At 50.5% G+C, this 57,197-nt stretch carries 61 protein-coding genes and 1 riboswitch (2 of these 62 running past the window's edge); of the genes, 19 read left to right on the plus strand and 42 right to left on the minus strand.

Going from position 1 to position 57,197, the window contains the following annotated elements:
* Positions 1–838: the 3' portion of a CHAD domain-containing protein gene (locus tag NSU14_RS29050; RefSeq protein ID WP_042133279.1), read on the plus strand. The gene continues 65 nt to the left of window position 1, outside the view; 838 of the gene's 903 nt are visible here — the last part of the coding sequence; the start codon falls outside the window, past its left edge; the stop codon is at positions 836–838.
* A gap of 178 nt (positions 839–1,016) precedes the next feature.
* Here the strand turns inward: NSU14_RS29050 and NSU14_RS29055 are convergent, their stop codons facing one another.
* From NSU14_RS29055 to NSU14_RS29070, 4 genes are all read right to left on the minus strand, one after another.
* A complete protein-coding gene (locus NSU14_RS29055; protein ID WP_042133277.1) occupies positions 1,017–1,358 on the minus strand; it encodes a thioredoxin family protein in 342 nt (113 codons plus the stop codon).
* Positions 1,359–1,551: 193 nt separating this feature from the next.
* Positions 1,552–1,917, minus strand: coding sequence for a MerR family transcriptional regulator (locus tag NSU14_RS29060; RefSeq protein WP_042133275.1), 366 nt, complete (start codon positions 1,915–1,917; stop codon positions 1,552–1,554).
* 136 nt (positions 1,918–2,053) lie between these two features.
* Positions 2,054–2,689: a ThuA domain-containing protein gene (locus NSU14_RS29065; RefSeq protein ID WP_042133274.1), complete on the minus strand. Its 636-nt coding sequence runs from the start codon at positions 2,687–2,689 to the stop codon at positions 2,054–2,056.
* A gap of 76 nt (positions 2,690–2,765) precedes the next feature.
* On the minus strand, positions 2,766–3,488 hold the full coding sequence (locus NSU14_RS29070) for an SDR family NAD(P)-dependent oxidoreductase (RefSeq protein WP_042133272.1): 723 nt from the start codon (positions 3,486–3,488) through the stop codon (positions 2,766–2,768).
* A gap of 232 nt (positions 3,489–3,720) precedes the next feature.
* Between NSU14_RS29070 and ytxJ the strand changes: the two genes are divergently transcribed.
* Both ytxJ and NSU14_RS29080 read left to right on the plus strand, forming a co-directional pair.
* Positions 3,721–4,047, plus strand: coding sequence for a bacillithiol system redox-active protein YtxJ (gene ytxJ, locus NSU14_RS29075; RefSeq protein ID WP_039306673.1), 327 nt, complete (start codon positions 3,721–3,723; stop codon positions 4,045–4,047).
* Entirely contained in the window at positions 4,044–4,286 is a 243-nt protein-coding gene (locus NSU14_RS29080; protein ID WP_042133269.1) for a glutaredoxin family protein, read from the plus strand. Before ytxJ ends, NSU14_RS29080 begins: the two co-directional genes overlap by 4 nt.
* 72 nt (positions 4,287–4,358) lie before the next feature.
* Here NSU14_RS29080 and NSU14_RS29085 read toward each other — a convergent pair whose 3' ends face one another.
* Positions 4,359–5,381, minus strand: coding sequence for an oxidoreductase (locus NSU14_RS29085; RefSeq protein WP_445670101.1), 1,023 nt, complete (start codon positions 5,379–5,381; stop codon positions 4,359–4,361).
* A 32-nt stretch (positions 5,382–5,413) separates the two neighbouring features.
* A complete protein-coding gene (locus NSU14_RS29090) occupies positions 5,414–5,815 on the minus strand; it encodes a MerR family transcriptional regulator (RefSeq protein ID WP_340948134.1) in 402 nt (133 codons plus the stop codon).
* A 603-nt stretch (positions 5,816–6,418) separates the two neighbouring features.
* Positions 6,419–6,586, plus strand: a riboswitch (cyclic di-AMP (ydaO/yuaA leader).
* A gap of 175 nt (positions 6,587–6,761) precedes the next feature.
* Between NSU14_RS29090 and NSU14_RS29095 the strand changes: the two genes are divergently transcribed.
* Positions 6,762–7,208, plus strand: coding sequence for a hypothetical protein (locus NSU14_RS29095; protein WP_340948135.1), 447 nt, complete (start codon positions 6,762–6,764; stop codon positions 7,206–7,208).
* A gap of 346 nt (positions 7,209–7,554) precedes the next feature.
* On the opposite strand, the gene NSU14_RS29100 is transcribed toward NSU14_RS29095, so the two are convergent.
* Together NSU14_RS29100 and NSU14_RS29105 are read right to left on the minus strand one after the other, a co-directional pair.
* Positions 7,555–7,743, minus strand: a complete 189-nt coding sequence (locus NSU14_RS29100; RefSeq protein WP_039306684.1) for a hypothetical protein — start codon at positions 7,741–7,743, stop codon at positions 7,555–7,557.
* 102 nt (positions 7,744–7,845) lie between these two features.
* Positions 7,846–8,142, minus strand: a complete 297-nt coding sequence (locus NSU14_RS29105) for a hypothetical protein (RefSeq protein WP_042133264.1) — start codon at positions 8,140–8,142, stop codon at positions 7,846–7,848.
* Positions 8,143–8,267: 125 nt separating this feature from the next.
* Here NSU14_RS29105 and NSU14_RS29110 point away from each other — a divergent pair, with 125 nt between their 5' ends.
* A complete protein-coding gene (locus tag NSU14_RS29110) occupies positions 8,268–8,897 on the plus strand; it encodes a class I SAM-dependent methyltransferase (RefSeq protein ID WP_336103226.1) in 630 nt (209 codons plus the stop codon).
* A 74-nt stretch (positions 8,898–8,971) separates the two neighbouring features.
* Here the strand turns inward: NSU14_RS29110 and NSU14_RS29115 are convergent, their stop codons facing one another.
* From NSU14_RS29115 to NSU14_RS29150, 8 genes are all read right to left on the minus strand, one after another.
* Positions 8,972–9,094, minus strand: a complete 123-nt coding sequence (locus tag NSU14_RS29115) for a hypothetical protein (RefSeq protein ID WP_256703955.1) — start codon at positions 9,092–9,094, stop codon at positions 8,972–8,974.
* A 245-nt stretch (positions 9,095–9,339) separates the two neighbouring features.
* A complete protein-coding gene (locus NSU14_RS29120) occupies positions 9,340–10,710 on the minus strand; it encodes an ABC transporter substrate-binding protein (protein ID WP_340948137.1) in 1,371 nt (456 codons plus the stop codon).
* A gap of 181 nt (positions 10,711–10,891) precedes the next feature.
* Positions 10,892–12,223: an ABC transporter substrate-binding protein gene (locus NSU14_RS29125; protein ID WP_052421646.1), complete on the minus strand. Its 1,332-nt coding sequence runs from the start codon at positions 12,221–12,223 to the stop codon at positions 10,892–10,894.
* Positions 12,224–12,348: 125 nt separating this feature from the next.
* Positions 12,349–12,816, minus strand: a complete 468-nt coding sequence (locus tag NSU14_RS29130; RefSeq protein WP_042133259.1) for a hypothetical protein — start codon at positions 12,814–12,816, stop codon at positions 12,349–12,351.
* A gap of 10 nt (positions 12,817–12,826) precedes the next feature.
* A complete protein-coding gene (locus NSU14_RS29135) occupies positions 12,827–13,138 on the minus strand; it encodes a hypothetical protein (protein WP_340948140.1) in 312 nt (103 codons plus the stop codon).
* Positions 13,138–13,440, minus strand: coding sequence for a hypothetical protein (locus tag NSU14_RS29140; RefSeq protein ID WP_076246186.1), 303 nt, complete (start codon positions 13,438–13,440; stop codon positions 13,138–13,140). Before NSU14_RS29140 ends, NSU14_RS29135 begins: the two co-directional genes overlap by 1 nt.
* 8 nt (positions 13,441–13,448) lie before the next feature.
* A complete protein-coding gene (locus NSU14_RS29145) occupies positions 13,449–13,907 on the minus strand; it encodes a hypothetical protein (protein WP_179093576.1) in 459 nt (152 codons plus the stop codon).
* Positions 13,867–15,231 carry an ABC transporter substrate-binding protein gene (locus NSU14_RS29150; protein ID WP_340948141.1) on the minus strand — a complete coding sequence of 455 codons (1,365 nt, stop codon included), beginning with the start codon at positions 15,229–15,231 and terminating at the stop codon, positions 13,867–13,869. The genes NSU14_RS29145 and NSU14_RS29150 overlap by 41 nt, the downstream gene beginning before the upstream one ends.
* Positions 15,232–15,421: 190 nt before the next feature.
* Here NSU14_RS29150 and NSU14_RS29155 point away from each other — a divergent pair, with 190 nt between their 5' ends.
* From NSU14_RS29155 to NSU14_RS29185, 7 genes are all read left to right on the plus strand, one after another.
* Positions 15,422–16,135 carry a response regulator transcription factor gene (locus NSU14_RS29155; protein ID WP_076246179.1) on the plus strand — a complete coding sequence of 238 codons (714 nt, stop codon included), beginning with the start codon at positions 15,422–15,424 and terminating at the stop codon, positions 16,133–16,135.
* A 40-nt stretch (positions 16,136–16,175) separates the two neighbouring features.
* Positions 16,176–18,053 carry an ATP-binding protein gene (locus tag NSU14_RS29160; RefSeq protein WP_340948142.1) on the plus strand — a complete coding sequence of 626 codons (1,878 nt, stop codon included), beginning with the start codon at positions 16,176–16,178 and terminating at the stop codon, positions 18,051–18,053.
* Positions 18,054–18,160: 107 nt separating this feature from the next.
* Entirely contained in the window at positions 18,161–18,844 is a 684-nt protein-coding gene (locus NSU14_RS29165) for a response regulator transcription factor (protein ID WP_042133247.1), read from the plus strand.
* A 350-nt stretch (positions 18,845–19,194) separates the two neighbouring features.
* Positions 19,195–19,905, plus strand: coding sequence for a sensor histidine kinase (locus tag NSU14_RS29170; RefSeq protein ID WP_340948144.1), 711 nt, complete (start codon positions 19,195–19,197; stop codon positions 19,903–19,905).
* Between the two features lie 139 nt (positions 19,906–20,044).
* Positions 20,045–20,830 carry an ABC transporter ATP-binding protein gene (locus NSU14_RS29175; RefSeq protein ID WP_042133242.1) on the plus strand — a complete coding sequence of 262 codons (786 nt, stop codon included), beginning with the start codon at positions 20,045–20,047 and terminating at the stop codon, positions 20,828–20,830.
* On the plus strand, positions 20,817–22,748 hold the full coding sequence (locus NSU14_RS29180) for an FtsX-like permease family protein (protein WP_042133241.1): 1,932 nt from the start codon (positions 20,817–20,819) through the stop codon (positions 22,746–22,748). The genes NSU14_RS29175 and NSU14_RS29180 overlap by 14 nt, the downstream gene beginning before the upstream one ends.
* A 25-nt stretch (positions 22,749–22,773) precedes the next feature.
* Complete coding sequence (locus NSU14_RS29185; protein ID WP_340948146.1) at positions 22,774–23,130, plus strand: YxeA family protein; 357 nt, start codon at positions 22,774–22,776, stop codon at positions 23,128–23,130.
* 82 nt (positions 23,131–23,212) lie between these two features.
* Here the strand turns inward: NSU14_RS29185 and NSU14_RS29190 are convergent, their stop codons facing one another.
* The 6 genes from NSU14_RS29190 to NSU14_RS29215 form a co-directional block, all read right to left on the minus strand.
* Positions 23,213–23,407, minus strand: coding sequence for a hypothetical protein (locus NSU14_RS29190; protein ID WP_340948147.1), 195 nt, complete (start codon positions 23,405–23,407; stop codon positions 23,213–23,215).
* Positions 23,408–23,693: 286 nt separating this feature from the next.
* Positions 23,694–24,983: an ABC transporter permease gene (locus NSU14_RS29195; protein WP_340948148.1), complete on the minus strand. Its 1,290-nt coding sequence runs from the start codon at positions 24,981–24,983 to the stop codon at positions 23,694–23,696.
* Positions 24,976–25,878, minus strand: a complete 903-nt coding sequence (locus tag NSU14_RS29200; RefSeq protein ID WP_039306699.1) for an ABC transporter ATP-binding protein — start codon at positions 25,876–25,878, stop codon at positions 24,976–24,978. Before NSU14_RS29200 ends, NSU14_RS29195 begins: the two co-directional genes overlap by 8 nt.
* A gap of 3 nt (positions 25,879–25,881) precedes the next feature.
* Positions 25,882–26,811 carry an ATP-binding cassette domain-containing protein gene (locus NSU14_RS29205; protein ID WP_042140701.1) on the minus strand — a complete coding sequence of 310 codons (930 nt, stop codon included), beginning with the start codon at positions 26,809–26,811 and terminating at the stop codon, positions 25,882–25,884.
* Positions 26,812–26,825: 14 nt separating this feature from the next.
* Complete coding sequence (locus NSU14_RS29210; protein WP_039306744.1) at positions 26,826–27,221, minus strand: GntR family transcriptional regulator; 396 nt, start codon at positions 27,219–27,221, stop codon at positions 26,826–26,828.
* A 54-nt stretch (positions 27,222–27,275) separates the two neighbouring features.
* Entirely contained in the window at positions 27,276–28,004 is a 729-nt protein-coding gene (locus tag NSU14_RS29215) for a hypothetical protein (RefSeq protein ID WP_042133233.1), read from the minus strand.
* 394 nt (positions 28,005–28,398) lie between these two features.
* On the opposite strand from NSU14_RS29215, the gene NSU14_RS29220 reads away from it, so the two are divergent.
* Positions 28,399–29,190, plus strand: coding sequence for an MBL fold metallo-hydrolase (locus NSU14_RS29220; protein WP_144026148.1), 792 nt, complete (start codon positions 28,399–28,401; stop codon positions 29,188–29,190).
* A gap of 96 nt (positions 29,191–29,286) precedes the next feature.
* On the opposite strand, the gene NSU14_RS29225 is transcribed toward NSU14_RS29220, so the two are convergent.
* From NSU14_RS29225 to NSU14_RS29255, 7 genes are all read right to left on the minus strand, one after another.
* Positions 29,287–29,751 carry a DUF420 domain-containing protein gene (locus NSU14_RS29225; protein WP_042133229.1) on the minus strand — a complete coding sequence of 155 codons (465 nt, stop codon included), beginning with the start codon at positions 29,749–29,751 and terminating at the stop codon, positions 29,287–29,289.
* An 18-nt stretch (positions 29,752–29,769) separates the two neighbouring features.
* Positions 29,770–30,696, minus strand: coding sequence for a cytochrome c oxidase assembly factor CtaG (gene ctaG / locus NSU14_RS29230; RefSeq protein WP_340949016.1), 927 nt, complete (start codon positions 30,694–30,696; stop codon positions 29,770–29,772).
* Between the two features lie 28 nt (positions 30,697–30,724).
* The gene (locus NSU14_RS29235) at positions 30,725–31,048 is read right to left on the minus strand and encodes a cytochrome C oxidase subunit IV family protein (RefSeq protein ID WP_039306707.1); all 324 of its coding nucleotides are present in this window, start codon (positions 31,046–31,048) and stop codon (positions 30,725–30,727) included.
* A gap of 4 nt (positions 31,049–31,052) precedes the next feature.
* Positions 31,053–31,679 carry a cytochrome (ubi)quinol oxidase subunit III gene (locus NSU14_RS29240; RefSeq protein WP_340948154.1) on the minus strand — a complete coding sequence of 209 codons (627 nt, stop codon included), beginning with the start codon at positions 31,677–31,679 and terminating at the stop codon, positions 31,053–31,055.
* Positions 31,680–31,685: 6 nt separating this feature from the next.
* The gene (gene ctaD, locus NSU14_RS29245; RefSeq protein ID WP_042140700.1) at positions 31,686–33,524 is read right to left on the minus strand and encodes a cytochrome c oxidase subunit I; all 1,839 of its coding nucleotides are present in this window, start codon (positions 33,522–33,524) and stop codon (positions 31,686–31,688) included.
* Positions 33,525–33,661: 137 nt separating this feature from the next.
* The gene (gene coxB / locus NSU14_RS29250) at positions 33,662–34,711 is read right to left on the minus strand and encodes a cytochrome c oxidase subunit II (protein WP_042133221.1); all 1,050 of its coding nucleotides are present in this window, start codon (positions 34,709–34,711) and stop codon (positions 33,662–33,664) included.
* Between the two features lie 407 nt (positions 34,712–35,118).
* The gene (locus tag NSU14_RS29255; protein ID WP_019913840.1) at positions 35,119–35,307 is read right to left on the minus strand and encodes a hypothetical protein; all 189 of its coding nucleotides are present in this window, start codon (positions 35,305–35,307) and stop codon (positions 35,119–35,121) included.
* 627 nt (positions 35,308–35,934) lie between these two features.
* Here NSU14_RS29255 and NSU14_RS29260 point away from each other — a divergent pair.
* Both NSU14_RS29260 and NSU14_RS29265 read left to right on the plus strand, forming a co-directional pair.
* Positions 35,935–36,273, plus strand: coding sequence for a DUF4870 domain-containing protein (locus NSU14_RS29260; RefSeq protein ID WP_336102511.1), 339 nt, complete (start codon positions 35,935–35,937; stop codon positions 36,271–36,273).
* 86 nt (positions 36,274–36,359) lie between these two features.
* Complete coding sequence (locus NSU14_RS29265; RefSeq protein ID WP_340948155.1) at positions 36,360–37,325, plus strand: diacylglycerol/lipid kinase family protein; 966 nt, start codon at positions 36,360–36,362, stop codon at positions 37,323–37,325.
* 837 nt (positions 37,326–38,162) lie between these two features.
* Here NSU14_RS29265 and NSU14_RS29270 read toward each other — a convergent pair.
* The 4 genes from NSU14_RS29270 to NSU14_RS29285 are packed head-to-tail and all read right to left on the minus strand — an operon-like array spanning position 38,163 to position 40,784.
* Positions 38,163–38,738, minus strand: coding sequence for a xanthine phosphoribosyltransferase (locus tag NSU14_RS29270; RefSeq protein ID WP_042133215.1), 576 nt, complete (start codon positions 38,736–38,738; stop codon positions 38,163–38,165).
* A gap of 42 nt (positions 38,739–38,780) precedes the next feature.
* Positions 38,781–39,086, minus strand: coding sequence for a hypothetical protein (locus NSU14_RS29275; protein ID WP_042133213.1), 306 nt, complete (start codon positions 39,084–39,086; stop codon positions 38,781–38,783).
* A gap of 42 nt (positions 39,087–39,128) precedes the next feature.
* A complete protein-coding gene (locus NSU14_RS29280) occupies positions 39,129–39,947 on the minus strand; it encodes a TrmB family transcriptional regulator (protein ID WP_042133210.1) in 819 nt (272 codons plus the stop codon).
* A gap of 36 nt (positions 39,948–39,983) precedes the next feature.
* Positions 39,984–40,784 (minus strand): zinc ribbon domain-containing protein, encoded by an 801-nt coding sequence (locus NSU14_RS29285; RefSeq protein WP_042133207.1) that lies wholly within the window; start codon positions 40,782–40,784, stop codon positions 39,984–39,986.
* A 190-nt stretch (positions 40,785–40,974) separates the two neighbouring features.
* On the opposite strand from NSU14_RS29285, the gene NSU14_RS29290 reads away from it, so the two are divergent.
* Together NSU14_RS29290 and NSU14_RS29295 are read left to right on the plus strand one after the other, a co-directional pair.
* Positions 40,975–41,349 carry a hypothetical protein gene (locus tag NSU14_RS29290; RefSeq protein WP_336103523.1) on the plus strand — a complete coding sequence of 125 codons (375 nt, stop codon included), beginning with the start codon at positions 40,975–40,977 and terminating at the stop codon, positions 41,347–41,349.
* Between the two features lie 304 nt (positions 41,350–41,653).
* Positions 41,654–42,325, plus strand: a complete 672-nt coding sequence (locus tag NSU14_RS29295) for a GTP pyrophosphokinase (protein WP_042140699.1) — start codon at positions 41,654–41,656, stop codon at positions 42,323–42,325.
* Positions 42,326–42,400: 75 nt separating this feature from the next.
* Here the strand turns inward: NSU14_RS29295 and NSU14_RS29300 are convergent, their stop codons facing one another.
* The 3 genes from NSU14_RS29300 to NSU14_RS29310 all read right to left on the minus strand — a co-directional run bounded on the left by NSU14_RS29300 (position 42,401) and on the right by NSU14_RS29310 (position 50,013).
* Positions 42,401–43,189 (minus strand): hypothetical protein, encoded by a 789-nt coding sequence (locus tag NSU14_RS29300; RefSeq protein ID WP_336103524.1) that lies wholly within the window; start codon positions 43,187–43,189, stop codon positions 42,401–42,403.
* 34 nt (positions 43,190–43,223) lie between these two features.
* Entirely contained in the window at positions 43,224–46,313 is a 3,090-nt protein-coding gene (locus NSU14_RS29305; protein WP_336103525.1) for a DEAD/DEAH box helicase, read from the minus strand.
* Positions 46,314–47,565: 1,252 nt separating this feature from the next.
* Entirely contained in the window at positions 47,566–50,013 is a 2,448-nt protein-coding gene (locus NSU14_RS29310) for a glycoside hydrolase family 31 protein (RefSeq protein ID WP_042133203.1), read from the minus strand.
* A 227-nt stretch (positions 50,014–50,240) separates the two neighbouring features.
* Between NSU14_RS29310 and NSU14_RS29315 the strand changes: the two genes are divergently transcribed.
* Positions 50,241–51,005: a tryptophan-rich sensory protein gene (locus NSU14_RS29315; protein WP_340948156.1), complete on the plus strand. Its 765-nt coding sequence runs from the start codon at positions 50,241–50,243 to the stop codon at positions 51,003–51,005.
* 181 nt (positions 51,006–51,186) lie between these two features.
* Here the strand turns inward: NSU14_RS29315 and NSU14_RS29320 are convergent, their stop codons facing one another.
* The 6 genes from NSU14_RS29320 to NSU14_RS29345 all read right to left on the minus strand — a co-directional run bounded on the left by NSU14_RS29320 (position 51,187) and on the right by NSU14_RS29345 (position 55,849).
* Entirely contained in the window at positions 51,187–51,567 is a 381-nt protein-coding gene (locus NSU14_RS29320) for a RidA family protein (protein ID WP_042133197.1), read from the minus strand.
* 108 nt (positions 51,568–51,675) lie between these two features.
* Positions 51,676–52,338, minus strand: a complete 663-nt coding sequence (locus tag NSU14_RS29325; RefSeq protein WP_340948159.1) for an oxidoreductase — start codon at positions 52,336–52,338, stop codon at positions 51,676–51,678.
* Positions 52,339–52,368: 30 nt separating this feature from the next.
* Entirely contained in the window at positions 52,369–53,643 is a 1,275-nt protein-coding gene (locus NSU14_RS29330) for an MFS transporter (protein ID WP_042133195.1), read from the minus strand.
* 117 nt (positions 53,644–53,760) lie between these two features.
* Complete coding sequence (locus NSU14_RS29335; RefSeq protein WP_042133193.1) at positions 53,761–55,158, minus strand: ATP-binding protein; 1,398 nt, start codon at positions 55,156–55,158, stop codon at positions 53,761–53,763.
* Between the two features lie 159 nt (positions 55,159–55,317).
* Positions 55,318–55,590 carry a hypothetical protein gene (locus NSU14_RS29340; protein ID WP_144026140.1) on the minus strand — a complete coding sequence of 91 codons (273 nt, stop codon included), beginning with the start codon at positions 55,588–55,590 and terminating at the stop codon, positions 55,318–55,320.
* A 55-nt stretch (positions 55,591–55,645) separates the two neighbouring features.
* Positions 55,646–55,849 (minus strand): CsbD family protein, encoded by a 204-nt coding sequence (locus NSU14_RS29345; RefSeq protein ID WP_042133189.1) that lies wholly within the window; start codon positions 55,847–55,849, stop codon positions 55,646–55,648.
* 482 nt (positions 55,850–56,331) lie between these two features.
* Here NSU14_RS29345 and NSU14_RS29350 point away from each other — a divergent pair, with 482 nt between their 5' ends.
* Positions 56,332–57,197 carry the 5' portion of a hypothetical protein gene (locus NSU14_RS29350; protein ID WP_042133188.1) on the plus strand. 55 nt of this gene lie beyond the right edge of the window, so only the first 866 of its 921 coding nucleotides appear in the window; the start codon lies at positions 56,332–56,334; the stop codon falls past the right edge of the window.

Here is a 57,197-nt window from a genome sequence, read left to right on the forward strand (position 1 = left end):
GAACAAGCTGTATATCAACTTCCGGGACTACAGCCAAGATGTGCTGAAGGGCTTCGGAGATGAAGATATTCATCAGGCCAGAGTCAACAGCCGCAAGCTGCTGACGCTCCTGTCCATTCTTGATCCGGGCCATTCGGCTACGGAAGAGTTGTACAGCACATTCAAGCAGGCACAGAAGAAGCTCGGCAAGGTAAGGGACGCAGATGTACTGATCGCATCGTTCAAGGAACGGCGCAAGGCCGCCAAAGAGGCGGGTGATGTCAAAACCGCCGAACTGCTCACAGCAGTAATCAAACACCAGAAGGCCAAGCGGAAGACATTCCGCAAGAAGCTGGAGGATGCGCTTCCCAAGCTGACCGGCAAGGCCCTAGACGCGCAGTGGACCCCTTTTATCGATACACAGCTGGAGCCGCTCGCCGCCAAGAAAGATGCCAATGTGGTCATGCGCGAGCTTGAAGTCGCTTTTGAACAGAAGAAAAAAGCCTGCAAGACCCTGTTCAAGGGGCCTGAGGCTGAATCGAAGGAAGCCTTCGAAGCGCTCCATGAGCTGCGGATTGCCGCCAAGCATCTGCGCTATACCGCTAATGCGGCCGCTTTTGCGCTGAATCAGAAATTCCATGCCCACGAGGCCATCTACAAGGATATTCAAGAGCAGCTCGGGGTGATTAATGATAAGCGCGTGTGGCTCGAAACACTGAATTCCATTGGACGTGAAGAGCTGGATGTCGGTAAAAAAACATGGGCGGCGTTCACCGAAAGTCTGCGCGCAGAGGTACTGGAAGCATTGCACCAGAATGAGGTTGTCCCTGTAGTTCCTGGAGCAGAGAGCACGAAATAGCGGCATTATATATATTCCCGAAAATACAAAGGCAGGACGCTGCATGATCCTCATGCGGCATCCTGCCTTAATTCTTGGGCTGCGAGTGCCAGGAAACGCTGCCTGGGAAGAATCGCGGGCCTGTGCTCCACGATATCCGCGGCAAAGCGGCGCTCCCGCCCCTCCCCGTTACAATACGTTAAAGAGTACCGCGCACCGCTCCGGCAACTTTGTTCAATACACCCTGATATACGGATTTCGGCCGCAGGCCGACCAGCTTCTCCACAGGTTGGCCTCCGCTGTATACGATCACTGTCGGCATGCTCATCACACCGGCTTCCGATGCAAGCTCCGGCAGTTCATCGCAGTCCACCTTAATCATGCTCACGTCATCCCCGTATTCGGAATTCAGTTCTTCCAGAATCGGCAGCAGGGTTCTGCAAGGCGGACACCAGGACGCACCGTAATCCACCAGCACGGTTCCGCCAGCCTTCAGCTGTTCACGCACAGCTCCGGCGTTATCGGCAATTATCATAGCCATCTCAAGCCCTCCTTCAACTCTCAAATGATTAACCTCAATTATATAAGCTGAACTTAAGATACTAACTTAAAGCTTAGTCGTCACTACGGTGAATATTTGGACTTCCGGACGCTATCGCTCCTACAGTTCCAGAATCCCCCTTCGATCCTTCTAGCTTCTTGTTATTTTCTTCTATTCATCTTATCGATCCGCCTTATTCCTCTTCATTCTGCTGCTCATGCAGAATTGAAGCCATCCGGTCCTGCAGGTTCAGCTTGATCTGATTCAGCTCAATCAGCTGGCGTTCAATCTCCTCCAGCTTGCTGCGGTACAGCGGCATTACTTCTGCACAGAACGCCTCTTTATTCTTAAGGACACAGTTCAGGAATCCGGCAATCTCTTCTGTCGACAAGCCAAGATTCAAATACAGCTTAATCGTCTCCACCGTATCCACGGCAAGCGGAGAGTATTCACGATACCCGTTGTCCTGGCGCAGCGGTTTGATCAGTCCCTGACGCTCATAATATCGCAATGAACGGACGCTTACGCCCGTAAGTGTGGCTAATTCACCTATTTTCATGGTATCCTCCCCGGGGTTCATGAGAAATGGTCTACACTCAGTATAAACCCTGACACTAGTGTCAGGGTCAAGGTGTTTTTTCAGAATAAACAAAAAAACCAGCCTAAGCATAACTTAAGCTGGCCTCCACATTATCTTACAGCAGTCCCGCTGCCCATAACCCGCCTCTGCGGATCATCTGCCGGAACGGCTCTACCGAGAAGGAAGGCAGATGATGGCCAGGCATCAGGTAGACTACCCGCCCTTGTCCGAATTCATGGCACCAGGCCGCCTGCCGCATAGCCCCTCCATGGGGATATTCTGCGAGAATGGTTGATTCGAAATATGGCAGCTGCTCAAAATAGTACGGCTCATCCTCAATTACAAAGTCATTGATGCCCTGCATAATCGGATGCTCCCGGCTGGAAATCGTCATATGAAGCGCGGTATAGTCCGGATGGTGGGTGAAATGGGCGCCCAGCATTACGCCGAGCTCCTGATTGCGCTGCAGGGAGATCCCGTTATGCACTACGAGCAGACCGCCGCCCCCAGCCACATAAGACAGCAGTGCACCGCTCTGCGCAGCGGATAATTTCTCATCAGAGAATTCAGTATAGGAGACCACCAGCTTGCAGTCCGACAATTGTTCCTTGTTCATCAGCCCGTAATCCTCAGTCGATACGACCTGAAGCTCCGGCTCCAGCAGCTGCTCGATCTCACGGTCTACTCCCGTGAACGGATGATATTTAACCTCGGTATAGCTGCCAAACGCAAGTGCTTTGAAGGAAGTCATTGCATTCACACCTCTCTTGTGCAAAGTTGATCATCTATTATTGCTTAATCCATTATCCCACAAAAGTCCGCTGCTGTTACCAGGGCCAGAGATTGCCGTCCAGATCGATGTACACCGGTTCCTCGCCCAGATATTTCTTATGATCCTGTACGATATTCATGATCTTATACGCTGATTCCTCCGGGGGAATCGGTGCTTCCATATTCTTCTCTCCGCTCATATAAGACTGCAGCCAGCCGGGATGAAAGACCATCACCTGTCCGCCCAGCTTACGCAGATGATTGTGCATCAGCGAGGACTGCATATTCAGCGCCGCCTTCGACATGCAGTAGCCGTACATATTAATTCTTTTGTTCCGGCTGATACTGCCTGCCTCTGAGGAGATGTTAATAATTAGCCGCTGCTTGCCCTGCAGAAGCAATCCCATCAACGCGTTGCTCACCCGGAGTGCGCCGAGCGTATTCACATTATAGAGCTGCGCCATAGCCTCATCATCCATATCCACGAGCATTGTAGCATTGTCCGCCTGGTGGATAATACCGGCATTGTTGATAATAATATCGATGTGTCCTGTACTGCCGGCAATACTCCGCGCTGCCTCTTTCACGCTCTCTGCGCTGCCGATATCAAGAGGGACCAGCATCAGCGTGTCCTGGTATTGCGCTTTCAAAGCCTCCAGTGCCTCCACTTCCGGTAAATACCGGCCGGCAAACACTGTGTATTTATTCTCAAGAAGAAAGCGTACCAGATAAAACCCGAGCCCGCGGTCGGCACCGGTTACAAAAGCGACCCTTTTCATGAATTGCACACCCCCTCATACCTGCTTATTTATGCGCAGAGCGTTGCTGCATCACTCTCACATTAGCATGGCAATAGGGCTTAATCAACATCCCGTAAGGGAGGGGGATAAGCCTGCTGAACATTCTTTTGCTTTAATTTTGAACTATGTTACAATCAAGAATAATAGTTGTTAACAACACAATTGTTGACAAGATGCTTTCTAAATTCTATTCCAGGAAGGTGATCCTCTGATGTCTATTCAACAAATCCATACACTGGATGAACTGCAACAATACGTAGGGCAACCCGGCAAAAAATTGCTCTTCAAGCACAGCACCACCTGCCCGATCAGTGCCAAAGCAAATGAGGAGTTCCAGGCCTATACACAGAATTCTGACACGCCTGCCGCCATTGTACATGTCATCGAAGACCGTCCGGTCTCCAATCAGATTGCCGAGGATTTCGGGATTAAGCATGAGTCGCCGCAGATTTTCCTGCTGGAGGATGGTGAGGTCCGCTGGAACACTTCCCACTGGAAAATCACCCGTGGCGCCATCAAGGAAGCTGTGGAGCAATGAGCCAGAACGTAATCATCTATTCCACATCCGGCTGCAGCGACTGCAATCAGGTGAAGCAGCTGCTTGAGAGCAAGGGCATTCCCTTCGAAGTCAGAGATGTGATGACCAGTACCGTCTATCAGGAAGAAGTCGAGAAGCTGGGCTTCATGGGTGTTCCAGTCACCGTATCCGGAGACCGGGCTGTCAAGGGCTTCAATCTTCCTGAGCTTCAGGAGCTTATTGAGGCAGCTGTACAGTAAGGATTCAGTCAGTTATGCAAAATGGTGCCGCCCTCTTTACAGGGCCGGCACCATTTTTGTCGTTCAGATCTGTCAGGCCGGGAATGTAACCCCCGTCATAGCTTCACTCAGCTCCCACAGCGTCAGAGCGTTGCCCGGATCAATCGCCCAGTCCTGCACCCCAGGCTGGTGCGAATCCCCGGACTCCGCTACAGGAGCGATGTCAGCATCCTCGCAATACACGCCGCCCTTGCCGTCGAGCAGCGGACTCACCGCGCACCAGACACTGGTCGCGGCTCCCTGCTGGACCGTCTTCATATGACTTGTACGCCCGGCCGGAATGCGGTTGCCCGCTTCATCCAGCGCCCCCATGCCGCGCAGCTCGTCATCCGACAGATGCCGGGCCAGATCGGTCAGGATGCTGCCGGGATGCACGGAGAATGCCCGGACACCATGTGCTTGCCCGCGTTTGTCCAGTTCAAGGGCGAACAGCACATTGGCGGTCTTCGACTGGCCGTAGGCTGTCCATTTCTCATAGGCTCTACGCTCAAAATTCACGTCTGCGAAATCAACACCGGCAATGCGATGGCCGCGTGAAGATACGGAGACTACCCGCGCGCCTCCGCCCTGCACCAGCGCCGGCCAGAGCCGGGCCGCCAGCTGGAAATGCCCCAGATGGTTGGTCGCGAACTGCGCTTCGTACCCGCGGCTGTCGCGGGCCAGCGGCGAGGCCATGATGCCTGCGCTGTGAGTCAGCATATGCAGCGGCCGGCCGGAGTCCAGGAACCGCTGCGCGAAGGCATCCACAGATGCCGGGTCCAGCAAATCCAGCGCCTCCAGCTCGACACCGGGAATCCCGGCAAGGGCAAGCCGGGCCTTCTCCGGTGTCCGAACGGGAACTATCACAGTGGCCCCCGCGGCAGCCAGGACACGTGTGGTCTCCAGGCCCAGGCCGGAGTAGCCGCCGGTCACGACCGCTATTTTACCGCTCAGATTATGGCCTTGGATTACTTGCTCCGCCGTAGTGTCCGGACCCCATCCGGAAGGAATCGGTCGCTGCATAAACTTCGTATTACTCGCCTCATTGTTTGTCTCATTGTTCGACTCTTTACTCATCCCGCTTTTCAGCTCCGTATTCATCCCAATTTTCACACTTCGTTCCTCCTCTGTTCCATTTCCGCGATGAACCTGCCGTCCTTAAGCTCCCGGAAGTTCTTCAGCTTGTATTTCATAAGCTCCAGTGCCGCCGTAAGTTCCGTGAGCTGCTCTTCAATCAACGTTTTATGCCTGTCCAGCACACTGTAGCATTCCTCGTAGTCCTCTTCCGCTGAAGCCCTGATATATTCTTGAATGGTGCGCAGTGGCATATGGGTTCTTTTGAGAATAGCGACGAAATGCACCCGGTCCAGCTCACGCCTGCTGTATGCCCGCTGGCCGTTCTCCTTGCGGCTTGCCGGGGGCAGGAGCTTGATTTTCTCATAATAGCGGATGGTATCCTGGCTGAGTCCTGTCCGCTCTGCTACCTCGGCGATCGTAAAAACAGGCTCCATTGGCTGCTGGCCTCCTTCTTAATCTAGCTTCTTAATCCAGCTTCTTAGTTTGGCTTTCAGTCTTGGTAATTTACTGACCGTCTGCCCTTACAGATTCAAATAATAATCCCTGGAGTAGGGTCCAAGTCAAGCATTCGGGAAGCGGGAATTAGGCCCTCCCGGATGTATGGTTTGTGCGGCTAGAAAGGTACACTTTTCGTAGAATCAGGTTCTAATTCAGGTACAAATTGTAAACCGCCATAATTACTCTAATAACACATTCACGAATCTATTTGCCAGACGGGTAACGCTTACTTCATCTTCAATCTCTCATTATCTCCCGATTACTCACTAATACGCCATTTCACAAAAAATCAATATCGACGGCGTTTCCGGTCTAACGCATTAATATTTCCGGAGTTCCCTCACCGCTACCTCCCAAAAATAAAAAACGGCGATTGAGCGAGATAAACGGATGATAATCGGCCACATATATGGTTTTAGTCTCCAATATTCCTCGCGAAGCAGCAATTTATTGCAAATCCGGCGCAGAAGCACTCTTTTCCATTTTTACAAAGACAATCCTGAAAGGGTATGATTCGTGTTGAAAGTTACCAGCGATAATGTGAATGCACGCTGAATTTCCGCCAAGCGGAAAACGGGGGAACCATCAGGCCGCAGGCCTACTTGGGGTGAATCCGAAGGAGACTTCAATTACGCAGTCTCAAAAGGTAGGGCGACTCTCACCGTCCGAATCCGACAGCTAACCCCGTAAGCGTAAAGAGAGAGATCTTGATCCGCCACGATTTTGCCCCAGGCTTCTTACGCCTGTAACAAAACCGCAGCAGAGGTCCTCCTCTGTCTGCGGTTTTTTGCGCACTTATTCCGGCGGATCAGCATTTCGGCAAACCTATCAACTACATATCCAAACTATAAATCGCCCACATTCAGGAAGGAACGTGTCCACATGCCAGACCCATTATCGTCCAATGCAGTTCCCGCTGCCGGATTCACCAGCTATATTGAGCAATATAGCGGAACCATCTATGCGCTAAGCTGTCTCCTGCTGGAGAAGGGCGCCCGCGCCGATCAAGCCGCAATTGCTACATTCGCGGCACTCTATGAGCCTTGGCTCAAGGGCAGCATCCAAGCAGATGCTTACTCCCTTGCCTCCTACAGGGAATGCATCCGGCAATGCTCGCTGGTTGCTCAAGACCGCGGCCGCTGCTCTTCTGCCCTGCTCACCTGGGAGGATCAGATCGCCAGCGCCTTATGGTACGGCATCCAGCTGCCGCTGCCCGAGATCAGCCTCATCCTGCAGCGAAGCGTTCCTGAGCTGAAAGCGCAGCTCAGAGGGATTCGCGAACAGATGGCTGCTGCGCGGCCAGCTGTCCCGCGTCCGTCGGCGGGATAGGGAGCTGGGTGGGGCCTGCAACAATAGACTCAAGCATGCTGCTGCGATCCATGCGGACTGTAGATCCGTTATTTCGCCCAATCAGTCGAATCAGCGATCCATGCGGACTCAGAGGACCTTAACTAACCAGTTTCGCCTCATTTTGAGCTCCTTCGAACAATATAAGCGCGCCTGAGTCCGCAACGGGCAAAAAAGCAGGCTTTTTCACAAAATAAGGTCCTCTCAGTCCGCGTAGCAAGCGCTGCATAGAGTAAATCCGCTGACGTCGTACATATTAATAAAAGCCGCAGCATCCGCCACGGCTCTCCATTTGCTAATGCTATGCTATCTGTTCCAGTGCCAGAAATCAGCGCTTGCCCTTGCCGCCCTTGGCGAACCGCCAAAAAGCCATGCAGCATCCGAGCAGCCCGACGCCCAGCAAGATGGTCTGCAGTGCTCCCAGCCAGGTTGATTTGTCCGACGGGATCAGGCTGCTGATAATGATCAGCAGGATGGAGACCACGACCAGCACGGGGGTTTGTCTACTTTTTTTCACAAAAAATCACCACTCCTAATTACTAATATTACTAAGGTACACTATCTGCGGGGGTTTAACCAGTTTAGGGTGGTTTGTGATCACTCTATAGAACAGCATTATTTATAAGCCCGTTTCATCACTACAGGTCATCCACCTTCCATATCCCATCATTTTAATCATTGAATAGACAGCGGTATCATCACTCCCGTTATCCCAGGACCTGTCCACTACCACTTCGTATTCATCAGCGTTTATTTTATTCATTTCATTAATTTCGTAATCTGTTATATTTGCCGTCTCCTTGCTGATTTCAGCATACAGAGCCTTCCTTTCATCTATCGTCTTACTTTCTGAGGTATCTCCGGAACACCACATGTGCACTTTCGCGATGAAATCATCCAGATAGCTCACTACCACACTGTTCAACTCCGGATCATCACTTAGCTAAAATACGAAGATTAACAATAACATTGCAAATTGGTTCTATCGTAGATATAATATGTCTGTAATAACTATTTAGTGTAATTAAAGGAGATCGGGCTATGACGGAGTTCTGGGAAGCAAGCTTCATAGAAAAACAAACGATGTGGGGATTTGAACCTTCTGACTCGGCCATCTTAACCAAGGATTTTTTCCTTGAAAAGAATGTTAAAGACATCCTGATTCCCGGCATTGGATATGGCAGAAATGCAAAGGTTTTTATGGACAATGGTATAGATGTTACTGGTATTGAAATTTCGCAAACAGCGATTGATCTGGCGAGGCAGCGCGGGCTGGATATGAATGTTTACCACGGCTCGGTAACCGATATGCCATTTGACAACAAACTCTATGACGGTATTTTCTGCTATGCACTGATTCACTTATTGGATCAGCGTGAGCGGGAGAAGTTCATTCAGGATTGTTATAATCAGCTGAAGCCGGGAGGATATATGGTCTTTACAACGGTATCCAAAAAAGCACCAATGTACGGTAAGGGCGTCCAACTGGATACAGACTATTTCGAAATTATGGACCGAGTGAAAATGTTTTTTTATGATGCTGACTCCATTCAACAAGACTTTGCCAACTATGGCCTGGTCGAGATATCAGAAATAGATGAGCCCGGTAAGAATATGAAAAACAAACCTTCCATAAACTTCTTAATTGTAAAATGTAAAAAGGAAGGATAGCGCTCCAAGCGCACTGTCTGCATAAGTAAAAAAAGCCCACCCGCCTCCCCCGGCGAATGGGCTTTGATCTATGTTTACTGGCTGCGCTTCTGATATCTGCCAAAGGCTATGATGGTCACCACCATACTCACAATGCCTATACCCGTTAGCATCCCTTGCGTGAAATCTATCAGGTTGCTTCCGTTAGAAACTAACATTCGGCCCGCCTTTAGTGAAAGAAAAGAAGGGAATTGTAATAATGTGTGTTCCAATCTGGTAAGTTGATGATTAAATGATCCTGATTTCAGAAACACATTGTGTTAATTACCTTTTCATCTATGCTTAAAGCATAGCTTCCTGTTGTGAAATGAAAATAAGTGTTAGACTGCCGATGTTGTTATTTAACTAACGTTTTGAGGGGGCTTAACCAATATTTATGTGTGACTTTTCTCCTTGGGATGTTTTACTTTTTTGCCTTCTGAGCCTTTGCCACTTTATCAGCAGCAGCTTGTGTTTGTGTTTGAATTGCAGCAGTAGCTTTGTCTAATGTTTTCTTCCCGTTTACTACCTGTGTCAGTTCTTCAGATAGTATTGACCAAAAATCCAATTCCAAATCTGGTGACTTGTTCATGAGCGCATAACTTGTAATAGATGAATTGAAGTTAGGTTTTAATTTATAGAATGCATCCAGCTTGTAACCAGAATACTCTTTAACCATGCGGGACAGAGGTGCACCTATACTATTATTAGAGTTGTTAGGTTTGTAGTATTCGTTAGCGTGGTCATCCCCATTGAAATATTTAATGAACTCCCAAGCGGCATCCAGATTCGATGCACCTGCTGGAATAGCCAGAATCTCAGAACCAAACACATATCCTGTTGACTTCCGGTCCTTAGAATCCGCAGGGCCGGCAGCCATACCAAGCGTAAACGGTTTATAATTCTTTACATTGCTATTTGCTGCTTGCAAGGACTGCAGCTGACTGATAGAGGCTACTATCATAGCGGATCGTCCCATAATGAACGGGCTGCTTTCCAGGTAACTTTTGCCCGACAGAGTGATTCTTTCGTCAAGTACCCCCGACTTCGTAGCCTCGACAGACAGGCGATAGGCATTTTTCCACGACGCTGTATTCGCAGTAGCCTTAAGAGTATTTGGATCAATATACGTTAATCCTTCTGTTCTGGCAATATCCATTACCAAATTGCTGGACCCAAAGGAGCTTAGACCCCAAATTCGGGTGTTCTTATCTCCTGTAGTAGGGAATTCACCAGCAAGTTTCAATATTTCTTCCCACGTCATTCCGTCACTTGGTGCTTTAACATGGTGCTTTTTAAATAAATCCGCATTATACAGAAGAGCATACGACTCCACCTTTAGGCTTAACCCATAAAGTTTGCCGCCGCCTTGTTCCTTCAATTCAGCAAGCAAGCCAGGGTACACTGTTGTCATGTCATACTGATCCCGTTCAATTAACGGTTCTAAATCTGCCAGCTTTTTATCTTTAGACATTTGCTGGTAATCATAGGGGGGCAGCATTACAAGATCCGGTGAATACTTTTGGATCGCCGAATTGTAATCTGTAACCGAACCTGAACCTGTAGGTGCAAAGACTTCGATGTCTGTATCCGGGTAGTTCTTACTGAACTGGTTCCCGTACGTCCTATTGAAATCATCAGCGTTCCAATACAATACTTTTAAAGTATCTTTCGTATCTGCCTGGCTATTCGAATTTGCGGAAACCAGTTGACCTGTGGCAAGACCTGCTGAGGTACCGATCAACATCACACTGAAACTAGTAAGCATGATCTTCTGTATCATATTTTTCTTCAAAAATAAAGCCTCCACTCATTTGTTATTTCAAACGGTTATTCACTTGGATGGACTCAAGTATAGAATAGAAAGCTTATAAGCCAGCTACTGAAATCCTTATCATTTCCTTAAATAAGGCTGAGAAGTGCGGACAAAAAGGAACCCATTCTCAGATAGAAGCTATCTAAGAATGGGGCCTGGGTTATTTCTTCGCTTTTTGCTTTTTCACAGCCTCATCAAGGCTCTTTTGAACCTGTGTTTGAATGGAAGCCAGCGCTTTGTCTAGTGTCTTTTTGTTGCTTATTACCTGTTTAACTTCACTCTGCAGGATAAGTGAATACTGTGCATTGTTAAATGGAACTCCTATTGGATTAACATATGGTGGTGTTTCCAGGTTTGGTTTTAATTTATAGAAGGCCTCCATACTAAATCCTTTGTATTCTTTACTATAATCCATCCGTGACAGGGAATAATCTGAAAGCATCTCGGACTTAAATTTAGCAAAATCCGCTCCGTTATAGAATTTGACGAAATCCCAAGCAAGATCTTTATTAGATGAACTAGCCGGAATCGCAAAGATTGAATCAAGATGAATGTTTCGTGTCATGTTCCGGTTCTTAGGATCGGCAGGACCCGCAGCAATTTTAACGGTAAACGGTTTGTACTTTGCTATAGCAGATTTATTTGCAGTTACCCCCTTTAAAGTATTCATACTAGTCGTACTTACTGTCATAGCCGCTCTTCCCATAAGGAAAGGGTCCACATCATATCCACTTTTATTTGAGCCTTCTATGGTATTGGATTTTATCGCAGTGATAGCCATACTGAATACCCTTTTCCAAGCGGCTGTATTCATAGTTACTTTAAGTGTATCAGGATTATAACGGGTTAACCCTTCAGAAGTTGCTATATCATTGATCAAATAGGTGTAATTATCAAGCGGATAGTGAAGTCCCCAGATACGGGTGTCCTTATTTCCTTTAGTTGGGAATTTCGCGGATAGTTTCAGTATTTCTTCCCAAGTCATTCCGTCCTTCGGTAAGGGGACATTATATTTTTTGAATAAGTCTACATTGTAAAAAAGGGATTCTGTGTTGAAGCGCGGACTTAGCCCGTAGAGCTTTCCATTCACTTTGAGTGCGTCCAACAATCCAGGATATAGGGTTGCAGTGTTATAGTTGTCACTCTTGATTAACTGTCCCAGTTCTGCTAACTGGTTCTCCTTGGACATCTGCTTATATTCAAGGGTGTTCAACATGACAACATCTGGCGATTGCTTGGCGATAAAAGCTTTTAAGTCTGATTTCCCATCCCATTTCACTTCCTGAATCTGAGTATCGGGAAATTGCGCTTTGAACAAGTTCTCATCGAAATAATATTTGTCTTCGTACAGCACCTTTAGAGTTTGTTTCGTGTTAACCTGGGTGTTTGAATTAGCAGAAGCTTTTGGGTCTTGGCTAAAGCCTGCTGAAATAGCCAATAGCATAAAGCTCAAACTAACGATTACTGACTTTTTTAAAATAGTTCTCTTCAAAATAATACCTCCACTCCTTTATTGTTAAAACGATTATCTGTTTGTACTGAGCTAAGTATATAAGAGAAAACTTATCAGCCAGCTACCGAAATCCTTATCATTTCCTTAAAGCCTCCATATCAACCTTAGGGTTGATATGGAGGGACTTCCATTACCTTTAATCTACCGTCAACTCTTTTAACTGTGTAGGTGAACTTATCAGTGATTGTGTCGAACTCCTGTGTCTGGAACAAGGTTCCGTCTTCATGCTTTAACGTAATCACGAATTTACATTCATCCTTGCTTACCTCGGTCTGATCAACAATCTCTTTAAGGGAGATGTCAGGAATCAGCTCCAGATACTGATTGAATAATTCTTGCTCATCGTCAGGATCTGTTTCAGGAGATAAATTCATGAGCCCCTGGTAGCTGCCGCCGTATAACTCGACCAAAGTTTCAGCATCTTTATTAGCGATGGCCCGCATGTATTGCTCCAACGTATGTTGCAGATTCTCATCGGGACTTATTTTATCTGGGTTCGCCTCATTATTGCTGCTACATCCCACAAGGAAGAAAGCACAGATGACGCATGCGAATATAATTTTCTTCATCATTCATTTCCTCCTATTCTCCCGGAGGTATTATATAATACCTCGGTAGATGCCTTTCCATATCAAGCAACATGGTCTCGGCATCCTTTAAATATTCCAGATAGCCAAAAGGCCCCATCATGTTGTAATTCGGGTCAGAGACGATGAACTGGACATGGTTTCCTAACTTCCAGTAGCCCTTGATCATAGACGAGTGTCCCTCTGGAATGTCCAGTTCCCTAAACATGACATATAAGATATTCCCTTTATCCAAATGATCTAACATCTTATCCAAATCAACTGTAGTATCAAAAGCATCAGTGAACTCCAAGCCATACTGCAGCATTACATTCTCGGCAACCACATCAGGGCGGCCAGTGCAGCTACAACCGAACCATACGGTGCCTTAGACTCTTGCAGCTTCATATCTGACCGAAGAGTAGCGTCATAAACAATCGCCGGCATAAAAGACCAATCATCCCAGTTGCCGGTTTTTCCAGGCTCAAAGTTCCCAGACTCCGACCAGAAGAAAAATCCGCTCGATTTCCATGCATTGATATCTTCCGTATCCTTTGGCTTGGAGGCTGGAACCGTTTGTATTTCTCCAAATATAGCTTCATAAGCCGATACTAACATTTCAGCTGCCATCAGCCTAGTCAGTCGCTGATCCGATGCCGCTTCACCTTCCAGCTATCAGGTGGCAAATCAGGAAGCTCAAGACCCTTTTGTCTTAAATAATCTACTTCCTTTTCAAAAGCTGTTGTCTTCAGAACACCCTTTTCCAACTCCGCCAGATTGTCCGAGTCTGGTGTCTGTTCCTTCGGCAAATTACAAGCAGTGGAACCAAGAACAAGTGCCGCTACACTAATAAATATAAGTACTTTTTTCATATACATAGCAACCTTATACTTCAAGATTCCACCCCCGCTTCGTTCTTCTAAGAACAACATTACAGTCCAAACAACATAGAGGGGCACTTGCTTTCCGCAGGAGCCCCCCTCAGATACCGTGCATTCTTTGACACCCAAAAGGCTTATAAAAATATCCTTTTCATATCTCCATGATTCTTTATCTCTATCTCTTTGTCTTTTGAGCCTTTGCCAGTTTATCAGCATCAGCTTGAGTGCTTGATTGAATAGCAGCAGTTGCTTTGTCCAATGTTTTCTTCCCGTTTACTACCTGTGCCAGTTCTTTAAATAGAACTGACCGGAAATTTAATTCAAAATTTGCTGACTTGTTCATGAGAGCATAACTTGTACTAGCTGAATCCAAATTAGGTTTTAATTTATAGTACGCATCCAGCTTGTAACCAGAGTACTCCTTAACCATGCGGGACAGAGGAGCACCTATATTATTACCAGTGGTATTGGGTTTATAGTATTCGTTAGCGTAGTCATCCCCATTGAAATATTTGATGTAATCCCAAGCGGCATCCACATTCGATGCACCTGCCGGAATCGCGAATATTTCAGTAATACGTACGTCTCCTGTTGACTTCCGGTCCTTAGAATCCGAAGGGCCGGCAGCCATACCAAGCGTAAACGGTTTATAATTCTTTACATTATTTTTTGCTTTTTGCAAGGACTGCAGCTGACTGATAGAGGCTACTATCATAGCGGATCGTCCCATAATGAACGGGCTGCTCTCCAAATAACTTTTACCCGGCAGAGTGATCCTTTCGTCAAGCACCCCCGACTTCGTGGCCTCGCTCGCTATACGATAGGCATTTTTCCACGCAGCTGTATTCGCAGTAGCCTTAAGAGTATTTGGATCGATATATATTAATCCTTCCGTTTTTGCAATATCCATTACCAAATTGCTGGATCCGGAGGCGCTTAGGCCCCAAATTCGGGTATTCTTATCCCCTTTAGTAGGGAATTTCTTAGCAAGCTTCAATATTTCTTCCCACGTCATTCCGTCACTTGGTGCTTTAACCTTGTGCTTTTTAAATAAATCAGCATTATACAAAAGAGCATACGACTCCGTTTTTGGGCTTAACCCGTAAAGTTTACCGCCGCCTTGTTCCTTTAATTCGGCAAGCAAGCCTGGGTATACTGTTGTCATGTTATACTGATCCCGTTTAATTAACGGTTCTAAATCTGTCAGCTTTTTATCTTTAGACATTTCTTTGTACTGGTATGGGGGCAGCAATACAAGATCTGGTGAATACTTTTGGATAGCTCCGTTGTAATCCGTAATCGCACTCGAACCTGTAGGTGTAACTACTTGGATGTCTGTATCCGGGTACTTCTTACTGAACAGATTCCCATACGTCCTATTGAAATCGTCTGCGTTCCAGTACAATACTTTTAAGGTATCTTTGGTATTTGACTGGCTGTCCGAATTTGCAGAGGCTGCTGAAGTACCGAATAGCATCACACTGAGACTAGCCAGCATGACCTTCTGCAATAAATTGTGTATCAAAAATAAAACCTCCACTCATTTGTTATTTCAAACGGTTATTCACTTGTATTGACCCAAGTATAGAAGAGAAAGCTTATCAGCCAGCTACCGAAATCCTTATCATTTCCTTAAATATGGCTAGCGTTATTCATTGCATTAGAAATATCGCTTATAATTATTGTTCTACTCTCTATCTAAGAAAAATAAGAGAACTAAGGGAGGATCTATGGCGGAAAGCACGATTTTGATGGTGGATGACGAAACGGAAATTATCCAATTGATGAATATTTATTTCAATAACGAAGGATACAAGCTCCTGCAGGCGTCGAATGGACTGGAGGCACTGGAGATTCTGCAGTCGGAGCAAGTCGATTTGATTGTACTGGATCTAATGATGCCCGAGATGGACGGGTTGCAGGCTTGTATGAAAATACGGGAAACGAATCCTATTCCCATCATCATGCTCTCGGCTAAAAGTCAAGATATCGATAAAATATCAGGCCTCAGTATCGGCGCCGACGACTACGTAACCAAACCGTTCAACCCGCTTGAGCTGATTGCACGCATCAAGTCACAGCTTCGGAGGATGAACCAATTTAACTCCACTGCGGCTAACGCAAACGAAATACGTATCGAAAACGTCGTTATTAATGAAGCATCCCATACGGTAACGGTCGATCAGCAGGAGATCAAGCTGACTCCCCGTGAATTCGCGCTCCTTCACATGCTGGCAGTCAATCGAGGGACGGTGCTGAGCATGGACCGCATCTACGAGGAGGTCTGGAACGAGCCTTTTATGGAGTCGAAGAATAGTGTTATGGTTCATATCCGAAAGCTTCGTGAGAAGATAGAAGCTAATCCGCGCGAACCGCGGATAATCAAAACCGTGTGGGGGATTGGATACAAAATCGAAGGCGTTCTAAAAGCAAGGGGTGAGTAGGATACAACTACAGTGGCTGTATACAATTCGTTGGAGATTAATGCTGATCATGATTGGAAGCCTGGCCCTAACAGGCGCAGTTATTTCTTTTGGTTTTTTCATGGCCGGGGAACTGCAAAAAATCGAATACGTGGCTGCTCCGATCAATTGGAGCATTGAGCATGCCGGATCCGTTCGCGTGATGATCATCACTGGTATCATTCTCTTTCCCGTCACTTTCTTCCTGGCCAGCTTCCGTTTGGTTCAGGATTTGCGCGAAATCAACGCAGGGCTGCAGGAGTTATCGGCAGGTCGGTTCGGGCGTGTAATAACGGTCAAGGGCAAGGATGAGTTAAGCGTTGCAGCGGAGAGTATGAATCAACTCAGCAGCGAATGGGATCAATATCTGGCGGAAATTACGCGCGGTTTGAAGGAGATTTCCAATGGGCAGTTCGACCATCAGATTCCGGAAATTGCCGGTAACCAACTGGGCGAAGTCGCGCATAGCATCAACCAAATGAGTACGCAGTTGAAGCATTCGATAGCGGAGGAGCGCAAAGCGGAAAAGACCAAAAATGACTTAATTACCGGTGTATCGCATGACCTGCGCACTCCACTGACCTCGATTCTCGGTTTTCTCGAAGTGATTGAGGAGGATCGGTATCAGGATGAACTAGAGATGCGCTATTACATCAACATCGCGTATGAGAAATCCTTGTCGCTTCGGCGCCTGATCGACGAGCTGTTCGAATATACGCGTATTAACAACGGCATGCCTCTGGAACTGAGCGAGCTCGATATCGCCGGGCTGATCCGTCAGCTGGAAGAGGAATTCGTACCGGTTACGGAGAACGTAGGCATGGAAATCAGGTTGAACATGCATGAAGGAGAATTCAAGATCCAAGCAGACGGAGGGCTGCTGGTACGGGCGTACGAGAATATTATCTCCAATGCCATACAATACGGGAAGGCGGGCAGATATATAGATATCGATATTGCTAAGGATGGAGATGTACTGGTCGTGCGGATCCAAAACTATGGAGACCCCATTCCGGAACGGGATTTGCCTTTTATTTTTGACCGCTTTTACCGGGTGGAGCGCTCCAGGTCGAAGCAGACCGGAGGCACAGGTCTCGGACTGGCCATCGCAAAAAGCATTATCGATGTACACGGAGGGAGTATCACTGTACACAGTAGCAAGAAGGCAACTATATTTGAGACACGGCTCCCGGATTCCGGCATCCATCAGGCGCAAGCGGCTGTTCCGGAAGAAGTTCATAATGAAATTAAACGGGTACCGACCGTGATTCCCAAGCGGGGCCTGACGCCGAAACAAAGAATATCCCCCCGGAAACGGGGCTTATTCCAATCCAGGGTACCTGCAGTATCGATGATCGTGCTGCTCATTTGTGCAGTGGTACTATTCAGCGTTAAGAATTCATTTACCTCCCCGCTCATGGTAAAGCTGGATGCAAATAGCGATCCAGCGCTGATGACAGCAAGCGAAAATGACATGATGACTTCTATAGGCGGTAAATCAGACCAAGGCTATACACTTCTCATTCATCGTTATATGTACGACAGCCAGAACCTAATTCTCCAATACTCAATCAAAAATTTTAACGAGATATCGCAGTCACAATGGGCGAAACAATCAGTCAAGCCGACTTTTAAATTGGACCCTTCAACGATACAGGCAGTGCCCGGCATCGCCACAGATCCAGGTGTAACGTTGGCCAAAAACGGCACCATCAATTATTCTTTTAACGGAACCACACCTCCAGACAAGTTCATGTTGAAAGTCAGCGTAAAAGAGTTAATTCTCTCGGATGACACTGCTCAGCAGCTTACACTCGCCGGAAACTGGAGCTTCGAAATTCCTGTTAAAAAAAATTATATACGAAAAGCCAATGGTCAAAGTTCACCGTTGTTGAATTAAACCTAGATGAAGCCTCCATATCACCCCTAAATGCAGCACAAACTCCATTTTATTCATTTAGAGTACTATGAACTAAATACATTACAAAAGGGAGAAAAGTTCATTCTATGGAATTTAATATATTTATAGTTGAAGATGATACGGCATTATTCGAAGCGCTGCAAACCGGACTGGAAGCTTGGGCGTTCCGGGTTACGAAACCGGATGATTTTGATGAGGTTATGCGTTCGTTTCTTGATCAGCAGCCTCATCTTGTAATCATGGATATCACGCTGCCTAAATTTGACGGTTTTCATTGGTGCAGGGAAATTCGCTCTGTATCCGAAATCCCCATCATTTTCTTATCTTCCCGCGATCACCCGTTAGATATGGTTATGGCGCTTAATATGGGTGCGGATGATTTTGTCCAGAAACCTTTTCATACGGATGTGCTGTATGCCAAAATTCAAGCGATTCTTCGACGGACGTACGCTTATGGTGAAACCCAGGCAGATACACTCGAATGGAACGGTGCCTTGATTGATTTAAAGCGGGGGGTTATCCGAAAATCAGCCGAGGAAGTAGACTTGACCAAAAACGAATTTTTCTTACTGATTGCGCTGGTGAAGTTCAACAACTCTGTCATTTCACGTCATGACCTGATTCGTAAGCTATGGGAAGATGAGCAGTTCGTAAATGATAATACACTTACAGCCAATATCACCCGCTTGCGGCAGAAGTTAGAACCGCTTGGGCTTTCAGACGCTATTGTGACAAAGAAAGGAATGGGTTATATGGCAGTGACTTTATAGGAGGAAAAGTTGATATGTTAGTCCGTTACGTTATTGCCAGAAAAAGCTGGATCCTGCTTTTTATCAGTTTGCTGGGTGTTACTGACCTGCTAATATTACTCGATCAGGGAGTAAGTGTTGGACCCACCTCTTTCATATACTTAAATTCGTTGTATATTATTCTGTTTGTTGTATTTTTCATTTGGCGGTACAGGAAAGAAACCAGGTATCTGGCAGCGGTTGCCAAACTGCAGGAAGTCATGCCCGCTGACTGGATTGAGAGTCTTCCCGAACCTGACAATGAATTGGATAGGATCACGGGCCATGTATTAAGAGAGGCTTCTTCCCATTTCAAACGGAAGCTTTCTGGGATGAAGGAAGCCCAACTGGTTGAGAATGATTTTATTGCCTCCTGGATTCATGAAATCAAGACTCCTCTTACCGCTATGAAACTGATTATGGCCACACGCCAAAGTGATCCGGATATCCGCAAAATGGAAACAGAATGGCTGCGGATTCACCTGCTTGTAGACCGTCAGCTATATATGACACGCCTTCCTGCCCTGGAATCGGACTATGTTCTTGAACAGGTGTCGGTACAACGTCTTGCGGCAGAAGAAGTCCGGGAACTGGCTGCCTGGTGTATGGAGAAAAACCTGGCAGTCAGTATTGAAGGCAATGATGCCACCGTCGTTACAGACCGTAAATGGTGCCGTTTTATCATTAGGCAGTTATTGACCAATGCCATCAAATACAGTCCTACAGGCACGTCACTCACGTTCAGGACAAATGTTACGGAACAAGAGAATGTCTTTCTGGATTTAATAGACGAGGGTCCGGGTATTCAGCCTCATGACCTTCCGCGTATATTTGACAAAGGATTTACCGGCGGGAATGGAAGGATTCATAATGCTTCTACAGGCCTCGGCCTCTATCTTGCCCACACCGTTGCAGCCAAAATTGGGATTACGCTTCAAGTCCATTCCATCCAGCCGCAAGGTACGACAATGCGGATTACTTTTACAGATTCTAATGCATTCGAGACCGTTAGAAGAGGACAAGCAGACAATATCCCATTATGAACAGCCAAGGTCATCTGGGCTGTTTTTGTGTTAACCTGACGAATTTGTCACCTACCGCTTCAACTCGTCACCAGAAACGTGCGACACCCGGGATATATACGCGTAAGCTTAACCTATAATCGAATTTGGGAGGTTCACTATGAATGAAATGAATGAACAAGATACAGTATTACACGCCCGGAATGTTCACAAAGCATATGGCTCAAGAGGCAGTACGCAACATGTTCTGAAAGGCATTGATTTACGCGTTCTTCATAAAGAATTCGTCGGCATCATGGGTCCCTCCGGTTCCGGTAAGACCACCCTGCTAAACGTACTTGCGACGATTGACCGGACCACTGACGGTACGATATTAATCGATAATGAAGATATATCCGCCATGAACAACGCCTCCCTTTCCGCATTCCGCCGTAACAAGCTTGGCTTCATCTTCCAGGATTACAATCTGCTTGATACGTTGACGGTAAAGGAAAATATCCTTCTGCCGGTATCGCTTAACAAGCTAAGTAAAAAACACGCTGAAAGAGAGTTTACAGCGATTGCAGATGTACTGGGCATTCGGGAATTGTCGGAGAAATACCCCTTCGAAATATCAGGAGGACAAAAACAGCGCACTGCGGCCGGACGGGCTTTGATCCATCAGCCTTCCATCATCTTTGCAGACGAGCCGACGGGTGCCTTGGATTCTAAGTCCGCATCATCGCTGTTGTCCGTAATGGATGAGGTTAACCGGACAAGAGAGGTCACGATTATCATGGTCACGCACGACCCGGTCGCATCCAGCTATTGTAACCGCGTGGTCTTTCTGAAAGACGGAAAAATTTATTCCGAATTGTACCGGGGGGAGAAATCCAGACAGTCGTTCTTCAAGGAAATCATTGATGTGCAGGCTGTATTAGGGGGAGATAATATTGACGGTATTTGATCTGGCACTCCGCAGTATGCGGCAAAATGTTAAGCATTACTATCTGTATTTTTTCGCCCTGATTTTCAGTATGAGCCTGTTCTTCGTCTTTGCATCACTCAAGTATGATCAGCAGGTACAGAACATGCTGGATTCAAGTGTTAATATCACGACAGCCTTTCAGTCCGCTGCAGTCCTGCTTGTGGTAATCATAGGAATTTTCGCAGTTTCCTCTAACAGCATTTTCTTACGCAGACGCAGCCGGGAATTTGGATTATACCAGCTCATAGGCCTTTCCAAAGGTTGGATTATCCGTTATTTAATCATTGAGAATATCTTGCTGGGTTTAGGTGCTTTACTAGCAGGGATCATCTCCGGAGCGCTGGTGTCCCGTCTGTTTGTCCTGATTTTAATGAAACTGCTTAACTTGGACGGCCTGCCTTCAATAGATTTTTCTGTACCGGCAGCCTTAGAAACGGCATTAGTGTTTATTCTTATCATCTTTATTACTTCCATTCAGATGATATTTATGATCAGCCGCAGAACCCTGCTCGGCTTATTCCAGGCAGATAAGCAGCCTGATCTTGTCAGCAAGCGGCCCTCTATTCTTACGGCTATATTAGCTATATTTGGTGTTATAATGATCGGCTATGGCTATGAATTATCGGGACGTATGATAGATGAGCAACTAGCTGTTAATGCGCTGTTGGTAATGGCATCTACAATAACAGGAACCTATATCTTATTCCGGGTGACGATCAGATGGTGTCTTTACTGGTTCCGCAAGCGTAAAAAAGGACACCTGGGCTTTTACAACAGCCTTTCGCTTGCTCCGCTGATGCACCGTATGAAAGCCAATGCCAATTCGCTCACTTTAATTACTGTGCTCTCAGCTTTAACCCTTACACTTGTTACCATCGCGTATTCTTTATATTACTCTGTAGAACAAGTCACCCGCAATGAATATCCTTATGATTTTGCAATTGAGAATAACCAGCGGGATGCAGCTGCATTTACAGCCGAGCTCGAGAGCGGCGGTGTTCATCACAAACACCAAACCATCGATACATTCCGGTCTAACGGTATTATCCTGGATCCGTTGACTGAATCCGGGTATAGAGAAGGCATGTTATTATGGCTTCCGGCTGAACAGCTGCAACAATCAGGCAGAGATATCTCTGTACCTGATTATGGCGAGGCAGTAGAATATAACGCTTCTGCGCTGAGCTTATATGATGACATTGATCTCTCCAAACGTTATCCAACCATGATTGAACTGCGCTCAGACAAACAGACCAAGAGTTATCCCTTGAATGAAATATTCTTGGAAAACATCGTGAATGCCGGAATATCAGGCAGACAAATGCTAGTGTCTGAAGAAACCTTGGAAGAAGTTGAGCGGAGAATGTCCGGTACAGACAGTTTTGAGCGGGTTCAGATAGATACATTCCAAGTCCCGGATAATAAGGAGCTTGCGCTGGCTTCCTCTCTCTACCAGAAATATAAAACGGATGACTTTTATTCGGCCGACTTTTATTCCCGTTACACAAGTCTGCTTCAACAATCTGGATTATTAATTTTTATAGCCGCCTTTCTGGGACTTGCTTTTCTTGCTTCTACCGGCAGCATTCTGTACTTCAAACAGATGAGTGAAGCCGAACAGGAGAAACAAAGTTTTAGAACATTGCGTCAGCTTGGTTTTGATGAAAAGATGATCATGAAAGGCATCTTGAGGAAGCAGATGCTGGTGTTCCTGCTTCCGCTGTTCATTGGAATATTACATTCAATCTATGCAGTCAGGGCGAGTTACTTCATAACTCTTGCCGACGATACGATCCCTGCGATGATTGCGATGGGAGCTTATGCCGCCATTTACTTCATGTTCGCTTTCTTCACACTTGGGTATTACAAAAAAGTCGTTAAAAACGCTATGTTATAACAACTACTGCTGGAGGTAATTAAGCATGAAAAAAACTGTGATTTTCATTTCGATCGCACTGGTTGTGTGCTCGGTCCTGTATTTTACATTCAAACGGGAGTTGGATCAGTTCAACCCATTGTATAAGGAACAATATGTATACGCAGAAATCAATAAACCAGCCGGAAAGGAAGGTAAAAATGAATGGATTCGCTACAGATACAATCTGACAGGTTACACAAGTGAAGGAGAGAAGAAAAAGATCACTTTCTCTTCAACCAAAGAACAGAAAGCGGAAAGCTATGTCAGGGTGCTTGCTAAGGGAGCCTATACGAAAGACTGGATTATAGTCGAGGAGAAAGTGATTCCGGAGAAAGTCTTAAACCAGTTACGTTCCCATTGAACACATGATGCCTGAACATATACACACTAAAAAAGCCCAGCCAACATCGGATGAGCTTTTTTCCACCTGTTAAAAGTCCGTACTATTGACTACGCTTATTATATCTTCCAGCGGTTACGATGGCCAGCATCATCCCCGCAATTCCAATCCCTGCTAACATCCCTTGCGTGAAATCCATTAGGTTGCTACCGTTTGACTGAATGATTTGGCTAGCGCCAATCGATGTGGAAGAAGCCAAGAACAGCATTGCTACAGTTTGTTGTTGTTTTTTATCCACTCTACCCACTCCCTAGTAAATTCAACTCTTCACCTTTAGCTCTAAAAAACATGAAAAGTAACGATATGTCCGATTTATAAATGCTCGCCTTCTTTGTATCGCCTGATGTCTTCCCTCGCAACAACGGGTTTTACATAAGACTACATTTAAAATGGAAAACCCTTGATTTATCTACGTTTTCTTTAAATCAAGGGTTCGATTTGTCTCAAACATGTGCGGCGAATCTGCCCGGTTTATTATGATAAACAGCCCGGACTATAATGGCTCACACATTAACTCCCACTCCTTAGATCTTATAAGCCTTCATCGCTTTTCTAATCTCCTTGATGCTAGGACGCTTGCCGTACATCAGGACGCCGGTGCGGTAGATCTTGGCGGCGAGCCAGCCGAAGACGAAGGTTGTTGCCAGCAGGATTGCCAGCGAGACCATGATCTCCCAGAAGGCCACATGGCCAACGCCGATCCGCAGCAGCAAGCTGAGTGAAGAGGTGAATGGAACGAAGCTCGCTACCTTAACCAGCAGGGTATCCGGGTTCGAGATGCTGAACAGCGGCAGGTAGAAGCTGACGAAGCCCACCATCATCACAGGCATAACCGCCTGTCCCAGATCCTCTGTCCGGCTGACAATCGAACCGACAGCTGCATACATCAGAGCGTACAGGAAGTAACCCAGGATATACAGGATAAATCCATACACCAGAATGCTGGCATTCAGCTGTCCCAGATCCAGGTTGAAATCAGATAGGATGCCGGAATTGTGCGGCAGCATCAGGTTGACAGCAATGCTGGCAGATATAATCGCGATCTGCAGCAGGCCGACGAGGAAGATCCCGATGACCTTGCCGAACATCTGTGTTAATGGTGATGCGCTGGTGATCAGAATCTCCATGATACGCGAGCTTTTCTCCGAGGTAATCTCAGCGGCGATCATGTTGCCGGTCATCATCACCGACATGAAGAATAGCATCAGCAGGACGTAGACAACAACATAGTTAATGACCGGCTTGGCATCCCCTTCTTCTGAACCCGAGGCTGCTGCATCAGCATTCAGCTGCTCTGTACCAATTGAAACTGGAGCGAATATCGCTGCTACCTGGCTCTCCGTCAGCTTATCGCCGACAATAAGTCCGGTATTCACCTGCTGCAAAGCAGTTTGAAGATAACTCTGCACTTTGTCGCTGATATCCCCGTCTTTACTGTGATACGTTACCGGAGGTACCCCCTCACTGCCCTCTGAAGCAAAGGTGAGATAACCCTCAATCTTCTCGTCCTCCAGCCCTTGCTTCAGCGCAGCATCATCTGCGGAGGTATAAGCTGTGAATTCGACTTGAGCATCCGTATCAGCCGGTGGTGTATACGCCAGAAGCAGTTCGGCAGGCCGGGAGCCCTGCTCGGCAACCACTCCGATTTGCGTAGCTTCCTTAGCACCGTCTTCTCCCTTAAACACCTTGATCAGATAAGGAATATTCATCCCGATACTCAGCAGGAGCACCAGAATTAATGTTGTAATCATGAAGGACTTGGTTCTTACCTTGTTCTTGAATGTGAAGTTGATAATGCTCCCCATCTTATTCATTCGATTCACCCACCGCTCTGATAAAGATTTGGTTTAGCGTCGGTTCCTTAATCTCGAAATGCTCTACCTCGCCCTGGGCCATGGCCAGCTGCAGAATGCGCTGCGCTGCGCCAATCTCGCTGATGGACAGCAGATATCCGCGTTCCTGGCGCTCCACTGCAGTAACTCCGGCAATCTCCGCAAGCCCGTTCACTTCCCCCGCTGTACGCAGGACGACTGCTTCCCGCGGATACCCCTTCTTGATCTCACGGATATCCCCCTGAACTACGGTGTTCGAGCGGTCGAGAATCGTAATATTGCGGCATAACTCCTCCACATGCTCCATCCGGTGGGTGGAGAAAAGGATACTCGTGCCCTGATCCCGCATCTCTCTGACTGTATCCTTCAGCAGCTCCACATTCACCGGATCGAGGCCGCTGAAGGCTTCATCCAGAATCAGAATCTTCGGCTTATGGACAACGGCAGCAACGAAGCCCATCTTCTGCTGATTGCCCTTGGACAATTCTTCAATCTTCTTATTGTAGTATTCCGGAACGTCGAACCGGTCCAGCCAGTAACGCAGGCTCTTATCTGCCTCACTTGCCGGCATGCCGCGAAGCCGGGCCAGATAGATAATCTGATCGCTTACTTTGACCTTCGGGTAGAGCCCCCGCTCCTCTGGAAGATAACCCATCAGATGCTGAAGCTCCGTACTATACGGCTTGCCGTTATAAAGAATCCGGCCTTCATCTGGATAGATCAGACCCAGCACCATGCGCATAGTCGTCGTTTTGCCGGCGCCGTTTGCACCCAGCAGACCGTAAATTTCGCCTTGTTCTACCTTCAGACTGATTCCATTGACTGCTGTCTTATCCCCGTACTGCTTCACTACCTGTTCCAAATGCAAAGCTTCCATTCCTTATTCCCCTCTCTTCTGGTCAATCAGAACCGGACGATGTCCCCGGCTCCATAAGCTTAGGATTTCATCAAGCTCCAGGCTGCGGCTCTTGATAACCTTTACGCCCAAATCATGAATGCGTTTCTCATATTGATAGATTTGCTGGGTCAAAAATGAAGCCACTCCCGGCGTCTCCAGCTTAAGCTCCAGCGCCTGCGGCAGCTCTGCTGCCAGTTCCTCCAGCGCCTGTCCGCCTTCTGCCTGAACCCATATTTCACTCCAGGAGCCGAACAAGCTGTCCTTCTCGGCCATTCCTAGCAGCTGCCCCTGATGCATCAGGACAATGTAATCCGCCAGCCGCCGTACCTCTTCCACAATGTGGGTCGAGATCACGATGGTAGCCTCATGCTCATCCATATACCGCTGGAGAGTCTCAATCATAATCTTCCAGGCAAAAGGGTCAAGGCCGGAAGACGGCTCATCCAGCAGCAGCAGCCGGGGCTTCGCAGCCAGGGCCGCGGCAATCTCGAATTTGCGGCGTTCACCCTTGGACATCTTGCCCAGCCTGGCATTCTCCGGCACCTCCAGCTTCAGGAGCAGCTCCTCGTAATAGCCTTGGTCCCAGGCAGGATACCAGTGTCGGCGGAATCCGGCAGCCTCGCTGGCTGTCCAGAGATTCTCTTCATTCTGCGAGATCTCCGGTACATAAGCGATAGTCTGGCGGAGCTGCAGTGGCAGCCCGTCACGGTAGGCTTCCTCAAACCAGCGGATCTCGCCTTCCTCTGGAAAAGTCAGCTGCAGCAGCATGTGCAGCAGCGTGCTTTTGCCGGAGCCGTTCTGGCCCACCAGCGCAGTAATGTATCCCTGCGGCAGATTAACATTCAGCGGCCCTACCGTCTTGCCCCTCCGCTTCTTGCACACATTCCGTAGTTCTATGGCTTGCTGTACCATGAGATCCCCGTCCTTCATTTCTGTTTCCCGTATTTGTCCTGCACAATTTCCTTGAACAGCTGTGTCAGCTCATCTTCACTGCAATGTACGGACAGCCCCACATCCACTGCACTCTCCAGCGCTTTGCGGATGGCGTCCTGCTTATAGCCTGCCATGGTTCCGTCTCCTACATGGGAGACGAAGGTGCCCGTTCCCTGTCTTGTGCGCAGCAGCCCTTCATTCTCCAGATCCTGATAGACCCGCCGGACGGTGATCACACTGCACTTCAGGTCACCCGCAAATTCACGGATGGAAGGAAGCAGGGTGCCCTCCGTGATCGTGCCAGAGATAATCAGCGATTTCAGCTGGGTTTCGATCTGATGATACAGCGGCTCTGCACTGTTCTCATTAATTTGTATGGGTATCCACATGATACGCACCTGCCTTCCACGCTCCGGCATGCCGGACTAACACTTTGCCCCGTTTCATACGAGATCACGGCTCTTCAGCCGGTGAATCGTCCACCTGGAGAACAGCTGCACCGATACAATGCCGAGCAGCAGCGAACCCCACATCAGAGGAGACAACAGCCCCCACTCCTTGGAGACAGCCACACTTGCAATCAGCAGATTCCCTCCGGCCAGATAGACCAGTCCAGCAATACCCATGGACAGAAATATGACGATGATCATAATCAGGAAATATGCTTTGCCGCTGAACGAGAACTCGATAAAAATGTATATTCCGGCAATAACCAGACCGCATCCAATCCAGGTAAGGGCAAATGCGAGATACGCGGTGACCGGCAGTTCGCTGCGTATATTGGCGCCGATCGTATAGATTAAACCAAAGTACAGTGTGCTGTTCAGGATAAAGGCAAACAGCGTATTCAGTTTTCTTTTGCAGAGAATGACCTCAGCAGGTACCGGCAGGGACCGCATATAAGCCAGCATTCGGGTATAGGTATCCTCCGCCAAATACTTCATATTTCTCCGGGAGAAGGTAATGCCCAGCATAGAAATAATAGTGACCAGCAAAACATCGCTCAGCAGCCTCCCCTCGCCCCGGTCCATCGCATCATCCAATACCATTCCGGCCAGTGCGGCCATATACCCCATGAATACGACGGCGAACAGCAGTGCCCACAGCAGCTTCAGCCTGTCACCGCGGAAATCGCTGCGCACGATGAACCATGCATTCTTTAATGTTGTCATAACCGTTAACCTCGCTTTGTGATTTCATCATCGGCAGTCGGCAGCAGATTCACACAGTTCAGTGTGCTTCTCTCTGTGCTTACTGTATATATCTATATACACAGTATATGACCTGTATTTTCCAGTGTCAAGGGTTTTCAACAAAAGTAATTGGGCGCATTATTATAGAGCCCGGAAACACGCCTTCCCGGTTCACTGTGCTATTATGGAATAATATGGGCCCGCTGCCGCACATGCACCTGCTTCCTGCGGATCAGTAAGAACTCAGCATAATTAACGGATCACCGGGAAATATCGCACAAGGCATGGTGTGGAATTCAAATCCGATAGGGGAATTGGAGCATTGTGGTTAATGTATTGGATGTTTATATATTGGAGGTGCGTATAGTTGGATCTGCATAGATTGGATGATCCTTGGTTTACTGTAGAGTCTATAGATGAAACCACCTTCGCCATCAGCGAATACGGGCATTGGGAGCAGGTACATTCCTTCCTGCTAATCGGGGAAGACCGGGCGGCGCTGATTGATACGGGGCTAGGCATCGGCAATATCCGCAGCATAACCGGCCAACTGACGAATCTCCCGGTTGATGTGCTTACCACTCATGTGCATACCGACCATATCGGCAGCCATGGGCAATTCGAACGGATCTATGTACATGAAGGTGACCGGGACTGGCTGGTCCACGGTATTCAGGGTTTGACTCTGGAGCAGATCCGGCGGGATATCGGCAGGGACATTACGCGCAAGGTTCCGGAGGGATTCGATCCGGCGGCCTATACTCCTTATCAGGGGGAACCGGCGGGGCTGCTCAGGGATGGAGATCTGTTTGATCTGGGCGGAGGACGGATAATAACCGTGTATCATACTCCCGGGCACTCACCGGGCCATTTATGCTTCGGGGACGACAGCCGGGGATTCCTGTTCACCGGTGATCTGCTCTACGACACAACGCCAGTCTATGCGTTCTATCCTTCGACAAGTCCTGCCGGCCTGGTGCGTTCACTGGCAAGGATTGCACAAATTAACGGCATCCGCAAAGTGTACGGCTCGCATAATACACTGGGGCTCGATCCGGAGATTCTCCGGGAAGCCGGGCGGGCGGCCCAATATCTGCAGGAACAGGAGCTGGATCATTTTGGAACGGGGATACATAGGTTTAAGGGGTTCAGCGTGCAGTTCTGAGCCCCCGCTCCCCACTCCTGCACCACAAACAAAAAGCCTATACACCCGCCCCGCATAAGCGGAACAGCAGATGTACAGGCTTGTCTTCAATTACAGCTAACCGCCCATAATGACTTTCCAGACCGGCAGCGTATGTCCGCCCGGATAGAAGATGTACAGCAGCACATAAACGGCAACACCCGTAATAGCGGTGACAAACCAGATCATAGCCGTCACTCTTCCCCACTTGCGGTGTTTGGCATACTTGGCCTTGAAGCCCAGCGTCAGCGTAGTGATGCCGAATACAGCAGCTACGGTAGCCAGCACAATGTGGAAGATCAGGAAGACATGGTACAGCGTCGACAGATCATCCGGTCCGCCCCAGGTCGTATTCCCCACGAATATCGTTCTTGACGAGTACACCAGGAAAAAGAGAATTGCCGCCACAGCAGCTGCAATCATTGTTTTCTTGTGCGCTTCGCGTTTGCCCTGAATGATTTGTCTCCAGCCGATAGCCACCAGCACCGCGCTAATGACGATGAACGATGTACTGATCGTTGGAAACAATGTGAAAATATCCATGATTATCCCCCTCGGCACTTACCAGCCCTTATAGTTCAGACCCTCCTCCGCAAGTTCAGAGGCAGGCGCGGACAACTCCGTGTCCTCTTGTCCGTTCTCTTTTTTATACCAATGATAGAACACATAAGCAAGCATCGAGGCAAAAATAAATTCCTGAATGAACTTCATCACGATGCCGCCGACCTGCTGATCTACCTTGGGGGACAGAGATCCGAAGAAGCCGGGACCGCCAAAAGCCTGCAGCAAAGCAGCCGGACTCTGCGGTACACAGTAGCCCATGGCCATCGCCCAGGTATTGGGGTCACTATACGTAGCATACAGGGGAGAACCGGCAAAAATAATCAGCCCGCAGGCCGGTGTCAGCAGGACCATGTTCAGAAAGATGAACCCCACCTGACCGAGGCCGCCCAGCGCCCGGTATTCCGGCAGGGGATTAATCAGATTCCACCACATGAGCCCTGAAGTCAGGAATAATACGGCGTAATACAGGCGGTGAACCGCGAAATGCAGCATGACATAATCATGAATCGCCGGGATATGGTAGAGCGAGAATAATCCGTTGAAGAGCAGTGCGGCAACGATGGGCTTAGCCAGAAAAGCAAGGCCGCGCAGCGGATTCACCCGGAGCAGCGCACGCCAGCACCAGTCAGGAATCCCCAGCATAATCAGCGGGACTGCAACAAGATAAGACAAGGCCATACTGACCATATGGAACGAAAAAAGGATATGCCCCAGCAGACTGACAGGCCCCCCCTGCGCCAGATAGAGGGCCAGCATTCCACATAAGAACAGCCCCCTCCGCCAGAAGGGGACTGCAGTACTGCCCTCAAACCGGGAGGCCAGCGGACCGATCAGCACAAAATATCCGGCAGTCAGCAGGAGCATCAGGGCCAGAAACAGCGGACTCCACAGTTCAGTAAAGCTGAAGTATTGTAATCCCGGCATCATGGCAAGCCCTCCCCCCCGTACAGTATTAATCCCACCATACCCAGTAGAGCGACATTATAATGCAAGTACCCGCGATAAAAAATCCGCCCAGCATGAAGATAATCGGCATCATATGCCCTTTGTCCTTCAGATGCATCCAGAAGCCCATCTGCAGGATCACCTGCAGCACAGCCATCACCAGCAGCAGAATAACGGCAAAGGTGGCATTCACCCCTCCGGCGGCCACTGCGGCAAAGGCGATCAGCGTCAGGACAATGGAGAAGACAAAGACTACAATATGCCGCTGCGGTCCTTCCGGGCGGTGCCGGTGCTTCACCGGAGAGTCCGGAGAATGCTGCTTCGTCGCCATGGCTTCATCCCACCTTTCCGAGGAGGTATACTACCGTGAAGATAAAGACCCACACCACATCAATGAAATGCCAGTACATCGCCGACACATAGATCTTCGGTGCGGTTACCACCGTCAGCCCCTTATGCATTAACTGGCCGATCAGTACTGATATCCACAGAATACCGAAGGCCACATGGGCACCGTGAAAGCCGACCAGGGTATAAAAAGCCGAGCTGAATGCACTGGTGGTCATTCCGAATTCCTCATGCCTGATGTATACGCTGAATTCGTAAATTTCCAGGACCAGGAAGCAAAGTCCGAGCAGTACCGTGACCAGCAGCCAGTTCCGCAGCATAGTGACGCGGCCCCGGTGCATCGCCTGGATTGCGAAGACACTGGTCAGACTGCTGACCAGCAGGAGAAAGGTCGCCGCCGCGACCAGCGGAAGATGAAACAGCTCATTCGCAGACGGGCCTTCATTGGTCTGATTGCGCAGCGCCAGGAAGGTTGCGAAGAGGGTGCCGAAAAGCACTGCTTCCCCTCCAAGGAACAGCCAGAAGGCCAGCACCTTGTTGCGACCTTCGAGTGTTGCTTTTTCCGGTTCATGCGGGAGAGTCCCATTCACTGCTTCAGCATGTGCTGTAGTCATATCCGCTCACCTTCCTTCCAGCTCTTCGGGTTCAATATGCCAGCCCGGATCATCGAACAGCGACCGCATCAGCATGGAACCGAAGGTAATGAGCAGTCCCAGTGCCGTAACGATATAGTTATTGAACAGAAAGCTCATTATACTGCTGCTGAACTCATCACGGCTGAACATGAAGCCCAGTCCCGCTATGAAAATACCGACCGACATCAGGAACGGCAGGATCGTTGCTGAAGGCATATGAATCGAGCCCACCGGTTCGGACGGGGTCATCCCCTTGTGTCCGGCCATTTTTTCCTTCCAGAAGGCATCCAGGCCCCGCACCAGCGGCGTCTGCTTGAAGTTATATTCCGGCGGCGGTGAAGGGATCGTCCATTCGAGTGTCCGTCCGTCTTCCCACGGATCGTCGGCTGCATCAGCCGGCCGTCTCGAGGTCAGGAAGATATTCGTGAGGAAGATCAGCATGCCGACCCCCATCAGCATCGCACCAATAGTGCTGACCAGGTTAAGCAGATCAAACTGCTGATTCGGCAAATAGGTGAATACACGGCGCTGCATGCCCATCAGTCCCAGGAAATGCTGCACGAAGAACGTCAGGTGGAAGCCGATAATGAACGTCCAGAAGGTCCACTTGCCTAACGTCTCACTGAGCATCCGCCCGAACATCTTCGGCCACCAGTAATGCAGTCCGGCAAACAGCCCGAGCACCAGACCGCCGACAATAACATAGTGGAAATGCGCCACTACGAAGTAAGTATCGTGGAACTGGAAGTCCGCAGGCGCAGAGGCCAGCATGACCCCCGTTACCCCGCCCATGGTGAAGGTTGGGATGAAGCCGGCTGCGAACAGATTAGGGGTGGTGAAGCGTACCTGTCCGCCCCACATGGTGAACAGCCAGTTGAAGATCTTGATCCCGGTCGGAACGGCGATCAGCATGGTGGAGACTGAGAACAACGCATTCGCTACCGGACCGAGGCCGGTGGTGAACATATGATGCGCCCAGACCATGAAGCCCAGGAAGGCGATCAGAATCGTTGCGAACACCATGGAGCTATACCCGAACAGCCGCTTGCGCGAGAAGGTCGGAATAACCTCAGAGATGACGCCGAAGGCCGGAAGAATCAGAATGTATACTTCGGGATGGCCGAAGATCCAGAAGATATGCTGCCACAGCACCGGATTGCCGCCTCCGGCAACATTGAAGAAGTTGGCTTCCAGTATCCGGTCGAAAGTAAGCAGGACAAGGCCAACAGTAATAGCAGGGAAAGCGAATAGAATAATGGCTGAAGTAATAAAAGTGGTCCAGGCGAACATCGGCATCCGCATGAAGGACATCCCCGGTGCGCGCATCGTGATGATGGTGGCCAGGAAGTTAATGCCGCCAATCAGTGTGCCAAGGCCTGCAATCTGCAGTCCGATGGTATAAAAGTCCACCCCGTGCGTGGGGCTGTAGCCCGTGCTGGAGAGCGGGGTATATGCGGTCCAGCCCGCATCAGGCGCACCGCCCATTACCCAGCTGAGGTTGAGCAGAATTCCGCCGAACAGGAAGGTCCAGAATCCGAGCGCATTGAGAAAAGGAAAGGCTACGTCACGTGCACCAATCTGCAGCGGTATGACTGCATTCATCAGTGCGAAGATGACAGGCATCACGCCAAGAAAGATCATCGTCGTGCCATGCATGGTAATCAGTTCATTGAAGGTCTGGGCATCCAGAAAGGTATTCATCGGCTTGATCAGCTGAATACGGATCAGAATCGCTTCCAGTCCGCCGATGCCGAAGAAGATGCCTCCAGCCCACAGGTAGAGAATCGCGATCTTCTTATGATCGACGGTGGTGATCCAGTCCATTAGCCCGGTATGCCGTTTAACGCTGTGGCCATGCTTCAAGGGCTGGGAGGGATGCAAGGATTGCGCTGCTTCGGCCAAGGTACGTACCCCCTTTTTCAAATATGCTGCTTCCGCTTCGGGCTATAGGCTATCCGGCTTCAGTCCAGCGTGTAACCGGCCAGAAACTCGGCAATTCCGTCAATTTCTTCATCGCTTAAGCCCAGGTCCTTGGGATCCGGCATCTTGTTGCCCGGCTTCACGCTCTGGGGATCATGCAGCCACGTCTTCAGATTCTCTTCTACCGGTGCCCCGTCCACGCGAGTGTCGTCATTAAGCAGAATGCCGGCCACCGATTCGCGGGAGCCGATTCCGGTCAGATTGGGAGCCTGGGAAAGATCCTGCATACTTCCAGTCGCATGGCAGGTCAGGCACTGGGATTTGAAGGTCTCCGCGAGCGCCGGATCATCCGGCAACACGGAATCAGGAGCCTTCATCGAAGCTAACCACTCCTCAAAGGCCGTACTACTGACTGACTTTACCTTAAACTCCATGAAGCCGTGGGAAGGCCCGCACAGCTCCGCACATTTGCCGCGGTAAACGCCTTCATTCGGCGCACTGAAGCTGAAGCGGTTGACCGTTCCGTCGGGGTTGGTGTCCATTTTGCCGGAGAGCGAAGGTACCCAGAAGGAGTGCAGGACATCCTTGGTGCTTAGCTCAAAAGCGATATCCTTGCCGGCGGGAATCACCAGATCCTGTGCTGTTGTCACCCCGTAATCCGTATATTCAAACTCCCACCAGTATTGATGGCCGGTCACTTTGACCTTAATGGCATCCTTATCATCCGAATGATCATTGCCGGCAGCGAACACCGCCTTCACTGTAGGAACCGCCAGCACAACTACGAGAATAAGCGGGATGACCGTCCACAGCACTTCGAGCCTGAAGCTGCCTTCCACCTGCTTGGGAATCTCGTTCTGATCCGGTTTCCGGCGGAAACGGATCCATACATAAGCCGCAATGGAGAAGACGACCAAAAGCACCACGATCATGATTGAGATCGACAGCTTCATAAGTGCAAACGAGCTTTCCGCTGCGGGTCCCTGCGGTCTGAGTACCGACAAGTCTTCCCGCCCGCATCCGGCAAGAATGAGTCCAAGCGCTGCGGTCATGGGAAGAAGCCGCTTTCCAGCCTGCCACGTTTTCATCATTGATCTACCCCGCTTTTCCCGAATTCGTAGATTAGAGTATTTTCCTGTCAATTATAACAATCACTATTAATATAAGTTCGCCCCACTGTTTTGTCAATCGTTCACAACAATTTCACATAATCATTTTGAAAAAGAAAAACGCTTGCCCTTACTGATTTTAAAAGCGCTTTCAAAATAAGGAGAAAACTGTTAAACTACTTTTAAAGCGTATTCATATGTATTTGTGTCTATTAATTCATTTGACTAATTATAGGGACCTGTATCCGGTAAACCGGGCAGACAAAAAAAACCGATTCCAGCGGCAGCAGGCTGCCCGGGCACGGTTTATGAGAATCCTCATGGATGTTATAGCGCAAAATGTTGTCATCAAAAAGCAGAAGCAGAAGCAGAACAATTCTATCTGTTGTTTAAGAAACGGACGAATTCATTCTTACCAGTTCATGCTCCACAACCATGGTCAGCTCTTCTTCATAGCCTCCCGTGATCCGATACTTCCGGACGTACTCCTTCACAAATTTCTTGGGATCTTTGGGCCGGAAAATGCGTGTCATTTCCCGTAGACTTTCCTTGACTTCGTTATGACCTTTACTTGCCATGATCAGTTCCCTCCCAAAACATTGAAAATGAATGCTCCGTTGTAGAGAATGCATGATGAAAAGTCCGCCGTAACCTTGAAATGCAAGTTAAGAAACCATTACACATACGTGGCTTGCATTATCCGCCTTGACCATCCTTCCGGTATTCCGGAAATCCGCCTTGCCGGTGAAGCAGGTTCGTCGTGATTTGGGCTGAGAGTAAGGATGTCTCAGAGTAAAGACACCTTGACACTTTAGTTACCCGAAGAGCCACTTGCTGAATCACTCCTTTCGGGCCTTATCGTTATATTGTATCATATTCCAGTCCAAGTTCCACCTTTCCTTGTAAAATATGCGAATGGAAATTTTTTATACTTCTTTAGCTTCCACGCTAAGTAAGCTCCTCATTTTCCGCTACAACCGCTACTCCTGACCTGACCTCAGCAACGCGTCCGGCCCCCTGTGGCTAAAATATATAGTATGTCTTCCGCCAGCTTTGGGAACCTGATATTAGTCTAACCAATGCTGCAGAAAATATTGGACATATCCCCTGTGCAGTTCATACTTTAACGTGATTCTTCATAGGCTTGTAGGGAGGAAGGTTGATTATCCGTGCCTTTCTTCTTCAAACCAAGGAGAGTGAGCCCTTTGTCCCCTTTCAGATCTTCCACCGGATTGCCCGATAATATTGCCGCCGCCTTGTGTTACTTCTTCCCGTTCATTGGTGCCATTGTGTTCCTCGCGCTGGAGAAGCGCAGCCGGTTCGTCCTGTTCCACTCGCTGCAATCCCTGATTGCCTTCGGGGCGCTGATGGTAGCCCATGTACTGAGTGGCTTCATCCCTTTTCTCGGTTCTGTCGTGGCTGCCCTTCTCTCCCTGCTGGGCTTCGCCGTATGGCTGCTGATGATCTACCACGCACTGGGCGGAAGATGGTATAAGCTGCCCTGGGCAGGAGCAATTGCCGAGAGTCAGCTGCGGCAGCTGTAACCGGTAAAAAAGATTCCCTTTTGCCTGTCCTCTCCGTACAATGGAATCAGGACTTACAGGAATCTTTACAGGCTGGGGGAACAACCATGTATTTATTGATCATAAATTCCCGCTCGGGCGGCGGAGCAGGGCTGCGGACTTGGCATACCGTTGAAGCCATGCTCAAGGCACGCGCCATTGCGCATGAAGCACTGTTCACGCAAAGCGCAGACAGTGCGGAGAATCAGGTGCTGCACGCCCTTGCCCGCCGCGAGGACTGGCGCGCCGCCATCGTTATCGGCGGCGACGGCACGATCCACAGCGTGCTGGGCGCACTGCGGCGCAGAGGGGTGCCGCTCGGCGTAATCCCCGCCGGCTCCGGCAACGACACCGCGCGGGGCTTCGGCATCCCGCTCACTCCGGAGGCAGCGCTGGATAACGCGCTGCAGGACCGCTGCCTCGAAGCTGATCTGCTCTCGGGCGCGGACGGGCTCACCCTGACCGCCGTAGCCAGCGGCTTCGATGCCCAGGTAGCCGTCAATGTGAACAACAGCCGCTACAAACGGCTGTGCAATGCCATCGGCGCCGGCCGCCTGGCTTATATCATCGGCATTCTGCATACGCTGATTACCTTCAAGTCCTGCCGGGTCAGCGTGACCTGCGACGGCAGGTTGCAGACCTTCGACCGGGCGTGGCTGGTCTCGGTCTGCAACCTGCCCAGCTACGGCGGCGGGCTGCTGATCTGCCCGCAGGCGGAGTCAGGCGACGGCCTGCTCGACGTCTGCGTCGTCCACGGGATCAGCCGCGGGCAGTTGCTGCGGCTGTTCCCGACGGTGGTGAAGGGCAAGCATGTTGCGCTGCCCTACGTCACCATGCTGCGCGGACGCAGCGTAGCCGTCCACTTCGCGCAGCCGCGCCATGCCATCGGCGACGGCGAGGGCCTCGGCACCGCGCCGCTGGCCGTGCGCTGCGAGCCGGGGCGCTGCGCGTGCTCTCGCCGCTGGCGGCGGCCGGCGCGCAGGGCGCGGCCGGGCCGTGCCACGCGAGCGGCTAGGCGGGGCGCGTGTCGCTGAGGCTGTGGGAGCCGTGGCGTGGCCGGCGGGAGGCACGGCCGGCTGGCCGAGCACGGGCAGCCGGTTGAGCCTGCTTCCACCAACGACGTTCCGGCGATCTAGCCACTATGTACCCCTTGCGGACTGAGAGGACCTTAATCTCTCCGGCAAGGGGTTTTTAGTTGACTTGCAGACTGAGATTCCGCTATGCCCCACAAATTGATTGATCTGATGCACCAAATGAACAAATAAGCGCACTGGAGTCCGCTGGCAGCAAAAACACGCCAAATTTCCCAAATAAGCGCATTTCAGTCCGCGTAGTATATTGCACATTCCTATCCCCCGCCTGAATCCAGTTACTCACAAACCAGCTCGCACATACCCTCCCGCTCCCGCACAACATCTGCATTACTCACACTAGCTTCTACAATGCACACTCCCAATCTCCCCGTAATCCCATCATCCCTTGCTCCCCTCAATTCACACTTCGGCCCGCCGTAACTCCATCACCCCTTGCTCCCCTCAACTCACTCTTCCGCCCGCTTATGCCCCATGTTACTCACAAACTAGCTCGCTCATCCCTTCAGCTTCAGTCCAGCAGATTCGTCTCAGCTCCTCTCCCGCATTACTCAGCAGGCCAAACCAGCGCCTGACCGAAGCACTGGAGGCGTATGACTGGCCACACACTGAAGGCGTTAGCCGTGAGCTTCGTCCCTGCTCTCTAAGGCTACAACCCAGCACTCCCCTCAGCCGCACTAACTATGCCCGCCTTCAAACACAAACAGGCAGGCCCACGGATAACCTCCGGGGGCCTGCCTGTTATTTACGTCTGCCGCAAAAGTCCACCCGGCAGTTCTCCTACTCTTCCACGAAGCCAACAACGCCGTCATCCAGCGAAGCGATCCGCACCAGCGACTCCACGCGGTAGCCGGCTTCCTTCAGCAGCCGGTTGCCGGGCTGGAAAGCTTTTTCGATCACAATCCCAATCCCGGCAACACTGCCGCCCGCCTGTTCAACAATCCGCGCCAGCCCGAAGGCCGCTTCACCATTCGCCAGGAAATCATCGACGATCAGCACGCGCTCACCGGGTGCGATGAACTTTCGGGAGACGGTAATTTCATTGGTTTCCTTCTTCGTGAAGGAGTAGACCTTCTCCACATAAATATCTTCCGTCAGCGTCAGCGACTTCTGCTTGCGGGCAAAAATCATCGGGACCTCAAGCTCCAGCGCCGTCATAATGCCGGGGGCAATCCCCGAGGATTCGATGGTCAGCACCTTGGTGATTCCTTCCCCGGCGAAACGGCGGGTAAACTCGCGCCCTACTTCACGCATCAGGAAAGGGTCCATCTGGTGATTCAGAAAAGAATCAACCTTGAGCACACCAGGGCCGAGAACAATACCTTCGTTAATGACCTTTTGTCTCAATAACTCCATCCGTGCTCCTCCTCTATCCTCAAATGGACCCTGCTTCGTCTGCTACAGACCCGTAGGTTTCTGGGGCAGCAGGTTACCGACAATCGACTTCAGCTCGTTATCCTGCTTACTGTTCTTTTTGCCGTTGTCAAAGCTCGTAATCCGAATCTCTGAATACTTCTCTCCAGGTGCCACAGGTTTGAACACTAACTTCTCCCGGTCCTCAAGCCGGACATTAAAATTCATGTCCTTAAACATGCCGATTAGATCCTGCTCTCCCGGGGTCTTCCCTTCGTCCAAAAACAGCAATCCGCGTAACGGCTTCACGCCTTCCGAATGCTGCACATCAAAATGAACAATACACTCCACGCTTGTCACCTCCCTAGCTTAGTACCCTCTGCATCCCAGGAGCTACTCCGCCTGTTCTTCCCCGGCTTCATCCTGGTCATGCAGTACATATTTACTGTAAATCCGGCCATAGCGTTCCCCGTACCGCTTCTGCAGCTCAGGCCCCATATCTTCTTCAAGCTCGAACAATACCATTTCCTGTGTAAAATGATTCAGCAGCAGCTCCACGAGCACCGGATGCTCGGTAACCACCGCCTGCGCGGTTCCGTCCTCATAACGCATGCCGAGCATACACCAGGAACGGTCGATGACAAAAGAAAACTTCCGCCCCCCGCTGCGCTGTGGCTTACCGTCCAGCGGCGGCCATATCGGGTATGGCGCAGAGGCCGCGTTGCCGCCGTCAAAAGCCCACAGCAGCTTCACTCCGCGCAGCTCTGCCTGCTCCAGCTCGCTGCGCAGCAGCGAGGCTTCCTCCCGCCATACATCGACCACGATCTCCTGAGCCGCGAGATTCAGCTGGCGGATCAGCGCTCCCGTTACGTTGCGGTCACCTTCCACGTTATAGAATGAAGGGCTGACCGGGCCTCCGCGCGGCATTTCACTTTCCATATACGCCAGCGATGCCTGTACCCGGCCGGATATCATCGTCGCCAGCTCTTCAGGGTCCAGCACGCTGTAGCGGGCCGGCTCCCCTTCCCCGCAGCGTACGTAGCCTTGTTGCGTCAGGCGCTGAAGCGCCGCGTATACATTCGATCTTGATACTCCTAGCTGCTTTGCCACTTCGTAGCCCGAAGCCTGGCCCTTGGTGGCCAGCTCAACCATAATTTTGGATTCCATCTCTGTGAAACCCAAATTGCGCAGATGCAGCAGCAACTGTTCCATCTATGTTGTCCCCCTAAGCTGTCTGTCTAACCCTGTCTAAATTTGCTCCGACCCGCAGCGCGGGCACCACATTGAGCCTTTCGGCAGATCGGCGCGGCAAATCTGGCATTTCACAATATCCCGTGTACCCGATTCGCTGACGGCAGTCTCTTCTGCAGGCTCACTGGCTTTCCAGTCGCGGATCCGGCGGTCCAGCTCCAGCTGGCGCTCACGTTCACGCTCCAGTTCATCGGCCTCACGGCGGCCCCGTTCTGTATCCGGAAGAACCCGTTCATACTCTTCAGGCTCCGGTTCAACTTCAATTTCCGGCAAGGCTTCGGCGTACTGGACAGGTTGTTCAGGTCTCTTAGCGAGTTCCCGCTCCGCTTCTGTCAATTCTTCCTCACCGTAGTATTGATCTTCCTCATCTTCGTGCTCATGTACGGTATGTACCGTAACGGTAGGCGCCGGGTCCTTGCGCAGCACCGGTTCCTTGCGCAGTGGCAGCTCCTCAAGCTTGCGTCCGCAGTGCGGGCAGAAGTTGGCATCCAGTGCTACGATCTGGCCGCAGGCACAGAGCCGTTCATTCTTCAGTTCGGCAATTCTTGAGCGCACACCCTCAATCTGCTCCTGAAGCTTGTTACAGCCGCGCGCCAGCTCGATCATCTGCCCCTCTGCCACCGACATATCTCTGGAACGATATCCTTCGTAGAAAAGCTTTCCCATTTTCAAAAATTCAAGTTGCATCTCATGTTCGATATCAGAAATTTGCCCGTTCAGCTTGCCTACTTCCACCGAGCTTTGCGCTTTTTCACTCACCCGGCTGGCACCGTCTTTAATGCGTTGCAGAAAATTCATTGTAGTTCCTCCTTCTCCAGAGTGAGAATAGGCTGATTCGCAGCCGCAAAATAACCCTATACATCCTTATCGCTCCGTATAGCAGTGGAAACGTGACTCTATCATACCAAAAGTCCCTGACAGATTCATTATTTGTCGTCAGGTGTTAAATACTACATGACGAACATTATCGAATAATGGAGGGATAACATTGCCTGACGATAACCATAAACGATATTTCGTATCCGTGAATCATGGCCTGATTCAGGATGTGCGTAACGACTCGAACGAATTTGAGGTTCTGCTCTCGGATGAAGAGCTTACCGTGCTCCATGATCTTCTGAAAGGTCTGGCCGGTGAGGACGACTATGCCTTCCGGCGTGCTTTTGTCCCCTATAAATCAGCCGATCATGATGATGCTGCTGAGCAGTTTGACGATGCCACCATTCATCTGTTCCAGTATTTGCATGACCACGGCACAGACGAAACGCGCCGGCTCATTGATGAAATGAATGTTCTGCAGAGGCTCGGAAATACCGGCTACCAGGATGAAGGTTACGGCGGCGGTTCTCCGACTAACAAGTAGAAACGGCTCTGCCGCCCTAATCTGGATCGTAAAGCCCCGTCCCGTCTGACAGATAGGCCTATTGTGAGCTAATACGCTGCTGCGGGAAGAATGTTTCTCTTCTGCTTCATCCGGCTTTGTTTTGCTTCCGGGGCTGTACTTCGGTTAAAATAGAATCACATAAACTGCAGCGCATTTTATGCGAACGCCGTAGTCATCCGTTCATGGTCTACAGTCACAAATAACGAATACCGGGAGAGTTTCAGTGGAAGAATACGATAGTACACAGGTTACACTACACAAGTTGCAGGTCCATGTGAAGGATATGCAGAAGTGGCAGGTACACGAAGATTTTGCCAAGCAGGTTGAGAATTTCAAAGCTTTGCCGGCGCTTTACCGACATGCTCTGAATGAGCTTGAGAATAAAATTGATGTCATCCGTACAGAATGGCAGGTACGCGACGGCTTCAGCCCCATCGAGCATGTGAAGTCACGCATTAAGGAACCGAAGAGCATTGTACAGAAGATGGAACGCAAAGGCCATGATTTCACGCTGGAAAATATGGAGCAGCACATTCACGATATTGCAGGTATGCGGATCGTCTGTGCTTTTGTGAAGGATATTTACCGGCTGGTGGATCACCTGTGCGCGCGCGAGGACATCCGTGTACTGGAAATTAAGGATTACATCGCCCATCCGAAGCCTAACGGCTATCAGAGTCTGCATCTTATCGTCGCCATCCCCCTTGTGCTGCTGGAAGGAACCCGCTGGGTCAAAGCCGAAATTCAGCTCCGCACACTCGCTATGGATTTCTGGGCCAGCATGGAGCATATTCTCTACTATAAATTTGACAAACAGCTGCCGCCGCATGTGGCTGAGGAATTGAAGGAGGCTGCGCGTGCCGCCGATGAACTGGATCAGAAGATGCTCCGCCTGCGCCGGGAGATCCTCGAACTGTCAGAAGCGGAAGGCAGCAGTAATGAACCCTTAGTATAAGTATATTTGTATACAATCAAGGCAGTACTTTAACAGCTAGGATGTTAAAGTACTGCCTTGATTTGCGTTGTCCGCTTACAATTTATTCAAGCGAGCCGCACGTTTGGCGGCGGCTTCTGATACCCGGCGCATCAGCAGGGCAAGTCCTTCCCGGGCCTTGGGCGTCTGCGGCAGCAGCGCGCTCCAGTCCTCTTCCGGTTCAATGACATCAGGCATAGCCGGAAATGGCCGGGCAGAGATCTCATGAAACAGCGGCCCCGGCTGATGAAGCGAGCCCTCCGCAGCCGCCTCGGCCAGCCATTCTCCCGAGGACACTGCCGGACCTTTACGTTCCAGCCGGGCCAGCTCGGACGCAAGCGTTACAGGCGCAGGCGTCCCTTCTTCGGTAACCCGCTCATTCTCCTGCTCCGCCCAGAGAGCAAACACCCCGGAGAGCAGCTCCTCCTTGGACAGGCCGCGCAGGGCAAAAGCCAGCAGCGGCTCCTTCGCCAGCTGCTGCTTCACCCGAAGCCGCAGCTCCCCGGCGGGCAGCAAGCCTGTGCCCTGTTCATTGGCCGCCTGTTCGAGCTCAGCATCAGCAGGCAGCACCTCAAGAGCAGCAAGTCCGCCTTCCAGGCTGCCCTGGAGCAGCTCATACAATTCACCCGGATGCGCAGAGAGCTGTAGCAGCACCTCATTCTTCCGGGCGGCCGTCCATTCCGGAATATGCAAAGTGAACACCGCGCGCTGCGCTTGTTCCTCTGCAACTGCGCCGGATTTGCCGTTCCGTCTGCCTGCACCTTCCGCAGCAGCGGTTCCCAGGCTCCCGGTGGCCTTGATCTTTCCCGGCAGCACCTCCAGCTTCAACTCCAGCAGTTCACTCATGGATGTTCCCCTCTTTCTGCAATACAGCTATCATTTACATCCAGTCCTGTCCTTGCAGCTCGATCAGCTCCTTCAGCTCATGGTTGGACATTTCGGTCAACCAATTCTCGCCGGAGCCGACTACCTGCTCGGACAGACTTTTTTTACGCTCAATCAGTTCATCGATCCGTTCCTCCAGCGTTCCCTGGCAGATCAGCTTATGCACCTGAACATTCTTGTGCTGCCCGATCCGGAATGCCCGGTCCGTAGCCTGGTTCTCCACTGCCGGGTTCCACCAGCGGTCATAATGCAGCACATGATTGGCCCTGGTCAGATTGAGGCCTACGCCCCCGGCTTTGAGGGACAGGACGAAGAATGCAGGACCTTCCCCCTCCTGAAAAGCATGCACCATCTCGTCGCGTTCACGCTTCGGAATACCGCCATGCAGGAAGAGCGGTGTCTGCCCGTACCTTCTGGCCAGCCGGCTGACGAGCAGCTCGCCCATCGCCACATACTGCGTGAAGATCAGCGCGGACTCCCCAAGCTCGGAGATGCTGTCCAGCACCTCGAACATCACATCCATTTTGCCGGAAGGCTCACTGCGCAGGCTCCGTCCGTCATCCTTGCGGAACAGCTGCGGATGATCACAGATCTGCTTCAGCTTGGTCAGCGAGGACAGCACCAGCCCCCGCCGGGCCATGCCCGACCGCTCACCGATTACGCCGAGCATCTCATCCACAACCCCCTGATACAGGGCTGCCTGCGTTTCTGTTAGCGGACAATACGACTTGAGCTCGATCTTCTCGGGAAGATCCTTCGAAATATCGGGATCACTCTTCAGGCGGCGCAGCAGGAATGGCGATACGAGTCGGTGAAGCTCACGCAGCCGTTCCCCGCCTTCGCCGGATACATACCGCTGGCGGAAGGAATGATAGGTTCCGAGGTACCCCGGATTCAAGAAATGAAAGATCGACCACAGCTCGCCGAGCCGGTTCTCTACCGGGGTACCGGTCATCGCAATCCGGTGCGGTGCGGTCAGCTTCATGACACTCTGCGCCTGTTTGGTGCGGTGGTTCTTAATATACTGCGCCTCATCCAGCACAACGGTTGACCAGTGCACCCCGGCCAGATCCTCACTGTCCCGGCCTGCCAGATGATACGTTGTCAGTACAATCTCATGGCTGGCGGCAAGCTCGGTGAAGCCTTCTCCGCGTACCCGCCGGCCGCCATGATGGATATGCACACTAAGCGAAGGTGCAAACCGCTGCAATTCCCGCTGCCAGTTCCCCAGCAGTGAGGTCGGGCAGAGGATAAGCACAGGCTCCTGCTTCTCTCCCGGCGGCGCATTCAGCGCACGGTCCAGCAGGCAGGTGATCACCTGCACGGTTTTGCCAAGCCCCATATCATCGGCCAGACAGACCCCGAAGCCAAGGCCGCTAAGCGCCGTAAGCCATTGATATCCCCGCTCCTGATAAGGCCGCAGGGTACCATTCAGATCATCCGGCACCGGACGCATGGGTAGCCCGCGCAGCACATCGCCATGCATAAGGGAGGCCAGCAAACCGGAGGTCTCCATGCCCGTGACCGACATGCCCTTCCATAGCCGTTCTTCGCCATCCTCGGCTTCCAGGCGCATCCAGTCTGCTGCCGTCATCTCTCCGCTCTCGTTGCGCTTCATATATCTCAGGACCTGACGGACCTCCTTCGGGTCCACTTCGATCCATTCGCCCCGGAAACGTACAAATGGCACTCCGGCTTCAACCAGAGCATTCAGTTCATCCTCGCTGATCTCCGAATCGCCCAGGGAGGCCTCGATGCGGAAGGAGATCAGCTCCTCCATGCCTAGCGCTGCTTGTACAGGGCCGTCCACTCCGCCTGGCGGCGGCTGCATCTTCATTCTCATCCCGATCCGCCGCCGTCCTTCGCGGCTCCAGCGTGAAGGCATCTGCACCGTAATTCCCCGTTCACGCAGCTGCTGTACACTCTCCTTCAGGAAAAAATACAGCCGCTCCGGAAGCAGCTCTACCCCGCGCGGCGCCGGTTCAGCCAGCGCACGCTGAATGTCCGGCGAGATTTTGGCTGCCCGCCCCAGCGCAGCAAGCAGCTGCTGCTGAATGTTGCGGTAGCGCTTGCCCCACAGCGTGAATTCCCGTTCCCGGCTGCTCCAGACCGCTTCAGCCGGAATCCAGAATTCACCTTCCTCCCGGCTCTCCGCCCAGAACGTCAGCCGCCACAGCTCACTGTCGTCTGCAGGCGGCTCCAGCCGCAGGCCCAGGCTGAGCTGTCCGCTGCGTGCCTCCTCAGTCTCGAAATGCGGAACCTCGTTGCCTGCCGTCTCACTCACGGCAGCCAGTAGCTCGGTCACTTCAGCCGGAGTCCCCTGAACAGGGATATCCCGGCTGCCGGTCAGCAGACTGTTCCACCACAGCTCTGTAAGCGGCGAGTAGCCGCGGCGGTAGTTCGCTTTGAATGGACTCAGCGCACTCTCGTTGGCCGCGACCACATTCTTGATCTCCGCCGTCATCACAGCCTGCAGGAACGAATAGAGCACGTACCCGCCTGCTTCCTCACGCGAGGACAGATCCCCCTCCTCGGCTACGTGAGTGCCGAGTGCAAGCACCGGCATGGAAGCCGCCATCTGCAGGAAGAAATCCTTATCCGCCTCTTCCCGGAAAGCCGGCGACCAGCATACCGCTGCCGCCTGCTCGCCTCCGCGGCGGCGTGAGCCCACCTTGCGCGGCGGCTGAGCGCCGGGGACAATCCCGCCTTTGCCCATCAGTTCCAGCGCAAACCGGGCAGCAGCCGACCAGTAGCGCAGTTCTCCACCAGGCTCTATGCCCTGGGCGCGGCTTGCCTGCTCATCCCAGGCAAGGAGCAGCTCGAAAGCGTCCTTGGGCGACAGGGCCAGCCCTTCGAGGGTGCGCCCCGGCATTCCGCGCCGTGCCGTCTTCCCTTCCACGGCGGCGGCGGCAGGATACTTCACTTCCGCCAGCCGCAGCGCAGCACCCGCAAAAGGACGCCAGCCGCTCCGAAATTCCAGCCGTTTAATCACACGTGTCCACGCGTCCACCTTCGGCTCAGAAGTTTCACCCGAGAAGCAAAATAATACGTCCCCTAACCATATTGCATACAGATGCTTAATCATTGATGATCTCCATTCTTTTAAGCAAACAGAAAGAGCCAGTCCGTCCCAGCGGGAAGACTGTTTCCTTCTCTGCGAGAAATATATTATGAAGCTGTACTAGCAGCAGTAACTGTACAGCCATCCCATTGTGGTTATCACTGCAACTTTTTTCTTCATCCCTTCATCTTATACGAAAAAGTCTATATTTAAAAACTTTTCTGCACGTTTTCTGCAGAAAATCTGCAGATTTTTTTGCAAATCTGCCCCATTCGCAGTTCCGTCAGCATTCCGGAGGGGTCCTCAGACCCAATCGGGGCTGCTTGAAGCTTGAAGCTTGAAGTCATTTGACTTGCCTCGCCATTGGACTAAGCCCTTGGTACCTCCTACGCTAATCATTAACCCAATTGTCAGATATCCCACACCATCGGCACAGCAAAACTGGCAGCCGCAAGCATCGGCCTAACGCCAATAGGATTATTGTGCAACCAGTATGTCTTTCGGGGACCTCAACAGCACTGTACGGGACTCGCAGGCAATTCAGGAAACTTAATGGCATATGGGGAACTGATTGGCACCATAGAAACTCCATGGTATCTTGGGAACTCACTAGCACCTTGAGAACTCCATGGCACCTTGAGAATCATTGTACCCCACCTTATAAGCTGCACTTAACTCTGATGACCGTATTTAAGTATTTAAGACTAATTGTAAACACGCAACCGCTCAATCGGCGGTGGTCAGATCAAATAAATCCAAAATGTTGTATGTATTACAACCTTGATCCCATAATACGAAGGCTTCCGAAGGGAATGTTGTATGAAATGCAAGAATTATCTCCGAACGTCGCTTGAATGAGAGAAAATGCTGCATTCCTTACAACAATTTCCGATTCCGCTAGATTTCGTGGTAGGAATGTTGTATTTTGTGCAGTATTATGCAAACTCATTTTCAGTCCTTACAAAGGACATCAATAGAATATTAAGTGGAATAATGTAACTTAATTCGGCTATTTTAAGTGATTTTCATCAAATAAGTGGATAAACACTACTTAATTTCGTCCATTACTGCTGGCTTGGCCCATATGCAGAAATTTAAGTGCTCTTTTTCCAACTGTTGTTTATTAGGGGGCCCCTCATCTGCCGCAGGTGGAGAAAATCCAACTAATCGGTCCTTTGCATCATCCGTACCCGGCAAAACTGTTTTTTTCAGGCAGCACAAAGAACCGTCCTCCCCTCTAAGCAAGGGGAAGCCGGCTCTTTATAAACTAAAAGAGTTACTTGTCCGCCTGAATCCGCAGCTCCCCGCCGTCTGCAGCATCCGCTACCTGTACAATAATCGCACCCTTCTTGCCGTTATAAACCCAGCCCTCTTTGCCTTCATTCAGCTGTTCCAGGGTGATCTCCTCAAGGCCGTCCACCGCAGCCACGGTGAAGAACGGATAACAGAGCGCAAACCGCAGCATCTCCCGGCGCGGCTTATAATCATGCACGCCATATACCCATTGCAGCACCAAACCGCCTTCAGTCCCCGTAGCCTGCACAGCAAGCTCTGTATATTGACCTTTTCGGTAACCGAAGCTGTGCCCGTCATCCTCATACAGCTTGAAGGCCGCCGAGAATCCTTTGGCAGCTTCCGCCCCGTACAGATGGAAGATGACCGTCTCTTCCGTGTCCTCCAGCGCATACTGCTTCAGCGGACCTTCGGCCGTGAAGCTGCCCGCCTTCACATACATCGGCATAATATGCAGCGGTGCAGCAGCAAGAATATGACGGCCGCCTTCGTGAATCTCCCCATCCCAATAGTCAATCCAGCAGCCTTCGGGCAGGTAGACCGAGCGGTGATCTGTATCCGGGCGGTAGACGGGAGCAATCAGCACATTCTCGCCAAGCAGGAACTGATCGCACAGATTGGTCACATGCGGGTCACGCGGATATTCAAGGATAAGCGGACGGATCACAGGCAGCCCGCACATTTCCGCCTCATGAAACAGATTGTACAAATGCGGCATCCAGCGGTACCTCAGTCCGATGAATTCGCGCAGAATCCCCTCCACTTCTTCCCCGAAGGACCAGGGCTCCTGACGCAGTGTTCCGATGGAGGAATGATTGCGGCAGTATGGGAAAAACACGCCCATTTGCGTCCAGCGCACCAGCAGCTGTGCAGACGTATGATGGGCGAACCCGCCGATATCCGGCCCGGAGAACGCCAGTCCCGACAGTCCCATATTGAGCACCATCGGCATGGCCATCGCCATATGCTCCCAGAAGCTGCGGTTATCCCCGGTCCATACGGCTGCATACCGCTGAATACCCGCATAACCGGCCCGGGTCAGCACAAAAGGCCGCTCGCCCCCCATATGCTCGGCAAGTCCCTCATACGTGGCTTTGGACATCATCATCCCGTACAGATTGTGGTATTCCTCATGGGTAACCGGGCGGCCGTTGTTGAAATGCATTACATCGAGGTCCATCGTCTTGGTCTCATTGAAGACCGCCGGCTCGTTCATATCATTCCAGATCCCCTGGATGCCCAGGTCCGTGTAATACTTGTGCAGGTCGCCCCACCACTCGGCGGTCCGGCTGTCGCTGAAATCGGGAAATGCGCTGATCCCCGGCCAGACCTCGCCGAAGAAGATATCGCCCTCCAGACGGCGGCAGAAATGCTTTTCCAGCACACCTTGCTTGTAGACGTTGTATTTGGGGTCTTTTTTGACTCCGGGATCCACAATGGGCACGATCCGCACACCCAGCTCCCCGAGCTCTGAGATCATTTTCTGCGGATCCGGGAAGTTGACGGGGTCAAAGGTGAATACGCGGTACTCATCCATATAATGGATATCCAGATAAATGACGTCGCACGGAATATCCTTCTCACGGAAGGTACGTGCCAGCTGCAGCACCTCCTGCTGGTTCATATAACTGTAGCGCGACTGGTGGTAGCCGATCGCCCATTTGGGAGGAAGCGCAATCCGGCCGGTGAGCGAGGTGTATCTTTTGACCACATCCTTCATCTCGGGCCCGTTAATGAAATAAATGTCGTATTCTCCCGTAGAACAGCCAATGGTAAAAGCAACGCCATGCGAGCGCATGTCGAAATCACTCCGGCCCGTATTGTCCAGAAATAATCCGTAGGAGAGATCGCCGTGCATGTGAATGAGCAGCGGAATCGATTCGTAGAGTGCCTCAATCTCCGGCAGATGCGGGGCAAAAACATCGGTATTCCAGTTCGTATAACGCTCCCCGCGTTTATCGAGGAAGCTCGACTTCTCACCCAGTCCGTAAAAATGTGAATCCGGCTGCATATCATACTCCGCATGGCTTGCGCCGCGCGGGTTCCAGCTGGTCAGATTCTGCTGCATAATCACCTTGCCCGAGGTATTCTCCACACGGAGAAGAAACGATGATTTCTCGATAATCAGCCGGATGGCGCTCGTTGTGAAGATCAGCTGCTCCTCCGTCTCATCCACAGGAAACAGATGCGGGATACAGCTCTCATTCATCACCGCCTCCGATGTGGTCAGGTCAGGAACCTCACCATGGAAGACTTTCATCCGGAACATATCATCGCTCAAAAAGATAAAGACAACCCCGGCGCATTCTCCGCGGCAGATATAGACATTCTCCGACCGTTCCCAGGAAACCACGCTTCCCGGAGTGTTCCAGGTCTCCTTCATTACGAGTGGTCCCATCTTCTCGGGGCGTATCGCCTCGCTGCTCTCCATGCCTCATGTCCCCCTTCGGCTATTACCTGCTTGATCTTAATCGTTCCCGTATTAGCTCTTCTTCTCTACATATTACCCCGAGCTTACGGAAAGCTATCCGTTAATTTCATGACCTGTTGGTCATTTTTTTGCCGGAGATAGTCTTAATTGCTGTTAAAGCGGGTATATTCAATGTAGGCCAAGGATAGGCAAGTACTAAATAACCTAACTTAGGGAGTGATAAGAACATGAGAAGAAGCAACCCTTATAAGTGGTGGAATCTGCTGCTGTACCTCGGCGTAATTGCCGTCAATACGCTGTCGGTTACGCTGCCGCTTGGCGGAAACAGTACGGGAGAAATTTCAGACAGATATCATACTTACATTACACCGGCCGGCTACGCATTCTCCATCTGGTCTCTGATCTACCTGCTGCTCGCCGGGTTCATTATTTATCAGTTCCGCAGTGATACCGGAGGCAGAGATTCCGTGCAGCGTATAGGCATCTGGTTCATGCTCAGCTGTATATTTAATATGGGTTGGCTGTTCCTCTGGCATTATTTGTACATTGAGCTGTCGCTGGTTGTCATGGTGCTTATGCTGGTTTCACTGATCGTAATCTACCGCCGTACCCGCAGCATCCCGGACCCCACCTCCGGCGAGAAATGGCTGGTTAGACTGCCCTTCAGCATATATCTCGGCTGGATCTCTGTAGCTACCATCGTTAATGTCAGCATCGTGCTGGAGAAGAACAACTGGGACGGCTTCGGGCTAAGCGATTCACTCTGGGCTGTAATTATGCTCTGTGTAGGTGCAGTGCTGGCTGTTATTGTAAGCTTCCCTCACCGGGACAGCATTTATCCGCTCGTCTTCGTCTGGGCCTTCATTGCCATTGCTATCGAACAGAAGGATACAGATAATATTTTCTTCACCGGGCTGATTGCCGCAGGACTTCTGCTGCTCTACAGCATCTGGCTGCTGCTCACCCCGCCGCGTACCCGCAGCAGATATTAACGATACCGGTGAAAAGACATAAGGCTGCCCCGCTCCTGCAAAGGGACGGGGCAGCCTTTATCATTACCTGCTTACCGGCCGATTTCATTATTCCACACTAATCCGCAGCAAAAATCCCACGCACCTGCAAAGAGGTACATGGGATTCAGCCCGGCATTTCGGGTTCTATCTTCAGTAAAGCTTATTTCTTGCGTGCTACCGCTTCGATCTCAACAAGTGCATCCTTCGGCAGACGCGCCACTTCGACTGCGCTGCGGGCCGGATAAGGCTCAGTAAAGAAAGTGGCGTATACTTCATTAACGGCTGCGAAATCATTCATATCCTTCAGATATACCGTTGTTTTGACTACATGCTCCATAGATGCGCCGGCCTCTTCAAGAATGGCCTTCACATTGTTAAGTGACTGGCGCGCCTGTTCCTGCACATTGTCCGCCAATGCGGCCGTTTCCGGGTCCATGCCAAGCTGGCCGGAGGTGTATACCCAGTTGCCGGCAATAATTGCCTGGCTGTACGGTCCAATGGCCCCCGGGGCTTTGCTTGTTGCTACCTGCTTTTTACTCATGTCTCGCTCCTCCTGCTTGCTGTACGCGGCCAGCGGGCCGTTATGTACACATCATTTTAAGTCTCATTGTAAGTCCTGAGGTCTGCTTATTGCAAACCCTCTGAAGTTCTAGTGCTTGCCGATCACATGAATTACTTCATTGGTATAAATATGCACACCGCCTGTATCGGCAAGGGCAATATTCCTCATCGCCCGCGCCACCTTGGCAGCGGGGATTGCCCGGTACTTCGCAGCTTTGCCGACCATAGCGAAATCCAGCGCCTTCATGATTACGGAAGCAGTACGTTCTCCCAGCCTGAATTCTTCGCGGTCACCGAGCAGCAGCGAAGGCCGGAACAGATGTAAGCCGTGGAATCCGGCAGCAATCAACCCGTCCTCTGCCCGTCCCTTGGTCCGGCTATAGAAGTTGCGTGATTTTGCGTTCGCCCCCATAGAGGACACTGCCAGGAACTGCTTCACACCATAGTCCTTGGCTAGAGCCGCAGCAGCAAGCGGATAGTCCAGATCCACCTTCTCGAATTGCTCCTGTGAACCCGCCTGCTTAATCGTGGTTCCCAGACAGCAGAATACCGCATACACTCCTGCGAACTGCTCCTTATATTGCCCAAGCTGATCCCAGTCGATCTGGATCTGCCGAAGCTTCGCATGCTGCAGCTTCAGCGGCCGGCGGACCAGCACGCGGACCTCGTCCCAATCCCCGTTCAGCAAATCCTCCGTCAGCGCCCTGCCCACCAGGCCCGTAGCTCCCAATACTACTGCAATTCTTGTCACCCGGCTGCCTCCTTTATTCAGAATATTCCTCTATTCATCCCGCAAAATACGCCGGCCCAGCAGCAGCGCCAAAGTGATCATCAGCGTCCCTACCACAAGCTGCATGCCGTACACCTGCGTCCATTCGGGCCAATTCTTAATCCATTCGTAGATGCGGCCGCCCAGCAGCGGACCGAAAAAGGCTGCCAGACCCGTGAGTGCCGCATACATAGCCATATACATCGGCCGTTCCTTCTTCGGCGTATCCCCGATAATGAAGTTGAAGGCCAGCTGGTTGAAGCCCCCCACGCCCATGCCAAATACAATATGCGCGGCAAACAGAACCGGCAGCATCGGCAATACGGACAGCAGGCCCCACATCAGCGAGGAGACTGCGATAATCGGCAGCGTCCAGAGCAGCAGCCGTTTGTTGCTGTACTTGGCGTTCAGATTCCCCCACACATAGAAGCTGCCCATCATGAAGATCGTCTGCGATACATTCAGCAGCGACAGCTTCTCATAATTGATATGAAGCAGCTGCAGCATCACATAGGAATACAGCGGCACGGTCAAATTCTGCAGCAGCAGCCATGCGGCCAGGAACAGCGTAGACTTCATAAACAGCTTATCGTGAAGCGGCTTCTTAAACATCGGCAGAAACTCTGTCTCTTCTGATTTCTCGAACGGGACATCAGGGTAGAAGAAGAACACAATAACATTGGAAAGCGAGAAAATCCATACGATAATATACAGGATAAGAAACCCGTGTCCGCCCGGATAACGGTCCAGAATAATGCCGCCTCCGTACATCACCAGGCTTCCAAGCGCATTAAGCAATGTATTACGGATGCCGAAATACCGGCCTCTGACCCGCGCTGGAACCAGGTCACTAATGACGGAGCTCCACAGCACGCCGCCTGCCGTATTGGCAATGAAAGCGATTGTATACATAACTATGAAAGCGGTAACCCAATACTCTTGCGGAAAAATGAACGGCACAAGACCGGTAGATCCCCAGAGCAGTCTGTGCAGGCCAATAAAAGTAACCATAGCCCATTTACGGCTCGGCAGCTTCTGGATCAGGAAAGCTACACCAATCTGTGCCACATTCACCAGGGTGGTAAGCGCCAGAACGAATCCGATCTGGCTGGAGCTCGCCCCTAAATATAACAGAAAGCCTGTCAGGAACTGCCCTTGCAGCAGCACCTGAAATATTGTGGCTGGTATCCCCTCAAAGGTAGCGATCTGCAGATTCTTACGATGTATCGAGGCCTTGCGGACTTCCTTGGAACGGTTCCGCAGGGGCCGGTTTCTCATGATGTTCATGGGGTGATAACACTCCTTTGATGCGGCTTTTGCTTCATTCTACTCCGCATCAATCTCCTGTCAATACACCGAAATCACAAATAAAGTTGGAGCCCGGAATCTGCCCATTCTCTGGGGTTAAAGCGGCAAATACAGGGAGAATAAGCTTCCCTGTCCCTCGCGGCTGTTCAAAGTAATGAACCCGCCAAGCAGTCTGGCCAGATCATTGCTGATTGACAAGCCCAGCCCTGTTCCGCCGTACTTGCGGCCGATGTTTGTATCCGCCTGCTCAAATGCCTCGAAGATCAGATCATGCTTCTCCGGCGGAATACCAATCCCGGTATCCTGCACCTCAAAGGCGACCCATTTCCGCGAGGAGAGCCCCTCTTGCCGTTCCACTACGCGGACATTCACCGATACACCGCCTGTCATAGTGAATTTGAAGGCATTTGAGAGCAGATTGCGGAGAATTTGCTGCACCCGCTGGGGATCCGTATGGATAACCCCCGGCATGTCTGCATCCAGTGAAATATCGAAGTCCAGCTGTTTCTGTTTGGCTACCACACTGAACTGCTGAAGGAGCAGATCAGGGATCTCACTGACATTGAAGTCTTCATTAATAATATCCAGCTTCCCGGCTTCTACCTTGGACAAGTCCAGAATATCATTAATAAGCGAGAGAAGGTCTTCACCCGAGCGGTGAATGATCCCGCCGTATTCTGCCAGCTCTTCCACACTCAGTTCATCTTCGCTTTCTTCAATTAGCTGGGACAGGTTAATGATACTGTTAAGCGGTGTTCTCAGTTCATGGGACATATTGGCCAGGAACTCCGACTTGAACTGCGAGGCAAGCATCAGCTGTTTGGCCCGCTCCTCCAGCACGATTTTATTCTTATGAAGCTCCTCCGTCTGCTCTGACAAAAGCTCATTCGCTCTAACAATCTGTCCGGTGCGCATCAGATCCAGCTGGAAGTCGCGGATAATCAGCGCAAACAGCACACTGAGAGCAAAGCCTGCCGGGAACGTGACCGGCAGAATATCCGTTATGTATTCCTGCGCCGGGATAACTCCAAATACCGTAATATTCAACGCATTCACTACATTTACCACCAGGACAGCAATCAGTCCCTTTTGGATCACAGAGGCAGAAGAACGCTGCATCCAGAGGCTCAGGCCGGCGCAGACAAAGCCGAGGATAGATAAATTCAGCACGCCTACCACAGCTGCTTCGGTAACCCCGAAGGTCAACCGCGTAAGCCCGGTGCCGACACCAATAATGATAAGAACCAGAGGCTGGGGATAAGCCAGTGTAGAAATAATAAGCGGCACAAACCGCAGGTCAAAAATCACATGCTCGTCCAGCCTGTATCCGAAAATTGTACTTACCCACCCGGCGAAGATCGCGAGCAGGACCCAGCTTACTTTTTTCACAGGTTCAGAAGCATAGGTCACCGTATGTTTGTATATTAAGTTTGCCAGATAAGACAATGTAATCAGCAAAGCGGTATTCACAAAAAATATTTTTACATATTCCATAGCCTCACTCCTGCAGCCAAAAATGATATAACAGCGATTATTATTTATACTATCATAGAGGAATGAAATCATGAAGCCACAGTGCTATGGCATATGTATAAGAGGTAGTCTTTCTAAACGCAGTCTCCCTTGTGCCTGTCCGCAGAAGAAGAGCGCAAATCAGATACGATTTGCGCTCTTCTTCTGCGGCGTGAACCAGGGCATCATTGCCTTCCAGCGCCTTTTGGGTACGGAAGCTCCGTCATTGCCGCCAAGCTGTATAACAGGTGCCTCATCCAGATCAACTTCGGCCGGTGTCCACGTCTCTGCTTCCGGCAGTATATAGTACCGGGGGTGGTAGGTGCTGATGGTATCTCCTTGCTGTGTCAGCACCCGGTCAGCATGTATCTCAATAATCCGGCCTGTAACGACGAGGGAATTATTCATAGACATCCGCCTCTCCCTGCATTTGTGATGATCTGATCTGAGGCCTGGCTATATTCTTCGTTTAGCTGCGGATCGACTGCTCCCAGTTGCGGTATTCCGCCTCTGCATCATCCTTGGAATGCCCGTAACGCTCCTGAAGCTTACCTACCAGTTTATCTTTTTCGCCGTCTATTACATCGAGGTCATCATCCGTCAGTTGGCCCCATTGCTTCTTGGCTTCACCTTTGATCTGCAACCATTTACCTTTTAGCACATTGTTGTCCATTACAAGCTCATCTCCTTAGCTGTCGGTTATTGTTGGCACAAGCTAATAATTCTCAGTGAATTATTACCCGTTGGCCCTTTGTGTGAATCCAAACCCCCGGGACAGGCCCCCATAATGGAACTGCAGCGCAAACCGCAAATAAAGTCATAGTTTGTCACATAATAGTCTTTTAAAAAGCTGTTCATATATTTTAAAATTTGATATACTTCAGAAGTAAATTTATTTATCATTTAAGTGATTATTTTCACATGAGTATTTCCCAGCTTGTGCTAGAATGCCATCGAACAAGAAACGAGATAATTAAATTTTTTCTTATTACCTGCCGATATATGTCGTATGCCTGCTACAAAAAGGGACCTTAGACCGATTCCAAAGTGACAAATGTCATTTATAAAGTGATTTTTATCACTTCCAATTACTATTAAAATGTTTTACATTTTAATATATATATTTTAAACTATTTTCTTGGAGGTCATATCAAAATGAAAAAAGCTTCTGTAATCTTGTCGAGCGCCCTGGTACTTGGCACTTTACTCGCGGGTTGTGGTAACAACAACAATGCGGGCAACGCTGCTGCAACTAATGCACCTGCTGCTGCGACCACTGCTCCTGCTGCTGACGCAACAAATGCTCCTGCAGCTAACGCTGGAACAGAAACAGGCAAATACCAAGACGGCACCTACTACGGAACAGTTGATGTTGATGCAGAAACTGGCTGGCAGACTTTCGTTCTGCTTACTGTAGAAGGCGGCAAAATCACCAAAGCTGACTGGAATGCTTTCAATACCAAAACAGCCGGCGATCTGAAGAAAAAAGTATCTGAAGACGGCAACTACGGTTTGGTTAAAATTGGCGGTGCTCAATCCGAATGGCATGAACAAGCAGCTAAAGCTGAAGCTTTCCTGATTGAAAAACAAGATCCGGCAGCACTCGCTTTCGATGCTGAAGGACATACTGACGCTGTATCCGGCGTATCTGTACATGTTAGTGACTTCGTAGGCGCTGCTCAAGCTGCTCTTGCTGCTGGTCCAGTACAAGTGGGTCCTTACAAAGACGGCGGTTACAAAGCTGAAGGCGAAATGGATGCTGAATCCGGCTGGAAATCCACTGTAGCTGTATCCGTTGCCGGCGGTAACGTTGTAGCTGTTAATTTCAGCGGCGTGAATGCTGCAGGCGATGATAAGAAACAATATTCTGTAGACGGTAAGTATGGAATGAAAGCTGGCGGCGCTTCTGCTGAATGGCACGAAGAAATCGCTCTTGCTGAGAAATACTTCCTTGAAAATAAAGGCGCAGCTCCTACTCTGGATGCTGAAGGCAAAACAGATGCAATTTCCGGCGTATCTAT

It is taken from the genome of Paenibacillus sp. FSL R10-2771 (genome assembly GCF_038000205.1).
GTDB classification, from domain to species: Bacteria; Bacillota; Bacilli; order Paenibacillales; family Paenibacillaceae; genus Paenibacillus_AQ; species Paenibacillus_AQ phytohabitans.

Coding starts and splice junctions, on each gene's coding strand:
- NSU14_RS29195 (WP_340948148.1), bottom strand. CDS start 24,983: ATGAATAAGATGGGGAGCATTATCAACTTCACATTCAAGAACAAGGTA.
- NSU14_RS29135 (WP_340948140.1), bottom strand. CDS start 13,138: ATGCTGCAGTATGGCTTGGAGTTCACTGATGCTTTTGATACTACAGTT.
- NSU14_RS29345 (WP_042133189.1), bottom strand. CDS start 55,849: ATGGACAACAATGTGCTAAAAGGTAAATGGTTGCAGATCAAAGGTGAA.
- NSU14_RS29210 (WP_039306744.1), bottom strand. CDS start 27,221: ATGTGGATACCCATACAAATTAATGAGAACAGTGCAGAGCCGCTGTAT.
- NSU14_RS29200 (WP_039306699.1), bottom strand. CDS start 25,878: ATGGAAGCTTTGCATTTGGAACAGGTAGTGAAGCAGTACGGGGATAAG.
- NSU14_RS29115 (WP_256703955.1), bottom strand. CDS start 9,094: ATGTTAGTTTCTAACGGAAGCAACCTGATAGATTTCACGCAAGGGATG.
- NSU14_RS29285 (WP_042133207.1), bottom strand. CDS start 40,784: ATGAATTTTCTGCAACGCATTAAAGACGGTGCCAGCCGGGTGAGTGAA.
- NSU14_RS29070 (WP_042133272.1), bottom strand. CDS start 3,488: ATGAAAAGGGTCGCTTTTGTAACCGGTGCCGACCGCGGGCTCGGGTTT.
- NSU14_RS29330 (WP_042133195.1), bottom strand. CDS start 53,643: ATGAACATCATGAGAAACCGGCCCCTGCGGAACCGTTCCAAGGAAGTC.
- NSU14_RS29160 (WP_340948142.1), top strand. CDS start 16,176: ATGCTGATCATGATTGGAAGCCTGGCCCTAACAGGCGCAGTTATTTCT.
- ytxJ (WP_039306673.1), top strand. CDS start 3,721: ATGTCTATTCAACAAATCCATACACTGGATGAACTGCAACAATACGTA.
- NSU14_RS29340 (WP_144026140.1), bottom strand. CDS start 55,590: ATGTCTATGAATAATTCCCTCGTCGTTACAGGCCGGATTATTGAGATA.
- NSU14_RS29305 (WP_336103525.1), bottom strand. CDS start 46,313: ATGATTAAGCATCTGTATGCAATATGGTTAGGGGACGTATTATTTTGC.
- NSU14_RS29235 (WP_039306707.1), bottom strand. CDS start 31,048: ATGGCGACGAAGCAGCATTCTCCGGACTCTCCGGTGAAGCACCGGCAC.
- NSU14_RS29335 (WP_042133193.1), bottom strand. CDS start 55,158: ATGGAATATGTAAAAATATTTTTTGTGAATACCGCTTTGCTGATTACA.
- NSU14_RS29215 (WP_042133233.1), bottom strand. CDS start 28,004: ATGACAACATTAAAGAATGCATGGTTCATCGTGCGCAGCGATTTCCGC.
- NSU14_RS29240 (WP_340948154.1), bottom strand. CDS start 31,679: ATGACTACAGCACATGCTGAAGCAGTGAATGGGACTCTCCCGCATGAA.
- NSU14_RS29185 (WP_340948146.1), top strand. CDS start 22,774: ATGAAAAAAACTGTGATTTTCATTTCGATCGCACTGGTTGTGTGCTCG.
- NSU14_RS29080 (WP_042133269.1), top strand. CDS start 4,044: ATGAGCCAGAACGTAATCATCTATTCCACATCCGGCTGCAGCGACTGC.
- NSU14_RS29225 (WP_042133229.1), bottom strand. CDS start 29,751: ATGGATATTTTCACATTGTTTCCAACGATCAGTACATCGTTCATCGTC.
- NSU14_RS29130 (WP_042133259.1), bottom strand. CDS start 12,816: ATGATGAAGAAAATTATATTCGCATGCGTCATCTGTGCTTTCTTCCTT.
- NSU14_RS29270 (WP_042133215.1), bottom strand. CDS start 38,738: ATGGAGTTATTGAGACAAAAGGTCATTAACGAAGGTATTGTTCTCGGC.
- NSU14_RS29255 (WP_019913840.1), bottom strand. CDS start 35,307: ATGGCAAGTAAAGGTCATAACGAAGTCAAGGAAAGTCTACGGGAAATG.
- NSU14_RS29065 (WP_042133274.1), bottom strand. CDS start 2,689: ATGACTTCCTTCAAAGCACTTGCGTTTGGCAGCTATACCGAGGTTAAA.
- NSU14_RS29265 (WP_340948155.1), top strand. CDS start 36,360: ATGTATTTATTGATCATAAATTCCCGCTCGGGCGGCGGAGCAGGGCTG.
- NSU14_RS29280 (WP_042133210.1), bottom strand. CDS start 39,947: ATGGAACAGTTGCTGCTGCATCTGCGCAATTTGGGTTTCACAGAGATG.
- NSU14_RS29090 (WP_340948134.1), bottom strand. CDS start 5,815: ATGGAGCCTGTTTTTACGATCGCCGAGGTAGCAGAGCGGACAGGACTC.
- NSU14_RS29145 (WP_179093576.1), bottom strand. CDS start 13,907: ATGCTGATAAACTGGCAAAGGCTCAAAAGACAAAGAGATAGAGATAAA.
- NSU14_RS29085 (WP_445670101.1), bottom strand. CDS start 5,381: ATGAGTAAAGAGTCGAACAATGAGACAAACAATGAGGCGAGTAATACG.
- NSU14_RS29055 (WP_042133277.1), bottom strand. CDS start 1,358: ATGGCTATGATAATTGCCGATAACGCCGGAGCTGTGCGTGAACAGCTG.
- NSU14_RS29295 (WP_042140699.1), top strand. CDS start 41,654: ATGCAGAAGTGGCAGGTACACGAAGATTTTGCCAAGCAGGTTGAGAAT.
- NSU14_RS29155 (WP_076246179.1), top strand. CDS start 15,422: ATGGCGGAAAGCACGATTTTGATGGTGGATGACGAAACGGAAATTATC.
- NSU14_RS29140 (WP_076246186.1), bottom strand. CDS start 13,440: ATGGCAGCTGAAATGTTAGTATCGGCTTATGAAGCTATATTTGGAGAA.
- NSU14_RS29165 (WP_042133247.1), top strand. CDS start 18,161: ATGGAATTTAATATATTTATAGTTGAAGATGATACGGCATTATTCGAA.
- coxB (WP_042133221.1), bottom strand. CDS start 34,711: ATGATGAAAACGTGGCAGGCTGGAAAGCGGCTTCTTCCCATGACCGCA.
- NSU14_RS29060 (WP_042133275.1), bottom strand. CDS start 1,917: ATGAAAATAGGTGAATTAGCCACACTTACGGGCGTAAGCGTCCGTTCA.
- NSU14_RS29310 (WP_042133203.1), bottom strand. CDS start 50,013: ATGGAGAGCAGCGAGGCGATACGCCCCGAGAAGATGGGACCACTCGTA.
- NSU14_RS29110 (WP_336103226.1), top strand. CDS start 8,268: ATGACGGAGTTCTGGGAAGCAAGCTTCATAGAAAAACAAACGATGTGG.
- NSU14_RS29315 (WP_340948156.1), top strand. CDS start 50,241: ATGAGAAGAAGCAACCCTTATAAGTGGTGGAATCTGCTGCTGTACCTC.
- NSU14_RS29300 (WP_336103524.1), bottom strand. CDS start 43,189: ATGAGTGAACTGCTGGAGTTGAAGCTGGAGGTGCTGCCGGGAAAGATC.
- NSU14_RS29175 (WP_042133242.1), top strand. CDS start 20,045: ATGAATGAAATGAATGAACAAGATACAGTATTACACGCCCGGAATGTT.
- NSU14_RS29095 (WP_340948135.1), top strand. CDS start 6,762: ATGCCAGACCCATTATCGTCCAATGCAGTTCCCGCTGCCGGATTCACC.
- NSU14_RS29170 (WP_340948144.1), top strand. CDS start 19,195: ATGAAGGAAGCCCAACTGGTTGAGAATGATTTTATTGCCTCCTGGATT.
- ctaG (WP_340949016.1), bottom strand. CDS start 30,696: ATGCCGGGATTACAATACTTCAGCTTTACTGAACTGTGGAGTCCGCTG.
- ctaD (WP_042140700.1), bottom strand. CDS start 33,524: ATGGACTGGATCACCACCGTCGATCATAAGAAGATCGCGATTCTCTAC.
- NSU14_RS29320 (WP_042133197.1), bottom strand. CDS start 51,567: ATGAGTAAAAAGCAGGTAGCAACAAGCAAAGCCCCGGGGGCCATTGGA.
- NSU14_RS29205 (WP_042140701.1), bottom strand. CDS start 26,811: ATGGTACAGCAAGCCATAGAACTACGGAATGTGTGCAAGAAGCGGAGG.